The following is a 46,696-nucleotide window of genomic DNA, read 5'->3' on the forward strand; positions in this document are numbered from 1 at the left end:
CGGTGCGCGGCTGACGCTTATCGCCCGCGATCCTGCAAAGCTGGAGGAGGCCCGCCGGGACCTTCTCCTGCCGGGAGACGTGCAGGCGGATATCCGTGTCGTCGCGACCGACGTCGGTTGCGATGCCGCACTTTCCGCCGCGATTGCAGCGGCGGAGACCGATTTCGGACCCTGCGACATCCTGGTCGCGGCAGCGGGTGTCGTTGAACCTGAGGTCTTCGAAAAGCTCTCGGGCAGCACCTTCGCCGAACAGGTGACGACCAATCTCCTCGGTGTGGCCAATGCCGTCCGGGCCGTCTATCCGGGCATGAAGGCGTGCGGCCGCGGCCGCATCATGATCGTGTCCTCCGGCGCGGGTCTCATCGGCATCTACGGCTACACGGCCTATTGCGCCTCCAAATCGGCGCTGACGGGTTTTGCCGAGGCGCTTGCCATGGAAGCCTCCGGATCGGGCGTCGGTATCGCGATCTGCTTTCCCCCCGATACGTTCACGCCGCAGCTCGAACGGGAACTGGAAAAACGTCCGCCTGAGGCGCAGGCCCTCATAGGCAAGGCTTCGCCCTGGCCCGCAAAGGACGTCGCGAGGCGCATCGTGCGAGCGATCGACCGGGGAACGCCGAGGCTTTACTTCGGCTTTTCGATCACCGGTCTCGGCCTCTTCGGCTCGCTCGTCAAGCCGCTTGTGACGTGGTGGTATCGGCGAAAACCGGCATAAGGCCCGCCATTGCTCAGAGCACCGTGGCGCGCCCTTCGTCTATTTTCAGGATGGTGAGCTTGCCGGTGTAATAGGCGCCGGTGTCGATGCCGATCCGCCCCGGCCCGAGATCGAGATCAGGTTTTGGTGTGTGACCATGGATGACGAGAAGCGGAAGCCGAGGCCCTTCTGTGAGGAACGGTTCACGGATCCAGAGCATATCCTCGTCATGCTGTTCGTGGAGCGGGATGCCGGGCCTTATTCCGGCGTGAACGAAAAGCAGTTCGCCGATTCCCAGGCAGACCGGCAGGTCGGCTAGAAATTGCCTATGCGATGCCGGAACTGCTTCCACCAAGTGGTCGCTCAGTTTCGCGCTGCGGCCTCGTGCGCGGGCAGTCAGGTGATGAAGATCGATCCCATAGGAGATCAGGGTCTGTTCTCCCCCCAGCCTCAGCCATTCCGAATAGAGCTCCGGCTCCTTGAGGAATTTGGCGAAGATGTCGTCGTGATTGCCACATAGCGGGAGCCTTTTCAGGCCGAGTTCGCTGGGCCTGATGAGATGTTCAAGGACATGGCGCGAGCTTGGCCCCCGATCGACATAATCGCCAAGCAGGATGACGAGCCCGGTGCGTTTCGTTGCCTTCATATCCGCTGCGATCCGCGTTTCGGCCGCCTTCAGCTCGTCGACGCAGCCGTGAACGTCGCCGATGACATAGATCGGATAGCTGGGCGAAGTCGAACCGAGGTCGATCCGGCGGCGTTTGGGGGAGCTGGGGCTCTCAGCGCCGCGCCTCGAAAACCAGTCAATGAATTTGCGCATGCGCGCTGCCGCCGAGCCTCTAAAAGAAATGAATCCGACAATGGGAATAGCTGCCTAAAGGAGTCTTAACATTAATGTTGGTGACAGCGTCAATCATGCCGTGAAGCGAGGATGCGCCCGAGCCTTGGAGCAATCGCAAACGGCCCCGGAGTTCACCATTCCACGCGGTCACAGGCGCAGGGCATCGAACTGGCCCGCGACTTCGTAAATGCCGGTTTCAACCCATTGGTAGATGACATGAGACATTCTTCGCGCCGGAGCGAAACGTTGCCAATATGCAACGGCACTTGCATATTGAAGGAAGCGACATTTGCCCGCCTATTGGCTGGCTGAGCGGACAACCTGCTGATTTTGCACAAAAAGATGACTATTAAAATCATCTTTCTTGCGTTAGCTTTGATTCATTCCAAATCATTGACATTGAATTACTTTTTGAGGGGAACTAAGCGCAGTTCCAATCAATTTTTTCGTGCCGCCTTGGGGTTTGAGGTTTGGATATCAGTCTTGTCGAGCAGTTGCAGCAGACTGAGGAGGGTAGGTTGCGGCGGTTCTTTCTACGGCGCCTGCGCAACAGGGAGGATGCAGCGGATGCGACACAGGAGACGTTTCTGCGGCTGCTAACGGCAGCGCCAAAGGAGGACCTGCGCAATCCGCATGCCTACCTCTTCCAGGTGGCGAAGTCCGTCGCCCACGGTGTCACCGCGCGGTTGATGCGCGACAGTGCGCTATTCAGCGAAGACTTAGACCAGACACAAGTTGCCGATGATGCGCCAAGCCCCGAGCGGGTGGTCGCTGCGCGCCAGCAGCTGGCCTTATTGATCGAGACGATCCTGGCGCTGCCGCCGAAGTGCCGCGTCGTTTTCGTGCTGAGCCGACTGGAGGGGCTCTCCAATGGCGAGATCGCCGAAAAGCTCGGCGTCTCCCGAAACATGGTCGAAAAACATATCATCCGCGCGCTGATGGCGTGCCGTCAGGCCCGTCAGGCAGCTCTGCCGGCTTGCCAGAAGGGCGTGCATGGCTGATATGTCGGACGAGGAACGGGAGAAGACTATTGCCGAAGAGGCGGCTGGCTGGGTCGCCCGGTTGAGTTCGCGCGACGCGACGGACGAAGATCGCCGGCGTTTCGCGCACTGGAAGGCGAAAGATCTGGCTCATGCAGCCGCCTTCAAAGAAATGAGCATCCTCTGGCGCGATCTCGCTCAGGTGCCGAAATCCGTCGCTCCCCATCGCGGCAGGCGCGTTGCGGGCGCGGGCGTCGCCGGGCTCCTTCTTTTGGGCTGTCTTGGCTACATGGCCGATGAAACCGGTGTCATCGACCGGTATCGTTCCGACTTCCATACTCCGGTGGGTATGATCGGGCGGTTCGCTCTTGACGACGGATCGATTGTCACCCTCAATACCGATAGCGCCATCCAGGTGAAATATGACCAGACGCGGCGGCAAATCATTCTCCTGCGAGGCGAGGCCTTTTTCGATGTGGCGCCGAATCCGGCGCGGCCCTTCGTCGTTAGTGGTGAGCGAACCGAGGCGATCGCGCTTGGCACTCACTATGCAGTCAAGGTCGGCAGGCATGACGAAGTAATGGTCGAAGAGGGGCATGTGGCGGTCACTTTCGGATCGCAGCGCGCAGTGCTGGAGGCGGGCGGCATGGCCGAGCTCGACGACCATGGCCGCCTGAGGACGCGCACCGGCGATGTCGCCGGCCTGACGAGCTGGCGCAGCGGAAAGCTCGTCTTCTCCGGGCAGCCGCTCGGCGAGGTGCTGGCCGAACTCGACCGTTATCACCGTGGCCGCATCGTCGTGCTCGATGACCGGGCGTCGGGACTTAGGGTCAGCGGCGTGTTCGGCGCGGGCAATATCGACCAGGTCCTTCGGGCACTGGAGCAGAGCCTGCCGATCCGTATCACGCGGCTTGCGGGCTGGGTCACGCTCGTGCGTTCGCGCTGACTGGAGCGCCTGTCAGAAAAAATCTGAGTAGAAAAATCATTTTTTTGAGAATCGACCTCAGGAGGCGAGGCCTTCCTTTGCTCGTAGGCATCAGGACCGCGGTGAGAGCGGATGTTGCTTTGAGTGCAGGGGGTGGAAATGAGTTTAGTCAAAATTGGTCCGGCTGGGTCGATATTGTGGCGGCCTGTCACGGTTGCGCTTGCCGGTGTATCGTTGCTTGGCGGCATACTGCCAGCAGTCGCGCAACAGGCTGTGCCGCCAAGCATGCCGTCGCAGGCGATGGCCGTCTCCATTCCCGCCGGGTCACTAGAGACAGCACTTCTCGCCCTCGGGCGTCAGACCGACCTGCGCCTTGTCTATCGCAGCGAGATCACGGCGGGAAAGGTGACGGGCGGCGCCACCGGATCGCTGGCTCCTGCCGCAGCACTGGCGAAACTGCTTTCCGGCACCGGCGTCTCGTACCGGTTCAGCAGCGGCAACACCGTTACACTGGCCGCGGGCGCGCGTGCGGCGGCGCCCGGCGGCGGCGATACGACGCTCGCACCGATCGTGCTTCACAATGGGGGTGATAATCCCGCCGACAAGCCCTATGAAACAGCCGGTTCGACCAGCTATATCTCGTCCGAGCAGATCGCGCGTTTTCGCGGTTCCACCTCCGGCGATATCTTCAAGAACACACCAGGCGTCATTTCCGCCAACAACCACAATGGTGGCGCAGTCAACGTCAATATCCGCGGCCTGCAGGGGCAGAACCGCGTCCGTGTTGCGATCGACGGCACGCAGCAGACGACCACGACCTGGCGCGGTTACGCCGGTGTCGACGACCGCACCTACATCGATCCGGACCTGATCGGCGGCGTTGCCATTTCCAAGGGGCCTTCGGGCGGGGCAGCCGGTGCCGGGGTCAACGGCGGCGTTGTCGGCATTCGCACGCTGAGCGCCACCGACATTGTCGAGGACGGCAAACGGTACGGCGGCCGCATCCGGATCGGCGCGCAGGACAACACGACCTCCGATTTCACCATCAACTCCATGATGCAGCAGACGGAGCCCGCTGATTTCTTCGATTTCAAGAACGGTTCGGGCAGCGTGGCGCTCGCCACCGTGCAGGACAATTTCGATTTCATCATCGCCGCCGCACGCCGCTACCGCGGCAACTATTTCGCCGGTTCCGACGGTCCCACGACCTACCATTTCAATGGTCGCGACTATCCGCTCTCCTATACGAAGCCGGGCGAGGAGGTGTTCAATACGTCGGCCGAATCGACGTCCTTCCTGGCCAAGGGCACGCTGCGTCTCGACGACGACCAGAGCCTCGAACTCGGCTATGTGCGCTATGAGAGCACGTTCGGCGAGGCGCTGCCATCGCTGCTCTTCACTCAGGATCAGACCTTCCGACAGGCAGCCCTTTCCGATGTGGTCACCGACACCTTCACCGCCCGCTACCGCTACAATCCGAACGACATGGTCGACCTCAAGGTCAATGCCTGGATGAGCATCGTCGACCAGACCAACATCTCGACCGGCCTCGCATTCTACCTGCCGCCGTGGATCACGCCGGAGACCCGCCCACCGGGCGACGATCCGCGCTATGCCATGACGCATACCTATGGTGGCGACATTTCCAACGCGAGCACGTTCGATACCGCCCATGGCAAGTTCAACGTCAATTATGGTGTCTCCTACCTGGTAGAAGATATCGATTCGCGGCCTTACCGCAGCCGCGGCTACGCGACCGACATCGGCGTGCTGATGAACCCGAGCGTCGGCAGTCGCGCGATCGCCAGCGCCTTTACGCAAGGTGAGTGGCAGGTAACGGATTGGCTGAAGTTCAATGCCGGTCTGCGTTACGACCATTACCGGCTGGAAGACGACGGCGTCACCTCGCGAACGGGCGTGCGCGAGCGAGACGGCGGTCGCCTCAATCCCGCCATCAGCGTGGTCATCGAGCCCATCGACGGGTTTGAGCTCTACGCGCTTTATGCGGAAGGCATGCGCCCGCCGACCATGCGTGAGACGATGGGCAATGACGGTAATGTCATCGAGAACCCCTATCTGAAGCCGGAGATCGCCAAGAACTGGGAGATCGGGATCAACTATAGCCGGGACGGGATTTTCACGGCTGACGATTCGGCACGGATCAAGCTTGCCTATTTCGATAATAACTACTTCGACTACATCTCACGCGTGTCGTCGAATGCGGGTCCCGGCCAGCCGGTCTTTACCTTCGACAACCTCAAGAAAGCGCGCTTCTCCGGCATCGAGGCATCCGTGTCCTATGACGTCGGATTCCTGTTCGTCGAGGGAATGCTCACTTACTATACCGACTATGCGTTCTGCCGCACGTCCTCCACTTGCGCCGACACGACGGTCGACATGGACTATGCGGCGAACCACATGCCGCCCGAGATCATGAAGCGGCTGACGATCGGCACGCGGCTCTTCGATGACAAGTTGACAGCCGGCATCCGCGTCACCCAGGCCGGGGATCGTCTCTCGCCGGTCACTCCGGGCGCGCGCATGTATACGGGCATGTGGGTGCCCTATACGGTCGTCGATGCCTTCGCGACCTATAAGATCACCGACAACCTCACCTTCGATCTCCAGGCCGAGAATCTGACGGACCGTTATTACATCGACGCTCTCGACGGCTGGAACCCCGCGCCGGGTCGGACGATCCGGGCCATGCTGACCGCCAAGTTTTGACAATCCAGACACAAGGAAAACCATGCAGATCGAACTTGAAACCCCTGCAACCCCGAGTCGGGCCCAGCGCCTCAAGGCCCTTACTGCCGCCACGCATGAGCGCCTCGACAAGCGCATCATAGCGGCGAACCCATTTGAAGACCGTGAGCGCTATGCGCTGTTCCTGGACGTCCAGCATCATTTCCACGCAGATGTCGATCCGCACTACAACGACCCGCGGCTCAACCGACTGCTACCGGATCTTGCCAGCCGTGCGCGGCTTTCGCTTCTCCGCCAGGATATCGCCGATATCCGTGGCACGATGCCGGCGGTTTCGCGCGTCACGGCTCCGCTTCAGACGGTATCAGCTGCGCTTGGCTGGCTCTACGTTGCCGAGGGCTCCAACCTCGGCGCGGCTTTCCTTCTGAAGGAGGCGGCAAGGCTCGACCTGTCGGTGGAATTCGGCGCCCGTCACCTCGCGCCGCATCCGAGCGGGCGTGGTCTGCATTGGCGCACCTTTGTTTCGGCCCTCAACGCGCTCGATCTTTCCGATGCCGATGAAATGGAAATGGCCGAGGCCGCTAAAGCGGCTTTCCGCCGCGTGCATGTGCTGGTGGAGCAGATTTTGAGTGATCCAATCCGGTCGCTGAGGCACTGAATGGCCGGTGGCGAATTCGCATTGATTCGACAAAATTTTCTCGGAGGCGCGTCTTCCAGGGTTTGTTGGCTTTTTGCAGCACAGTCATGGAGTGATGCGGCATGGGCAAGTGAAATCGGGCCCCGGCTTGGTTTTTACCGGATTAGCACGAAAACTGACGTCACTGCCCTGGAAACGTCGACTAGCGACGGGGCATCGGCCGAAAAGGCTGAAGCTGCACTCACTCCCGATCCGTCATATCGCTTACGTCGCGTGCGGTTCGCCGGGCATGTTGCAGGCGGGTAGTTTCAGTTTGTGCCATCGTAAACTCCCTCAAATTTCGGCAAATCCGAAGTAACAATACGCTGTTGAATCGCAAACCGCTTTTTGATGCACCTCTATGACGTCGAATATCTGGGGAAAATACAATCCTCGTGCAGAACGGAGAGACTCCTCGACCATCCGCAGGCTCAGAGGGAAGGGTAAATAGATCCGCACTGCGTGCGATGATCGCAGCAGGAAAGCGATGGCGACGATACGGCGGATCAGGGTTCGTCATGGCCCGTCATCTCATATCGATGCGGGTATTTCGCTAAGTCGAGGTCTACGCGGCAGCCGGCATCAAGCGCATAGGTACTCACGCATTTGCCGGTCGCCAACCCGTGGCGTGAGTCTCCGATGGCGTGCAATACCCTTGTTCCGCACGCCATGGATCGAAATGGAACCGCTCAGAATGTTGCTGCCATGGCGAGTGATAGAAGCGTTCGCCGTTCTCGCTGGCTACTTTGCCCTTGACGATGCACTGGGACCTGGCTGCAAGACCGCTGCCGTATACTATCACCGAGAGTAGAATAGTGAGCAATCCGAAAAGGATGAGTCTCAAACTGCGCTGAAACTCTGATGATGTATGTTGCGAAAAGTTCGGTCGCATAGCTTCTCCGAGGCCACCCTCCACGAGCGTTCCTATGATCCAATGTCCATCAAAGGAATACGCCTGGCATCCACCGCGGGGAAAAGTTGAGCTGCGGTAGAGTGACCGTGGGCAGCGGCGATCTTCAATCCATTCCCAAACGCGAGGCTGGCGAATGCCCCGGGGCCCGGCTAGACAGGAAGGGGACAACAACACCTCTGACGTCCCCTCAAGGCACGCACCTTCAGGATGAACTCGCAGGCCTTTGGCGGTCCCTTGCCTGTAAAACGTTGAAACCTAATGGCCGTTCGACGCTCCTCAACCGAAGCTACGTCTGATAGTCTTCCATTCATGCCAGTTTCGTCCGACTTTGTCCGTGAACTCTTTGCTGCGGCTAACCAGATCCATCTGGTGTCTCGGTTGGAAGCCCAGCGTCTCATTGAACGGGCAGCAACAACCATTGACGATCAGCGCGAACGGTTGGCTATCTCCACCAATGTCGTGCCGTTGACGCACGACCTTACGGCTGATCTCCCGAACCTCCTCGCCAACCTTGACAGGATTCCGCCGGAGCTGCTTGCTGTCGTGCTCATTCGGTGCGCTGATGAGATTGCCCGGCTGGAGAGATTGGCCCAGTGAATCTACTCGTCGCGGTAGAAATTTATCCACAGCTCGCTTAATTTGCGCTCTGAACTGGACGAAGCCCACGGCTGTGACAGTTCCACTGCCGCAGGCCGCCCCCCGAGCGGTTACCCCCACTGCGGCGAGGGCTCGGCAGGCTCTTTCAATGCCGCTTGTCGAGCCCTTCGTGCCGCCCCATTCTGCACCTTTTCCTATCATTGGTAAGTTTGGCCCGGCGTCTTGGATGATCGCTCGATCGCCCCCACGTCTATATCCATGTCGGCCGTGAGCTCCCTGGTGATCGCTTCGAGCGTCACGGAAAGCCCTGCCTCCACCTCGATTGATTTGAGACCCTTTGCGGTCTCTCGCGCGTAAATCACCAGCCTCGCCAAAGCGACGAGTTCTGCTTTCCTGTCAACGCCTTCGAAATCCAGACATTCCATGCATCACACCTCGACTGAGGCGCCAGCATAAAACGATTTGGGGGCGATGGGCGTGACATCAGCGTGACACAACGCATGGCTGATGACATCAGCCATCACTCCAAAGAGATGTTTGGTTCAAGACGAACGACGGAGGTGGAGAACGTCCATCACTCCGACGCAGAGCTTCAATCAAGGCTATAGCGTCTGCCTTCTTCTGATCGACATAGTTATTGTTCAGAATTCGCAACAATTCTTCGGTGCGGGTGTTGCTGATTTGCGGGCAATTTCTCACGATCGTGTTCCAGCTGCGGACCTTGAAGAACAAGGAACGGGCGATTTCTTTGAGCCACCGCGCCTCCCGATCCGAGACAAGACCGTCCGCGCAACATCGGGCGAGGGTCGCGTCCACGTTGACCATGGGAATGGTGATGGCAACATATCCAAGCTCTTCCGGTCCATGCAGCAGCGCGACATCCGCATCATCGACCAGAGTTTCAGCGGCGTAGGCTTTGAAGATTTCTCCAATGCCGGTCATTCCGAAGGTGTGGCACTCAGCGGCCCGCAAGGCGCCCATGCTTGCTGCCCCAAAGATCGCCACACCTTTCGAGAGGCCATAAAGGATTTCCTTGTGCCAGACGGGGGCAACATATTCGAAAGCGCCATCGATCAATCCGATGGCTCGTGCACCCTCATCGACAGCCAGCCGGACATCGCCCTGCGTCGCGGGTGGTCTTATGATCATATCCTCCGCAACGAAACGCCTTGCGTCCGGAAGGCTTGGGCCGACGAAGATGACTTTCATGATGTAAACGACGCTGCCATCGCCCTGTTGCCAAATCTTTGTCGTCGCTCTCCCTGCGGATTTTCCAGTCCAGGCACCAGAACCTTGACGACCGCGAAGGGCAATGCCGGTGCGCTCAACTGTACGGCGACCGCTTGGGTTACACCCGCCCCCTTCAAACTCGTCAGGATTCCTGGAAGCGTCTGTGGGCCGGGCGAGGGCAGACGGCCTATAGGATCGGCATCGAATAGCCTGTGCAACCGCTCCGGCAGCGATCGTCGATATGTCTCATGAAACACATCATCGCGCGCGCCGCTGATATAGGTGACACGAGATTGCGCGGCTTCCGTCAAGGCCCGAATGGCTGCCCGCTCGGGAGATGGATGGGCACCGCAGCCGAAAGTCACGTCAATATAACGCGGCGCCGGGGACGCGAGCGCGGTTTTGGCCGCAAGAAAGGCACCGATGCACGGTATGCCAACATCGCTTGTCATGTCGAACATGCGCAGCATGACACCTGCATCTTCGATCCTTGTGGCAAGGGAGCTTACATTCTCATCGTCAAATGCGTCAGGTGCCAGACATCTTAAGTGCTGCTTCGGTTCAGGAAGAACCTGCCACAAGACATGGGCATCGCGTTCGATACGCTCAAGAAGACCGTGAAGAATCGCATCGTCACGGGTATTGCCCGATGCAAGGCCATCCGAAGACTGCCAGTAGCGGCAGTTCGACAGCGTCCGGTCGATTGAGACGGCTTCCACCGGGACGAAGACCCGGCCATGGCTCAGTAGGTCCTCTCCCGGAGCAAATGTCATGTTGTCGGTCTGATGGGGAAGGGGCCGGCCTTTGGCGATCAGCGGAACGAGGAGATCTACCCGCTCGCCGGCATCTGATAGAGCTGACGCGCATGTATCGTTGCGGGCCAGGAACGGGTCGCACGCGACAGCCCGTTCGATCGCCTCCATGACCGCCGATGTTCTCGCGTCGGCATCGGTAAGCCCTTTGCCTTGGGCAACGACGATCGACTTGGCGTTCGGCGTGTAGGCACACCAGACCGGAATGCCGATATGATCAAGTCCGGTCTGCCGGCCTATGCGGGTGATCCCCAGCGTCTTAAGAAAAGGACGCACCCGCTCATAGGTCTCGTCGGTAGGGTAGGCGCGCTCCATTGCTGACGCACCTGCCACCTAGCCGTCGAAGACGCCGGAGAAAGCCTGTTCGGAGGAGGAGACCGCAACGGCCAGATTGACGTCCTTGACGATCGTCGCTCCGACATTTCGAAGATCGTTTGCCGAGGCCAGCGGTCCGGAAGCCGGCGGCTGCATAGGCTGAACGGTTCCCGCGTCGATGTCCGCGACATAGAGCTGATCGTCTTCGGGCAGGCCGATTATCACCACTCTTGCCATCTCTTACCCCCTTAGGTTTGGTATTAAAGTTAAAATCCAGCTTTAAGTAAGCCCTCGCGATAAAGGTCCTTTTGCCATTGCTCCTTCACCGGAAGCACGGAAAGCCATGTGTGGAGATCGAACTGCGGATTGAGCGCCTGAGCCTTGCGCCGATGGATACGCGCTTTTGCGGCATCACCCGCCATCGCGTAACTTGCCGCAAGCAATCGGCGGGCCGACGAAGAGTCGCCCATTCGATCAATATAGCTGATCGCCTGACGAAATTCGCCCAGGAAATAGCTGGCGCCGGCCGCAATCCAGAAGTAGTCGTCAGGGCAGATGGGATTGAGACGGATAGCCTTGCCGATCTTGGCCAAACCGTCGGCGGGCTTCGATGCATGAACCAGGGCATCGGCGTACCCGCAGATTGCGTCGGCGAGATGCGGGCTCAGTCCTTCCGCCCGATCGAATGCCTCCAGACTGCCGTCGACATCGCCAAGGTAGAGCTTTGATAGCCCAAGTTCTCGATGCGCCGATGCCAATTCCGGCTGAAGTACGATTGCCTTTTGGGCGACCTCTTCTGCTTTAACCAGCAGTTCTCTCTCCCCTTGAGCCGTCAACACCCATTCCCAGGAATAGGTACGCGACAGGCCCGCCAATGCTGGCGCGAAATCCGCGCGCGCTTTCAGCGTTCCCCTGAAGGCATTTCTGGCCCGGCGCAGGTCGGGGAGTGTGAACCTGTTGAGATGCTGTGCGCCTGCAAGATAGGAGCGGTAGACGTCGGGGTGAGCGCGGAAGTCGGCGAGCACCGGTTCGGTGCGTTGAAGATGATTGCTGATTGCATTGACGATCATCTGCGCAATTTGCTTGCGATGTGAAGCAAGTGAGCCGGGTTTGAGGCGAAAACGCTCTGCCCACAATACACTGTCGGATGGCAGGAAGATCATCTGAACAAAGAGACCCTCGCCACTGATGCTCGTATCGATCACATAGGAGATGGAATGTCTCTCCAACTGCGTGATCTTGTCCGCATCCTGCCGAATGCGGGCAGCCGTATAAGGGGCAACGACCGCGACCGTCCTTAAGGCGCACAGGCTTATCGTGATGTCTTCCATCAGTGCCCGGGCGGGATAAGCGGAGTTTTCCTGAGCCTCCTGGGGAGGAAGCAAAACCAGCCGGGGAAGTTCTATCAGTGTCGAAGGGGCGACGGCAACCTCTGCGGACAACTGGAATTCGGTCTGGCGTGTAGCGCGTGTCAAGGATCCGGTTCGCTCATCGTGACGATGCGCCCGAAGCAGCACCTCGCGAATAGCGGTATCATCCGGATAGCGCTCAAGTAGTTGTTTGGCACTATCCTTGACGCTGGCCCAATGCGACCGGAATGCCGCCGCGGCTTGCGCATCGAAGAACGCCACCCTGAAGTGCTCCCACTGGGCCGACTGTTGCTTCCCAACCCATGACTTTAGTCCGACGGGTAAGTTCGCCTCGTCTAGAAATTGATGCCTCATCAATTTCGATATCACGGTTAATCGCCGCAGCGGTTCAAGATCAGCGGAAAAGACGGAAAAGTCCGGGTCAATGGCTTCTGCCGACAGGCGTACAGTCGATGCCGTGAAATCCAGAGGAATGGGCCAGCCCTCCGCGGCGCATTTGCGGACACGCTCGATCATCTTGCGGAGGTTGATCTTCGCGGCACCCTGGTCGCCTGCCCAAAGCAGTCTCGCGAGATGATCACGAGGCAGTTCGAACTCACGGCTGGCCAGCATATAGACAACGGCAAACAACGCCTTTTGCGGTAGCGGGACTGTCCCTCGTTCGTCGTCGACAAGCCAAAGGCCGCCAAAAGTTACAAGCCGGAGCACCGGAATGATCCGTCAACGCGTCGCGTCTGGATCTGCGTGATCGTGATCCAACGGTGAGGGACGACCCAACGATTTGACCAGCTGAACAATGTTCTGGCGCAGCTTCGCATTTGCCACCCTTTGAAAGGCGATATTGAGCTCCATCCCCTCGCGGCTCATCAGGAACGCGGTCACCGCGTCTTCCTCTTGCATCACGGGTTTCCCGTCGACCAACGGCGAACCATTCGGGGCGTCCGCGAAGAAATAGCTGACGGGCACATCCAATAGGGTTGCAATGTTCTGGAGGCGACTGGCGCCGACCCGATTGCTTCCCTTTTCGTATTTCTGCACCTGCTGAAAAGTGATCCCCAGTCCATCGGCCAGTCTCTCTTGAGAGATCTTCAGCATCGTGCGCCTGAGCCGGATCCGTGATCCAACATGAATGTCAATGGGATTTGGTTTTTTCTGATCCATCACTGCAGCCCTCCGTCGCGATCACAAGAGTGATACAAACGTCACCTTCATTCAACTATTACTGGAGGTTCCATGGCTTGTGCCTGGCGCCTGAGCAACTGGAATAGCCGGTCTCGTGAGCTTCCGGGGACGTCGAGCGTGCTTGAGGGCAATATCTCCTGGCGATAAAGGCAGACATATCAATGCTTTGAATAAAGCCGCCCTGATTTTCTCGCGGCCGGAAATCCCCCTCGGTCATTTCGGTCATACCCTCCCAGAGTGTTTAAATCCTCCGTTGGAGACCGGTTTGATGACGAAGATGGATTGGTTGATGTTGGCGGTCGTAGCGATCCCCGTGATGCCCGCAATTTTAAAGGAAATTCGGCTTTGGTGGGAGGCAAGGCGGAGGAGCCGGCGGGGTGGCTCGCAGAGGCGCTTCGATCAACCATGACGCGGATGTATTTTGGTGCATGTCTTGCGGTGGACGCTTCCACTTCTGGCTGAATCGTGCTTTATCCTCCCGCGGGCAACATGGGGGACTACATGAAAATCTATATTATGCCGCTGGCGGTTGTGCTGGCGGTTTCTGGCTGCGCAAAAAGGCCTGACGCAATCGTGCCGGCCGACATTCCGATGGCGGCATATACCAATTTGTCATGCGAACAGCTTGGTCAGGAGATGATCAAGGAGCAAACGGCTCTGACAAGTGTATCCAAACAACAGCACGACGCCGCGACAGGCGATGCCTTTGGCGTTTTCCTCCTCGGCGTCCCGATGTCCTCGACGTTCGGCGGTGACAAGGAAGGGCAAGTGGCGGTTGCCAAGGGGAAAGTCCAGGCAATTCAGTCCGCGATGATGAGCAAGGGATGCAGTTCATCGCCGGTGCCGGTGAAGCCGGGTGCGGCGGCGAAGAAGGCAGCAACTTAATGCGCCGCCGCAGATAAGTCACGATTAACCTGGCTGTCTTTCAAGGCTGTCGGGGTTTCGTTCTCACCTCCAGCACGATCGGCGAACGCGACGCAATCTCTTTCACCTTGATACTTTGGGTGGGCTGCTCAGGGAAGATAGTGAATATGCGGCCGTGCGTGATGCGGTGAGGTCTCGACACGCGCATCTACCGCGAAAACGTCCCTTAAGACCGTCTCGGTCATGACTTTGTCGGGTGTGCCCGACGCAACGATCCTGCCGCGCTGCATGACGATCAATTCGTCGCAGAACATCGCTGCGTGATTGAGGTCGTGCAGAGCGATGATGCTGGTAATTGGTAGATCGGCGACAAGCCGCATGAGGCTGATCTGGTGTTGGATGTCGAGATGATTGGTCGGTTCATCGAGGATCAGCTCTTTTGGCGACTGTGCAAGAGCTCTGGCAATATGAGCGCGCTGCTTCTCGCCGCCGGACAGGCTCTGCCAGGGGGCATTTCGTTTATCGATCATACCGGCGCATTCAAGCGCTTGCTCGACAGCCTGGTCGTCAGCGAGTGTCCAGCCGGAAAACATCGAGCGGTGCGGAAAGCGTCCGAGTTTGACTACGTCAACGACCCTGAGGTTCGCGTTGGTCGTCGCATGCTGTTCGACGAAGGCGACGCGTTGCGCGATCGTGCGACGACCGATGCTGCCTATATCCTTCCCGTCGAGCGTGATCTCGCCGGAGTGCGGCCGCTTCAGGCCGGCGAGAAGCCGCAGGAGCGAGGTTTTACCGGACCCGTTCGGGCCAAGCAGGCCGAGCATCCTTCCCGGCCGTGCTTCGAAGGAAACGCGATCGAGAATAATCTTCTTGCCTATCTTCCAGACGAGGTCTTGGGTCCTGATGCTCATGATGCGCGCTGGAACCGGTACAGAATGACGGAAAAGAAGGGAACGCCTACGAGTGCGGTGACGACGCCGACCGGCAGGATCTGCTGAGGGACGAGTGCGCGCGAGGTTATGTCGGCGAGCACCATGAAGATAGCCCCCACGACGGCGCAGGCCGGAAGCAGCCGGCTATGGAGAGGCCCGACGACGAAGCGTGCCGCATGTGGCACCACCAATCCCACAAAACCGATCGAGCCGACCATGCTGACGATCGTCGCCGTCATCATCGCGGTCAGGGCGAAGAGCACAATGCGCGCCCGCCCGACATCGACGCCAAGTGAAGCGGCAGCCTCGTCGCCGAAGGCGAAGGCATCCAGAACCCGGGCATAGGCAAGGCAAGCGACAAGCCCGAGGCCGACGATGACCGAGACCAGCATGAATTCCGGCCACCGCACGCCACCGAAGCTGCCAAGCAACCAGAACATCACGTCGCGAGCCTGCTGAGCATTGCCAGACGTCGTCACGACATAGGACGTAGCGGCGTTGAACAACTGCGATGCGGCAACGCCGGCAAGGATTGTCCGGTCGGCGCCCCCGCGGGTTCCATTCGACAGGAGGGCCACAAAGAAGAAGGCGGCAAACGCCCCAGCAAAGGCCCCCGCCGACAACGAGACGGCCGCCGAGCCAACGCCAAGGATGACGATAGCGACGGCCCCGGTCGATGCGCCGGCGGAAATGCCCAGCACATAGGGTTCTGCGAGCGGATTGCGCAGCAGCGACTGCATGATCGCGCCAGAAAGCGCCAAGCCCGCGCCACAGAAGGCGGCAACGAGTGCGCGGCTGAGGCGATAATCCCAGATCACGGTCTCATGGATGCGGTTCAGTTCCACCGCCGTCCATCCCAGCCTGTTGGTGACGGCGGCGAACGTCGTGGCTAGTGGGATCGGCAGGTCGCCAATCCCGACACTGACACCTACGACAAATCCGATCGCCGCAAGGGAGGCCAGCAGGAGGGCACCAAAGACGGCAGCCTGCGGGGGAGGGCGGTGAGAGGCAGTCACTTGAGCAGACCGAGGGCCTTCAGCTGTTCGGCCACCTGCTCCGCACCGTATATCGTGCGGATCGTGGGGTTCATAGCCTGACCGTCCATGACGACGATCGCATTGTTCCGGACGGCCGGCATCTGGCTGACCGCGGGATCGCTGTTCAGGAACTTGATCTTGGCTTCTGGCTTGTCGAGTTCCCAGCGGTTGCGGTCGAGACTGGCGATGACGATGACGTCGGGATTGGCTGCAATGATGCTTTCCCAGCCAAGCGTCGGCCATTCGGCTTCCGCCATGATCGCATTCTTGCCGCCGAGAAGATCGGCGATGAAGCCCGATGCGGCATTCTTGCCGCCGAGATACGCGTCGGCTGTCGGTGACGGGCTGGAGAACCAGAAGACGTAGGAGAGTTTCTTCCCGTCCTTCGAGACGCCAGCGCGCAAGGTCGCCTCGCGCTTCTTGAAGTCGGCGATCAGATCCTGGCCGCGATCGGCGACATCGAAGATCTGCGACAGCTCGTCGATCTCCTTATAGAGCAGGTCCATGCTCCATAGCTGATCACGGCTGCCATATTGATCTTTTGCCTTTTCGGTGCTGAGGCAGGTACTGGGCGAGATGTAGCTGGGCACACCGACCTTGTCGAAGTCCTCGCGCTTTGCGACCTTGCTGGTCGGGCCGAGCAGGCTAGGGAGGGCTGCGGCGACGAAATCCGGGTTCTCGGCCAGAATCGCTTCGAAAGTCGGGAATTCGACAGTCAGGAGCTTGACCTTCGCATTGGCTGCGGCCAGTTGCGGAAGAACCTTGCTCGGCCAGAATGCCGTGCCAGCCATTTTGTCTTCCAGGCCGAGCAGCAGCATAATCTCGGCGCTGTTCTGGCCAAGTCCAATCGCCCGCTGCGGCGCCTTGTTGATCGTAACCTGGGCACCGCAATTGTCGAGCACCAGGGGATATTTCGTCGGCGTTGCTGAAGCTTCGGTTAAGGCAAAACCGAGCACGGCTGCGAGGCCAGCGGCAAGAAGAGGTCTGAACGCAGACACTTTCATGTTCCTATCAGTGGAGTTTTTAGTTGTGGTGCTGCGCCTATAACGTGAACGACCTGCTTGAACAAGACTGTTGAAGTCAAGTATTTGTTCCGCGACCTCCACTCCGTCGCACTTGCCGATGGTGTTCAGGATTGCTCTTAAAGGGGATACTGAGGGTATGAATGGTATGCTGGTATGTGGCGGCCATCAAGACTCTGACGATCACACCGCATGCAGCCCTTCGCCGTCGTCAACGGTTCCAACCGGTACGCTTCTCTAATGCTTCCAAGTGGTAGCTATTCGATGATTGCGCCAGTTGCAAAGTCTCTTCGGCGTCGAATCATGTCCGCGGCAGAATTTTATTGGCGCTGATGACAGTCCGTTGATGTCGCTGACATTTCCATACGTCCATCTAGGAAAATTCCGCAGATATTGTCGAGTTTGTCGCGGTAGATCTGCGTGAGATAGCCGCAACGAAACACGCCATCGCGAGCAAGGTTGTTGCCGCGAAAAACGGGATCTGTGGCGATATCCGGTGAAGGCCCGCGCCGGCGATTGGCCCGATTGCCTGTCCGAGGCCCTGTGCCAGGACGTTGACGCCAGCAACCTTGCCTTGGGCGCCGCGTCCGGTCTGCAAGCTAAGCGAAGCGAGATTGCCGGTCAACATCAGGCCCAGACCAATGCCGAGCAGGATCAACGTGGCGAAAATCCCTGAATACGTTGTCACAAACGTGCAGATCAACATGGCAATGGCCGCCGTGATCGCTCCGACCCCCAGCAATCGAGTGGCCTTCCAACGGAAGACGCGAACCGCGCATGCCTGCACCACGATCATGGCAAGCGCCGTCGCCATCAGCGCTGCGCCTCCGCGGGCGATCGACTCCTCAACCGTGAAGCCTAGCGAATCCTGCAAGCGGAGCGCCGTCACCTGTTGCAGGATGCTGTAGGCAGAAATCGACGCCAGCGTGATCGCCAGGAACGGCCATATCTGGCCAAGCGGCAGGCGGGCATCTGAAATCGTCATTGACGCCGTGCGGACAGGTTCCTTGGCCAGGAGCATGCTCAACAGTGCAATGGCGGCCAGCATCGCGATGACGGCGAAAGCCAGGGCCGGATTGCCTGCTGCAACTCGCCAGGCGAGCGCTGCCCCGGCGATAGCGCCAACGCCAATAGCTGCTCCGAGGGTGCCCATGCCACCTGCACGTTGCGCTGGAGTGGTAATGTCGGCCATGTAGGCTTGCGCTGCGGGCAAGATGCCGCTGGTGACCAAGGTTTGAGTTGCGCGGACGAGGGCTATCAATATAAGCGCCACGAAAACGCTCAAAACACCTGACAGTCGAAAATAGACGATTACTCCAAATCCCATGGAGCCCAACGTCGCGCCAGCAAGAGCCGTCAACAGAACTGGACGGCGCCCGACACGTTCACTGAGGTAGCCCCATGCAGGTGCTGATACCATTATCAGCAAAGCAGACAGGCTGAGTATGCCACCGATATGGAGGTCCGCGAAGCCCAGACGCCGGCCCAGCGGAGGAAGGACGACAAGAAGGAAGGATTGCCCGGTGGTAAAGACCGCCAAGCTTAGAAAGAGTGCCGCTTGTGTCCTGAATGTCTGAGATTCAACGTTCAAAGTTTCCCCCAGCGAGCGTTATTCCATGGTCTATTATTCAGAACCGTCGCCTTCCGAGAACTGTCGCAGCGCCTGCGGATTGACGACGGTGATGGATCGGTAGGTGTAGTCGACCCAACCAGCGGCAACGAAACGCTGCATTGCGATGTTGACCTGCTGCCGTGAAGCATTCGCCATGACGCCAAGATCGCTCTGAGACAGGCCGATAGGCATGTCGCCGAGCCAGCCAGCCCGTTGAAGCACCGATGCGATCCTGCGCCCCACATCGCGCTTTTGCAAATCGTGGACGATGCGGAGCAGAACATCAACGGTGAATACAGTGTTCATTCCAATCGCACGCGATACGCCAGGATCGCGTGCCGCCATCTGCTCAAGGGCGTCGAGTGGCACATGCATCATCCAAGCGCCACCAAGGGCCTTCAACTCGACCCTGCGTGGCTGGCCGGTCAAGAAGGGGCCTTCACCTGTCCACGCACCCGGCATCCCGAGATGGATCAGCCGGGGGGTCGCGTCAGGTGGCGCTGAATTGATGGTAAGGGAGCCGGCGACTAGCCCATACATGCCACCGACCGGATCGCCGTATCGGTATATGATCTGGTTGGCAGTGAACTTTTGCAAATGCGCGTTACGCAGCAGCTCCGTCCTAAAGGTCTCGCTCATGCTCGCGAGCCAGGCGCCTTGGGCCATGACTTCTTCCGCCTTCTTTCGCGTCAGATCCAGCATGATTTCCTCCACATTGCCAAGATCCGGACAGAATAGATGTCACCGATCAGCTACAAAGCACTCGAGAATACGCGCTTGCATCACGGTCGCAAAATAAAGCAGCCGGGGAATGCCGGTGATGATATACTTGTCCGAATTTTCTAAGAATGTCCGAATCCGGACAATTTGATGTCGGCGAATATGCAATCTGGGCCCGTCGATGATGAATTGTCATGGTGTGGCGCAAGCATTGATTTGTAGAGAAGAAATCGAAGCCCGCTTAGATCGCGACACACCATTACAGTCAGGAAATAGCGCGGACCTCCTTTGAGCTTCGCGAGATCTTCCTACCAATTCTCGCCGACCAAAATATGCCAAAGAACTTTTGGGGCGGAAGATGAATTCTGGAATGTCGGGACATTCACCCTTCGTGAATCGCAAGTACAGCGGCGGTGAACTCGCGTTTATTTCCCTTTTTTTTCTATTCGTCAGCTTCCCTTGCGGCAATGCCGCGGCGCAGGCAACTGCGGACGACCGTTCGCAGAAACTGGCCAATCCACCTGCAAATCTGACCCGCGTTCCGCTCCAAAACAACGTCGATTTCGGCGCAGGCGTCAACGGCCACGGTTTTGCTTATACGTTGAATATCCAGCCGGTCATGCCGCTCGAGCTGACTGAAGACTGGAACCTGATTACGCGCACCATAATTCCCATCGGCTACCGCGATTATCTGCCCGGCGCAGATGTCTCGGGTCTGGGTGACGTCAATGCGAGCTTCTTCTTTTCGCCCAAGGGTCCAGGACCCGGCGGACTGATCAGGGGTGCTGGCCCCGTTGCTTTACTGCCGACAGCCACGGACGACTTCCTCGGAGCAGGAATATTTGGCCTTGGATCGACAGCCGTCGGTCTTGTTCAGCAGGGGCCTTGGATGGTCGGAGCACTGGCCAACCATATCTGGTCGATCGCAGGACCGAATGATCGGCCCGACGTCAGCGTCAATCTCCTGCCGCCCTTCGCATCTCATAATTTCGGCGGTGGAAGGTCGGTCTCCCTCAGCGTCGACGCCAACCATGACGGGAACAACGAACAACGGATTGTTCCGGTCAATTTCGGCGGCTCCCAGATTTTCACCTTGGGTTTTCAGGCCATGAGCTCCCAGATCGGAGGACGGTACTACGCCGGCGTACCGTCGGACAGCCCGGAATGGGGGCGGACCACGCTCGCATTCCTGTTCCCGAAATAAATGCGGGGCCGGATCGAGATTGATATTTGTTGGCAGAGGGACCAGTCAATGAAAGTCCATAGAATATTCACGGCGATGGTACTGATCAGTGCGTCCGCGGGTTCGGCCGCAAGTGCTGCGGACCTTCAGCAGCCGTTTATCATCCCCGAGGCTAAGCCGGCTGTAAGTGACGGCTGGACCTTTGCGGTGAGCCCCTATTTCTGGGGCGCCGGCATCTCTGGCGATGTCGGGCAGTTCGGTCTGCCGGCCGTTCATCTTGAATCCGATTTCGGCGACATTCTGAAGGATCTCGACTTCGGGTTCATGGCGGTTGGCGAAGCGCGTTACGATCGGTTCAGCATCTTCGGCGATGTCATCTACACCAAGGTATCGTCGGGGGCATCCACGCCGCTCGGCATCGTCGCAGAACGGGTCGACGCCACGTCGGAGACGTTCACTGGACTTGTCGGTGCGGGTTATGCCGTCTTCCAGGATGGCCCCAGCAACATCGACGTCGTCGCCGGCGCGCGCGTCTGGCACGCGAGCACGGAGATCTCGTTTTCCGGCGGTCTTCTGGGCGGCGTTTCAGCCAAAGACAGCGCCACCTGGGTCGACGCGATGGCGGGTGTGCGCGGCCGGTACTTCCTGACGGACAATCTCTATCTCAGCGCCTGGGCATTGGTGGGGGCCGGGCAGGCAGACCTCGACTGGGATCTCGCTGCCGGCATCGGCTACCAGTTCAATGACAGGATCTCGGCCGTCGCCGGCTATCGCGCACTAGGCGTCGATTACAGCAACGACGGTTTTGTTTTCGACGTGGTGCAGCAAGGCCCGATTCTCGGCCTGGTCGTGCGCTTCTGACCGTTCGTCGATCAATCCGCTTCTTTACAGAACTAGCTTTGGAGGACTTCCATGTTTCTTGCAAGATTGAGCTTTTCGACAATTGCGGCGGCGGCACTGCTTCATGCGTTGCCGGCTGCAGCCGATCCAATCCTCGTCAACAGCGACAACTTCGTGCGCGCTGAGAGCGACCTCTACTTCTCCGGCATCGCTGCGAACGGAGGCTTCGCCAAGTTCGACCATACGCGCGAAATGGCGCCGCTTGACAAGCAGACGGTCATCCGCCTGAACCGCGACACACTTTATTCTTCCGCCGTGTTCGATCTGGATGCAGGACCAGTGACGATCAACGTGCCGGATACCGGAAGCCGGTTCGTGTCGCTTCTTATAATCGACCAGGACCACTATGCCCATGGCGTATATTACGGCGCTGGTTCGTACACCTTGACGCGCAAGGACATAGGGACCCGCTATGTCGTGGCTGCCTTCCGCTTTTTTGCTGATCCCAACAACTCGGAAGACATGAAGAAGGTTCATGCGCTTCAGGATGCGGTTACGGTCAAGCAGACGGCAGAGGGTCGTTTCGAGATTCCCGAGTGGGACGGCAAAAGCCGGGACAAGACCCGCCGCGCGCTCCTGGATCTCGGCGCGCTGCTCCCGGACACAGCGAAGATGTTCGGATCACGCGACGAGGTGGATCCGGTCCGGCATCTGATCGGAGCAGCGCTCGGATGGGGAGGAAACCCGGACAAGGAAGCGCTCTACCTCAACGTGACGCCGGAAAAGAACGATGGCAGGAGCATCTATCGGCTGACTGTCAAGGATGTTCCCGTAAAAGATTTCTGGTCGGTCACGGTCTACAACAAGGACGGCTTCTTCACGCCGAACGAGTTGAATGCCTACTCGCTGAACGACGTGACCGCGCAGAAGAGCACGGATGGCTCGATCACGATCCAGTTCGGAGGCTGCGACGGCAAGATCGCCAACTGTCTGCCGACGCCTGAAGGCTGGAACTACATGGTCCGCCTGTATCGGCCCGAGACGCAAATTCTCGACGGAAGCTGGAAATTCCCCGTTTTGGAGGAAGTGAAATGAAACGTCGCACTTTTTTGCAAGGCACCACCGCATTGATGGTGCTGCCGTCACTTCCGGCTTTCGCGCAGGATGACATCAGGGCGGCCGCCCGTGAAGCGTATATCTACACATATCCGATGGTGAAGAACTACCTCACCATGTATCAATACGCGCTGGAACCGGGCGGTAGCCAATACAAGGGGCCACTCAACACTCTGGTCAGCATCGCCAGGGTCTACACGCCTGAAGATACGGCAATCATCACGCCGAATTCCGACACGCCCTATTCCTTCATCGTCTTCGATCTGAGGGCTGAGCCCGTCGTGGTGACGATGCCGCCGATCGAGAAGGACCGCTACTATTCGCTGCAACTCATCGACCTCTACACCAATAATGTCGACTATCCGGGAACGCGGGTCGACGGCAATGGAGGCGGTGATTTTCTGATCACCGGCCCCGGCTGGAAGGGCGATATACCGAAGAGCATCAAGCGCGTGATCGAAATGCCGACCACGCTTGCCATGGGCATCGTCAGGACGCAGCTTTTCTCGCCAGTTGATCTCGACAAGGTGAAGGAGATCCAGGCAGGCTACAAGGCCGCGCTCCTGTCGGCCTATGCGGGAATGCCGGCTCCGGCCGCTCCTCCGTCCGTCGACTGGATGCCTGTCTCGGACGAGCTGATGGTCACGAACTACTGGCCGCTTGCTGCCTTCCTGCTGCAGTTCGCTCCCCCTTATCCGGGTGATGATGCACAGCGGAAACATCTTGACAAGCTCGCCGTACGGGGCGGGGCGGCATGGCCTCCGCAGGATCTGTTACCGGATACCGTTACGCTGATGAAAGAAGTCGCCGTTACGACAGAACGGGAAATCCGCGACGTCGCCGCTGGGCTGACCGATTCATCCAAGATATTCGGTACACCCGAGTTCATGAAAGGCCAATACATGACACGCGCCGCTGCGGCGCAAGGCGGCATCTACGGTAACTCCGTGCAGGAGGCGCTTTATGTAATCTATGCCTTCGACGCACAGAAAGCGCCACTCGACGGTAAGACAGGAAGATACACTCTGACCTTCACCCCCGAGACGCTTCCACCGGTTGATGCCTTTTGGTCGCTGACCATGTATGACAGGCCCAAGCAGTTCCTTGTCGACAACCCCATCAACCGTTACCTGATCAACTCGCCGATGCTTGCCGGACTCAAGAAGAGCGACAAGGGCGAGATCGTCCTCCACCTGCAGCACGAAAGCCCAGGACCGGAGCTGGAATCGAACTGGCTCCCCGCCCCGGCCGAAATCTTCTATGCGGTCATGAGGCTCTATCTGCCCAGGGCGGAGGCGCTGGACGGCCGTTGGAAGCCGCCGGCGGTCGAAACGCTTTAGTCGCAAGGCCAAGACGCTCCCTTGACCAGCGGCCGGTTCCAGGCCTCCTTGAAGGCGTTGGGGTGGCCTTCGCTTCCACCCCAACCTGCCGTCCAAGGTTAGCATCAGTAGCGCTTTTAATTCGTGGTCCGCGGCGAGCTCGACGGTTCGAAGCACGCCGCGCGAACCTTCTTGCTCAAAACCTGGGTCACCGGATCGTGGGTGGCTCCTCGACGGAGTGGCCATGCACAAGGCGCTTTTCCTCGGTATCTTGCTTACTCTTTCAAGCTGCGGCCATCCCCTCGGTGTCATGCAACCCGTCAAGCTGGCCGCAAATTCCCAGAAAACATCCCAGGTGGAGATGCTGGTCGCGACTAACCGTCAGCCTTCTGGTGACCCGGAGACACTGTTTAACGGCGAGCGCAGCCCGAAGCCGTATCTGACGGAGGTCGCCGTTTCCATCCCGCAGGAGAGAAAGCAGGGCGCTGTGCAGTGGCCTCGGCAACTGCCGCCGAACCCGGCCAGCGAATTCGCGGTTATGAAGGTCAAGCAGGTCGAGACCCTCTCCGAGGCAACTACATGGTTTAGGCAGAACATGGCAGGCGGTCATGCTCTGGTCTTCGTTCACGGATATAACAATCGATATCAGGATTCTGTTTTCCGCCTGGCCCAAATTGTCCATGACAGCCGCATGCAGGCCACCCCGATCCTTTTCACCTGGCCATCGCGGGCTCAACTGATGGCGTATGAATATGACAAGGAGAGTGCCAACTACTCCCGCACGGCCTTGGAGCAATCACTGCAAGTTCTGGCATCGAACCCAGATGTCAAGGACATTACCATCCTTGCCCACTCGATGGGAACGTGGCTCACGATGGAAGCACTGCGTCAGATGGGCATCCGCAACGGTCGCGTGAATCCGAAAATTGCCAATGTCATCCTTGCTTCGCCCGATATCGACATACAGGTTTTTGCGAAGCAGTTCGTCGAGATGGGGCCACACACCGCGAAATTCACGATTTTCGTATCACAAGACGACAAAGCGCTCGCGGTTTCCAGCTTCCTTACCGGCAAGGTGCAGCGTCTTGGCGCGGTCAATCCGGCAGAAGAAGTCTACCGCTCGAAATTTGAGAAGGCAGGCATTACCGTCGTTGATTTGACGAAGCTCGATACCAGCGATCGCCTCAATCACGGGAAATTTGCGGAAAGTCCGCAAATCGTCCAGCTCATTGGCGAGCGGCTGATGAAGGGACAGACGCTGACGGATTCCAACGTGACCTTGGGAGATGGGGTGGCAGCGGTCATCGGAGGCACGGCACGCACGATCGGCGCCGTTGCGGCAACAACAATCTCCGCACCATTAAATGCCGTGGAGAAGCGGCAACAAGCTTCACCGCTGCCGGATATCGCTCAAACGCTCACTGAAGCGCCCGATTCCAAACCTCTCATCGATTGACTCCCCGCCATCAACGATATCTGCGTCGGGTTGATGAGCGGCACGGCTCACCGTCCATCGCCGGTCTGCGTGGAAAGTGGTTATTGCATTGGCCGAGAGGCTAAGTCTCCGACCTGACGGGCCGCTGGTCATTCTGTTCAGGCGGGCGATAAGGCGATCATCGAAAGCGAGACAGACCTCGTTACGACGCAATTGACACGATATCGGCTCCCGCGAGTTCCTAATCCGTCAACAGAAACCGGATCCAGTCCGTTTTCTATGATTCGGCTCCGACGCATGCGATTTATGTATAAAACAATACGAAATGCGACTGTTTTGTACATATAAAGTATAATTTATGCTAAAAATTATTTCTAGATTCAATTTACACGCATTGATGTCGATATATTATGAGATCCGCCAATCTATTTAATGCGTTGGCCGCAAGTTTAACTTTCATTGGAGGGGTGTAGGTGTATATGAAGTGCATTGTCACGGCTCTTGTACTGACGATAGGGGCAGCAGGAGAGGGGTATGCTGCAGATCCCGCAGTAGTGAACCCTCCCTCTGAACCGCCTGTTCGGCCTGTATTTTCCTGGACCGGATTCTATCTCGGGGCGAATGCCAGTGGAGGCTTTGCCGGTGACGACAAGGTGGGTCTTCATTCAGGGGACGTGCATATCGGTGATTTCGGTTCGGTGGATGTCTCAGGCTTCGCAGGTGGGGGGCAGATCGGCTACAATTTCCAGTTCGACAACAACTGGGTCGTTGGGATCGAGGTTGATTTCCAAGGGGCGGACATCAGCGACTCCGTGACGGAGAGCGGCCTGCATACGTCTTCCAAAATCGATTGGTACGGCACCCTTCGACCCCGTGTCGGCTACGCCGTTGACCGAACGCTCTTCTACGGCACGGGCGGTCTCGCCTACGGACACATCGACTACAAGACCTCCTTCGGAGGGGTGACGCTGATCGATGACGACAAGACCAGTGTCGGTTGGGCTCTCGGTGCCGGCGTCGAGCACGCATTCACCGACCATCTGACTGCGAAGTTCGAATACCAATACGTGAAATTCGACAAGTTCGATGCTGAAGGAGACGCTTTCTGGACAAGGGCAACTCCCGACTTCCACAGCATTCGAGTGGGTCTGAACTACAAATTCTGAAAACCGCATCACTGTAAAAAGAGGGTAGTAGCATGGCTTTGATTAATATTGATCTGCTTGACCAGGGCACGACGGTCATCGATTCCAGCAACTGGGACAGTGCCGACACGCTCCAGCTTTCGCTCGTTTCCAGCGGCACGCTGGTTGTCGACGGCGTCGATGTCAACCTGACCAGCATTGTCGGGGGTGGCCTTCTGTCGAACACGACGATCCAGGCCATCAATGGAGCGAACGTCGTCGTAGACTCGGGTCTTGCGGGCGTCCAGGCAGGTTCGAGCTTCACCTATTCCATCGGTGCGAATTCCAGCATTGAAGTGCAGGCAAGCACGCTCAATCTCGGCCTTTTGAACGGCGTTACGGTAGATTTCGCGAGTTCCGGCGGAACCGGCTTGTTCACTTATGATTCGGGGTTGATCAACCTGAACCTTTCGACCCCGCCGAATGTCATCAATGTCGGCGCCGGCGACCGGATCGAGGTCGTTGGTTCCAACTATGTCGGTCAGATCGGAAATGTCGTGACGTTCTACTCAGATCCGCTGCACCTCCTCCCGGTGGGCTCCTACTCGATCCCGGATGGCGTTACATACAACTACGATGGCGGCGCCGACACTTTGACGTTTACCAGTTGCTTCCTGCGCGGCACCTATATCCGGACCCCGGAAGGAGAAGTGCCTGTCGAAGAACTGCGGGTTGGCGATCTTGTCGTGACCTATAACGGCGAGGGCGTGTCGGAAATCAAGTGGGTTGGTCGCCGCATGCTCGACCCGAAGGCACTGGACAAGCCGCGCGATACGATGCCGATCCGCATCAAGGCAGGTGCGATCGCCGAGAATGTTCCCGAACGGGATCTGCTTGTCTCCCCGGACCACTGCATGTTCTTCGAGGATTCGCTCATTCCGGCGAAATTCCTGGTCAACGGTACGACCATCACTCAGGATACGATGCTGACCCCGTTCGAGTATTTCCATATCGAACTTGAACGTCATAACATCATTCTTGCTGAAGGCGCGCTTACCGAGACCTATCTCGATCTCGGAGGTCGCGTCGCCTTCCTTGAGCCGGGTGTTCTGCGCTTTGGCGCACTGACTGCTACGCGCTCCTGGAACGACTGGTGCTATCCGCCGGTCTATGCCGGGGGTGTCCTCGAAAAGGTACGCCACTCCCTTACCCAGCGTGCTGCAGAACTGGGGTACATCGTTGAAGAGGCTAAGGCCTCCTAATTGCGGCGCGGGGAGAGGTGGGCGGCGCAAGTCGCCCGCCTCGAATCGAGAGCAGCGGGGGCGAGCCGCAAGGATACCATCTTGCTCGTCCACGGCCTTGCTTTGTGGCAAGGCGTCCTCTGTCTTAGAGATAGCAACGGCTTTGGAGTAGTGTATGCACGTCGATGCAACCGTGTCGCCCTATACGCTCGATGCAGGGGACATCGATGAAAAATTGCTGGTTGAGAAATTTTCAGGCAAGACGATATTCTTCGACGGTGTGTTCAAGGGCGACTACAGCTTGGCAATCGTCAACCGCCATTTGGCTCAGGCACTAATCGCGCTCGGTATGAACGTCGTCTGTTATACGGCGGAGGAGGATTGGCAGACGGATGCTCGTCTCGATGCTGTCCCAGACATCAAGCGCCGGATGCGCGAAACCTATCCTGCGACGGAGCGTTTCGACATTCACCTGCGAAACACCTGGCCACCCGCGACCCATGATATGGTCGGGAACATGAATGCCTATGTGGGATTCGCATGGGAAGAGCTTGAATTTCCCCAATACCTGGTGGACCGGTTCAATCGCGATTTGGACCTTGTGATGGTGACGGCGAATTTCGTCCGCGATGCGCTCGTGCAATCTGGCGTGACGATCCCGATCGAAGTGATCGGGAATGGCTGTGACCACGTGAACGTTGCCGCCGATTCTACGTTGAGGTCGCCACAGGAGCATCAGCGTACGCGCATCCTTCATGTTTCCTCCTGCTTCGCACGCAAGGGCGTCGATGTCCTCGTCGAGGCGTTTCTCCGCAGCTTCCGATCGGATGAGCCGGTGGAATTGGTCATCAAGACCTTTCCCAATCCCGACAATATACTGGAGGCCGTGCTTGCTGAGAGGCGCGAGCGGCTCGCCGGCGCTCCTCCGATCACCGTCATCAATCGTTACTATGACGATGAGCAGCTTCTGGCACTTTATCAGTCAGCTGCCATGGTCGTCGCGCCCAGCCGAGGTGAGGGTTTTGGTTTGCCTCTCGCCGAAGCGATGCGGCTCGGCGTTCCCGTTGTGACAACGAACTATAGCGGGCAGCTCGATTTTTGCCGTGCCGACACCGCGTGGCTGGTTGATTGCCACATGTCGGCATCGCGTGCGCATGTCGCCGGTTCCTTTAGCCTTTGGGCGGAACCTTCCTTGGAACATCTGGGCGCGCAGATGCGCGCCGTGCTCAGCCGGCCTGAAGAGGCCCAGGCCCGCAGCCGGCAGGCGCAGAAGCTGCTTGCCGCTCATTTCACATGGTCCGCCGTGGCTCGCCGCGTATTGGCTGCCCTTGCCAAGCCTGCCCCCGTCACCGCCGAGCCCGAGCGGACCTGGAGCATCGACCTGATCTCGTCGTGGCAGCAGCAATGTGGCATCGCCACCTATTCAGAGCATCTCTATGCCACGCCGGCATTCGCGGGCAGGCTCGACCACGTCTTCGCGCGTCGGATCATGAATGATTCTTTGCCGGAAGCTCCGGCACACAAGGATGGCGCGGTACCCCGCAGGCTTTCCCGACTTTGGGGATACGATCTGGTCTCCCTCAAGCGTCTCGTCGCCAAGCTGGATGAAGGGCGCGCAGATGTCCTTTGGATGCAACATCATCCAGGCCATTTCTCCACGCCCGACATGGAATTGCTGGTGCAGGCGCTGCCGTCGACCGGCCACAAGCTGCGTGCTGTCACGATGCACAGCGTGAAGGAAGCTCTGCGCGGCGGCTCCTTGCAGTGGACGAAGGCATTCGACGTCGTGTTCGTGCATTCGTCGGAGGATGCAGGCGCCCTTTCAGCCGCCGGGCACCCCAATGCGGTGGTGATCCCGCACGGCATCCTTCCGGAGCCGGAGAATGCTCTGGCGCCGGATCCGTCGCTGTTTACGATCGGCTCCTTCGGTTTCCTGATGCCGCACAAGAATATCGACCGGCTCGTACTCGCCTTTGCCGAAGCGCGCACCTACGATCTGAGGCTGCGGCTGAAGCTGCTCAACTGCATGGTGCCGAACGATGAATCCCGCGCGGCACGCGCGACCGTTGAAAATCTGATCGAATATCTGGACCTGTCGGATCATGTAACGGCACGTTTCGATTTCATCTCCGAGCAAGAACTGCGAAGTGAACTCGTCACCTGTGACATGCTGGCTTTCCTCTACGGGCATTCGACGGAAACGGCAACCGGCGCGGCACGCATCGCCATGAGCGTGGATCGGCCGATGCTCTGCTCGCGTTCTACGGTCTTGCGGGACATGTGGCCCATCAGTCATGTCGTGAAAAGCACCGAAGTGGAGTGTGTCGCAGAAGCTCTCGTGAGCCTCTCCCAGAATTCGCAATTGCGGCATATGCGCGATGCCGACCGGCGAAGGGCCGCGCAGTGGTATTCCTATCCGCGCGTGGCGGAACGGCATGTAATAGCGATCGAACAGATATTAGGGGGTAATGTTGACCATCGCCGAGTTGCATAGACAACCCTTGGAGGCACTGCCAAGGGACGTATTCTCGTTGCCGGCGGAATCCTTCGTGGATGCTTGGGCGAAGGCATTGGATCTGACCGAAAGCGAGCTTTCCCAGGACGACAGGTCTTCCCTTGCTAACGCGATCCGCGAGGGAACCAACCGATTGCGTGTCGTCGATGCGTTGAAGGCGCGGCGCCCCGTGCCGGTGGCATTGGGCAACCGCTCGGCTTTGCAAGCCCTCCAGCGCGAGCCGGACCAGTTCGCCATCCTGGAGAATTTCACCCGCTTCGCGCCGGACGATGACGCGGCGTTCCTCCGTTACAGCTTTTCGCGCATATGCGGGCGTGAGCCAGACTCGGCGGAACGTCTTGGACTTGAATTCGATCTCAGGCGTGGTGTGGCCACCCGTGCGAAGGTTGTAAAGAAGATCGTCGCCATCGCGAGAAGGAATGGGCAGGCGGCCTTCTGGGATACCTTGCTGCCGAGAGACGAAGACGATCTCCCCGAGAGCATCGACCCCTCCGATGCCCGCGTCATGCCGGCCGGGCTCCTTGTCGATATGGAAGGCCTAGCGACGGCGGTTTTTGTGCGCGAGGTCGAGAGGGTTGGCTGGATGATCGGCGCCGACTTTCTGTGCCAGCCGCTCCGGGTCACGGACAAGGGGTGGAATGTGCAACCCGGTTGGCTGCTGGTCGGCCCTAAACGTAGCTTCGCGGAAGGCATCTGGCTGCTGGATCTCGATCTCGTTCAGCCGGCGAACGCCAGACTAGACGTGGAGATCGTTGCCAATTCCGGCCTGGATTTCCTGCAACAGCTAACGATAGCGGGGCCGTTCTCAGGTGCACTGTGCGTCAATATTAGGCCGGAACACCGGTTCATCGAGTTGCGTATCAGAATTCACGAGCGGGCGCCTGAAGATGCCTGGTTGCGTCCTCGTAACATTTCCCTGCGGCAGTCGTCGTGATGCGGGAGTTTCGTCTGACCTCTCCACTCCGTTGGGCCGGTCGTCGTGCCGATGAAACAACGGAGCTTCTGCCGTTAGTCGATGCGCTTGCTGCGGCTGATGCAGCCCGCGATCGGCAGGATTGGGCGAATGCGGCGTTGTACTATCGCCAGGCGGTGAAACATGACCCATTGCGTATCGAGCTGCTCGTTCAGCTTGGTCATGCCTGGAAGGAATTGGGGGATTTTGACGCGGCCCTCGAAGCCTACCGACAGTTCCTCGACAAGCAGCCGCACGATGCGGATATTCATCTGCAGCTTGGCCATTTGTACAACCGGATGGGCGAGCCCGAAACTGCATTCAAATGGTATTGCCGGGCGCAGGCTTTGGCGCCTGCTGATCCGGAAGTTGGCCATCATTTCGCGGCGGCCGGTTTGCGTCTGTCCCGCCTCCAAGTCGAGCGCAAGCGCGAAGAGGCCCTGGAACTCGTGCGAGCCCGGTGTTGGCAGCCGGCGCGTGAGTTGCTGCGGGAACTGGTGACGGTTGACGGGGAAATTGATCTGATCGCCATCTATGCGAATGTGACGAAAGAAACCGGAGCCTTCGAACAGGCCTTAGGCCTCTACGACGACTACCGCAGCTACGCCCAGGCGAACGATCCGAAATCCCTTATCGACGTGGAAATACAGATCGGTCACCTCCACAAGGCAATGGGCGACTTCCGTTCCGCCTTGCAGCACTATATCCGCGCCCGGGATACGGAGTTCGAGCTTTACGATCACGTCGCGCCGGATTCCGTCAGTGGCCATGAAATCCGCTCCTGCATGGCCGAAATCTACACTTGCTTCTGGCATGCCGCCTGAGATGCTCGACGGCATTTCCGCAGGGCATATCTTCAGCCGTTGTCGTGATCGCGGACGGCTGTCACCAGCAGCCAGCCTACCAAATAGGCGAAAGACATAACGAGGAAGGTGATGAAGATGTTCTTCAAAGCCAGGGGCAGTTCCGCCTCGTCGGGCAGGTGTGACGGCACGACAACTTCGAGATAAAGCTGTTGCCGCCGCGCATCGGATCGGGCGATGTCAAGGGCATCGAGGGCCGAGACGAGCGCCTTGTCGGCGAATTCCCGCATCAGCACGAGGCTCTCGTAATCGGCAATTCTCGGAGCGATCGAGTTATCGGAACCGACCATCTTTTGACGTTCCGTTTCGATCTGCCGCTCGAGCGCGGCAATCTGGCTGGCCATGAAGGGTATCGCGTTGCTGTCGGGGGCCGTCTCCCGCATTTCCGCCAGGCGGGCCCGCATGTTTGCCTGTTCGGCGGACAGTTGGCCGACGAGCTCTACCATCGAAGTGGAACTGGCGTTCGGATCGATCATCAGTTCCTTATTGCGGAAGGCTGTAATGCTCTTCTGTGCCGCGATCATCCGCAGTTCAGCCTGATGCACCTCGTTGCCGGCGAATTCGACGGCATCGTTATGCGCGCGTTCGTTCATGCGTTGCAGGAGGCTTTCGCTGAGCGCAAGCAGCGTCTGGTTGAGGTTGTATGCGTCTGCTGCATGAAAAGCGGTGGTGCGCAGCAGGGTGATGCCGGTCGTATCGTTGTGTATGACGGAGATACGGTTGGAATAGTAGCGGTAGAGTTCCTCCTCGCTGTTACTCTCCCAGAAACGCGGATAGCGCATCAACCAGTCGGCGTCGGGACTCCCAAAAATCGCGCGCACCGGAAGCCGTTCGCCAAGCTCTTTGAGGGCCTGCCTGGAACGCATGAATTCCTGCACCGAAAACGTATCGTCCTGCGAACGGGTAATCCCGCTGTTCTGCAGCAGCGAGCCGAAGGCGTTCGATGATGGCGGCGCTGCCATTCGGACCACGAAGGAAGATTCCGAGACGAAGATCGGAGCCGCGATGAAGGCATGGTAGAAGCTGACGAACATGACCGGCAGCCCCACGACGGTAAGGAAGACAGCCAGCCGCCCCGGGCGTTTTGGGCCCTTTCCCACTCCAGACGGTCCTGGAGCTAGGCGCGAGATTCTGCGGCTGAGCGTCTGCCAGTCCTGCGATTTAATTCTGTCAACTACCTGTGCCATGGCGGCACCTTTCCTGTCGGTTATCCACAAACGAACCGGCATTTGCCGGCCAGGCCTTTCTGCCGGGTGCGGTAATTGTCCAAAGCTGACGTAAAGAAGATTGAGCGAAGGGGCGCCGCCGGTATCGTGGAACGGTGCCGTCACCGAAGCGGAGCTGAAGAGGGGAACTCCCTGCATGAACACGAACTATGGCGCTGCGCGTAGCTCCACGCAATTCATCGTGGGGCTGAAAATTCAGGCGCGTGTTCTCGGCGCGCTCATCATGCGCGAAGTGCTGGCGCGCTATGGTCGGGAAAACCTCGGTTTCCTGTGGCTGATCGTCGAGCCCATGATTCTGACATGCGGCGTCATGGCGATGTGGTCCTTGCTGAAGCACGAATCGCATGGGCTTGTCATCGTCGCATTCGCGCTCAGTGGATACATGCCCCTGACCCTTTGGAGGCATGTGACATCTCATTCTGTCTCCTGCCTGCGCCAGAACCTGCCATTGATGTACTATCGGCAGATCCGCCTGCATGACGCACTCATCGCCCGCGCTCTCATGGAGATCGGCGGGATCACCGCCGCCTTGATCATCACCTATGTCATCGTCCGGCTGCTGGGATTTATCGAACCTTACCGTGATTTGGGTCTGATCCTTGCGGGATGGATGTTCATGGCCTGGTTTGCTTTTGCTGTAGGGCTGATCTTCGCCGCAGCGTCGGAAAGGTTCGAGTTCGCCGACAAGCTTGTTCAGCCCTTTCAGTATCTTATGCTTCCCATCTCGGGTATGTTTTTCATGGTCGCCTGGCTGCCTGCCGACGCACAGAAGCTGGCGCTCTACGTGCCGCTCGTCCATTGTTTCGAGCTTTTCCGGGCCGGAATATTCGGCGATACGCTCAAGACCTACTACGACATCGGTTATCTCTTCAAAGCGTGCTTGTTCACCACCGCCGCGGGCCTCTACTTCGTCAAGGAGGCGCGCCATCACATCAAATTCGAATGATACACCATCGAGCGCATCTCCATTGAAGCTAGGTTTGCGCATAGTGTTTGACCTGATTCTGGAATTCGGTGGAGCGCAATAGCGTGTTGCGCAATTCCCTGCGGTCGGCCAAGGCGTAGTGGTTCAGGAACGTCATCGCCGACTCCGGTTCTCGCCCAAGTATCCATCGAAAGGCCGCAACGACGTCCTGGGAATCGATCGGATCGCGGAAATAGCGGTCGGCAGGTCCTCTGATTTTAGCAAACAGGAAGGGCAGCGCGCCGTGCAGGATGTCAAGGCCGAAACGGCGAAGGTCCGGACGGGACGAAGAAGCCGTCCTGGTGAAAGCATTCATAAGTCCGGAATAGCTAGTAAGCGTCACGACAGGATCACTGGAGCGCGCCAGCCCCGCGAAGCCTCCATTGGCATGGAAAAGCCTCGCCGTCTCCTGCCAAACCTGTGGTGAATAATGCATCGGAGCGGGGCCGTAGGCCGCAGCGTCATCGGAAAAAGGGGTGATGAACGGCATCAGTATCCGGCTGTTTTCGATACGCGGGCGGCAGAAATCGATCAGCATGCGGCAGATCGGATAGCGGATTTGCCAGCGGCAGAAATCCATCGCGTAGGTGTCGCTGTCGACAATAACCCCTCGATATTCGGATGCAGGAGGGACGTCGAGAAAAATCACCTCCGTCTTAGGCAGTTCGCGGGACATGAAACGGCAGAATTCCATCAGAGAATCGGTCACGAGCGTCCAGAATTCACGGCTGCCGAAAGGTATAATTTCAAAGAGAGTGAAGGCTTGGCGCTGAGCCTCTGCACCTGCTTCGAGCAGTTCGTATGGGACCGTCAGGAGACTGTTCTTGAAACGCAAGAGAGAAGCACGCGAGGCGCGTGTGAAATCGATCACAAGCGTATGGGGATTGGCGTTCCTCAGTCTTTCGCGAAAGCCGCGCTTGGCCTCGAACAGCATTTTCTTTCTGACCGGCTCAGGCCACTTTTCTATCCCCTCAAGCTCGATCTTGCTATCATCCATGAAGCTGGCAGCATTTATCCCGTAGCAGAAGAAAGCCAGGTTGCTTTCGGGAAAAGCATATTTCACGAACTCTTCACTGGGACATGAGCCGTAATAGGCGATGGTGCTCATGCGTTCGACTCATTCGTATTGACCATTGCTTTCAAATCAACGCTCCTTCGGCCCGTAGCGTTCTCAATTTAGGATTGGTTGTCGAGGCCACTTTCTTTTGCCCCGCCTGCCGCGCGGTCGCTCCAGCTCGATATTGAGAGACTGAAGCCGTTCGCTTACTTGCGTCATGCGGTCCTTATGGACGGCGAGAATGTTCGCCACCGCGCCGTTGGGAAAGTCAGTATCGAGCGCTGAGGCTGTTGTGACGGGCTTCAGGTTGCGGTTGGAACAATTCCAGATATTGTAACCCAATTCCCGCAACCCTTGGTGGATTGCTCCTGGCGCCACCCTTGACAGGACCGTGAGCATGTCGCGGTTGATCTCCATCAACAGAGTCGGTCTGTGCTTGGCTAGGGTGAGGGTCGCTCCCTTCAAGAAGAGCCCTTCGGCACCTTCGATATCCACTTTCAATGCGTCCGGACGCAAATCGCCTACGACGCGATCGAGTGTCTCCACCTCAGCCACCCGTTCGGCGCCATCGTTGAGGGCTTTGGCGATCAGTCTTGTCGCGCCGGCGTTGACGGTTTCCTCGGCGTTACTGAGTTGCATCTTGCCTGGCGCCTCGGCGAGGGCCAGCCGGCGAACATTGATCCGATCATTGAAACCATTCTCCATAACGGAACGTTCGAAAAGGCTGTGGAGCGTTGGGAGGGGCTCGAATGCCAGGATCTTGCCGCGGAAGGAAGGACGGGCGGCCATAGAGAGCGAATAGTAGCCGACATTCCCGCCGACATCGATGAAGTGACCGTCATCCGGCGTGATCGACTTGATAAGATCGATGTCGAACCTCTCGTACTCTCCGCTCATGATGCCGAAGGAGATGTGATACTGTCGCAGGTCGAGATACATCTTGAAATCGTTTTTTGTCTCAAAAAGAACAATTACGGATTTGGGAACAAAATTGTTGAAGAGAAGCTCCCCGTAGCGTTGGTGAAATTCCGCCGAAGAGAGAAAGCGCTTGCGATGTTCTTCAAGTGGTATGTCCGCAAGCTGCAGGAGATTGCGGCCAATAGCTTCCTTTTCATCCTTGTTCAGTGAACGGCCCAGGATGAACTTGTAGCAATTTTCAATATCGTAATAGCTTGTCACCTTGCTGATCCCTCACCGGCAGATTCTTCCCTTGGCATGCGGCACGGAAGAGCTCCGTGCTGATGTCAAGACATTACATTGTTCGGCATCGCAAAGGCCCTTTGGGGCATGCGCTGAGCTGCATAACGACGTGTGGCGACATCGTTTTCGATCAGGGCTTCCAGATCGCTGAAATGTGTTTCCCACCGATGGATCGCGCTGGGGGGTGAGAGGCGGCGCGGCGAGGCAACGACTGCATCAATCGCCGCGCGCCAACTGCGGCCGTCGAGCGGGTCCAGAAGGATCGCTCCGTTGCCGGCAGCTTCGCGATGCGATGGAATATTGGAAGCGATGACCGGTATGTGTAGGGCAAGCGCTTCCGTTACCGGCATGCCGTATCCTTCTACGAAGGATGGAGAAAGCAGCGCGGCAGCGCCACCGAGCAGTCTTGCCAGCGCGGCGTCCCCAAGTCCCGGGACCTCGATGACGAGTCCCGGCAAGGCACGGCACCGTTCAAGCATTGCCAGGATCTGGCTGTTTTCCCAGCCTCTTTTGCCGACAATGACGAGACGAGGAGCCCGGGAACCGTCGCGCTCCGCCAGATATTGCCACAGATGGAGTAACAGCATGTGGTTCTTGCGCGGTTCGATTGTCCCCACGACCACGAAATAGGGAGTCAACGGGCGGGGCAGGTCCTGCGGCGCATTCACAAAGCTTTCTTCCACCCCTGGCGGAAGTACGGCTATCGACGGCAGCCGCAGGTTTTCCTCTTGGGCGAAAGTGTATAGGTCGCGGGCAGTGAGCTGCGAATTGCAGAGAACGAGCGCTGCGTGGTTGAGCACCGTTTCCATTCGATGGCGATGGCGCCGAGGCTCATGGGGCCGAACGTATTCCGGGTGCGACAAGGGAATGAGATCGTGCACGTAGAAAATACCCTTCCGACCTGGCTCCTGGAGCCAGGAGAAAGCGGAAGTCCAGTCGAGTCGGCTATGAGAAACGTGTATCAGCGACGTGTTGCCTGGAACGGCCGGCCGGTCGAAGAGGCTGCCGGCAATTAGGCGCGCGTTCCTTCGCAGCCGTTCCAGGGAGGCCCTGCTCGCCGGCGTTTCCTCTTTTGCTGCATGCCAAGCGGATTTACCATCGATAGCCGCGAAAATATGTTCCAGAAGGGCAGCCTGTGAGGGCGACAGTTCCGTTGTCGCCCAGCGGCGATTGACAGTTGAGATTAGCCTGTCAGCCCGGTTGGTTCCAACAGGTATCGCTCCGCGATAGCCGGTCTCAATGAACCACAAGGACTGTGGAAGCCGAGTATCTGCCCCCCGCTTTCGTCTCTCGTTCAACCAATTTGCATAATGGAGCGCATAGCGATCGATGCCGGTGGGCGTCGAATAATGTTCCCGCTCGATCAGCCGGGAAATATCCATCACGATCGCATTCATCGCGGTCTTCCGTTTTCCGCATCGGGCAGCCGAAGCTGCGCTTGTAGGTAAACCGACGCATCACACCTCCTCTTGTAAAGGAAGAACGGACCAGGCAGAGGGTGTCGCAACGAGGGGGGGCATCCTGACAGAGCCGCATGGCGGTCGGTGGGCTGAGAGCCAAACGCGGCCGGAGCCGTGTATTCGTATCGGTCGGTAGATGTGCCGCCGCCGTCCCGCGCACCTTCGAACATTCCGAATTCCCTAAATCAGCAACAATAAGAGAAACATGTTGTAGTGTAATTTATCGCTGTCATATTTTATAGTTTCTATACATATTGCGACTTAGAAGTATACATTGCGACATTTCGTGTAATTATTGGACGGAAAATGCAAAATATATTTGACTTTCGTTTCGAGCGTGCAAGAACTTCAGAATTATGCCCCATTCGACATTGAAGATTTGCATTCAATGGAAATGTCGCCATGGGCGGATCGAGGCAGGGGCGAGGTTGCGGTGAAACCGACGGATTTTTGATGAGCCGTATTGAGAACAACAAGGAATTCACCGATTTTGTCACGCTGGTAAGCCTGCGCTCTTTGGACAAGGCGCCATGCGAGCAGATCGCTGCATGGAGGCTGACCTTACGATGGCTTCGCGACCACCTCCTCCTCCTTCTTATGGTCATCATTCCGGGAGTGGCCGCAGGCGCCTATTATGCCTTCATCGGTGCCGATCAATATGTCTCCGAAACGCAATTCGTGATACGAAGCCCCAATCGGAACGCAACGGGGCTGTTGAGCGGCTTGTTGCAGAGCACGGGTTTTGTTCGGGCCCAGGACGACAGTTATATCGTCAGCGAGTTCATGTTGTCTCGGGCTGCCCTGGATCAATTGATAGAACACAACGGGCTGAAGGATATTCTATCGCGTCCCGAGGCGGATTTCCTGACACGTTTTCCACTGCCTTGGGGTGAAGAGAACAGTGAGAATCTCTTCCGGCACTACCTGCGCTTCGTCAAGGTTCAGACCGACAGCGGCAGTGGCGTAAGCACCTTGGAGGTGCGTGCCTTTCGGGCGGAAGATGCCCGCAATCTGGGTGAGGCCCTCCTTCAGCACGCCGAGGCGCTTATCAATCGGCTCAACGATCGGGCAAGGCTGGATGCCATCCGCTATGCGCAGGCCGAGATGGAAGACAGCGAAGTTCAGTTGGCCCTTGTGCAAAGCCGCCTGACTGATTTTCGGAATCGGGAAGCGCTTGTCGATCCGACCAAGCAATCGGCCACAGCTCTTGACCTGATTGCACGACTTTCGGACGAAGTGGCCGCCAATAAGGCGCGCCTGATGGCCCTTGACGAACAGGCACCGCAGAGCCCTCAGAGAGAAGCGTTGCGCGCGCGCGTGGATGCCGTGGAGAGGCAGATCAGTAACGAACGCTCCCAAATTGTTGGGAGCGACAATTCCATGGCGCCAAGGATCGCTCAATATGAACAGCTTTTGCTGGAGCGAGAGATGGCAGCCAAAATGCTGACATCCGCAACGGCTTCGCTGGAAAACGCAAAAATCGATGCGCAGCGTCAGCAACTCTATCTCGAGCGCATCGCCGATCCAAGCCTGCCTGACCATCCATTGTACCCAAAGCGCATAGTGTCATTCTTGATGTTTCTTGCTTTGTGCGGGGCCGCCTATTGGATCGTGCGTCTTTGGATTGCTCAGGTTCTGGAGCATGCGGCTTCGCAATGAACGATATCCCCACAAGTCTTGCCAAGTTCGCGCCGGCCTTCGGGCCGGTCGGGAAAACTGACCTGCCAGAATCCCAAGGGGGTATCAGCGTCCTAAATCTCGTCAAGGAGTACCCAGTTCACGGGCGGATGCGTCGCGTGCTGGATGGCATAACCTTCAAGATTGGGCGCGGCGAGAAGATCGCGGTCCTGGGCCACAATGGTGCCGGCAAGTCGACGCTGGTCCGCCTTTTGGCCGGCATAGAAGAACCCACGTCTGGCAGGATTGTGCGAACCATGTCCATGTCTTGGCCGATCGCGTTGAGCGGCGGTTTCAGCGGATCGATGACGGGTTTTGACTGCATGCGCTTTCTGTGCCGCATATACGACAAGCCATTCGAAGAAATTCGCGAGTCGGTGGAAACTTTCAGCGAGCTTGGCAAATACTTGCGCATGCCTATCAGAACCTATTCGTCAGGAATGCGTGCACGACTTGCCTTCGGCATGTCGCTTGCCATTGATTTCGACTGTTATCTTATCGATGAGGTGATTGCCGTCGGTGACAGGCGGTTTCAGACTCGATCGTTCGAGGAGCTTTTCGTCAAGCGCAAGGATCGCTCGATGATCATTGTCGGTCATAACCTCAATGTTATTGGTGATCTCTGCACGTCGGCTCTGGTGTTGCGAAACGGCCGGGGCCGCGTGTTCGAAAATATCGAACAGGCCTTTGCCATCTATTCCACTTTATAAGTATCTTCTGAATTTTGTGGGTAGGAAATCAGATCGGCCCAAAAAAGGTCAATCTTATTGCGTGTGCTCAAAGCAAAATACCAGGTAATATTCTATTTATCTAAATAAATACTTTGATTTTCATGAGGTTATCAATATCTAATTTATCTCGATAGAGGAGATGGTCAGATATATTGATGTCGGCCACTCCTCTTGCGCATGGGGGCTCTTTTTTCGCGGCCTCGCGCTGGGACAGAACTTACCAGTTCGGGTTTCTCCTATATTTACACAGCGAATACAACTATAAGATGTTTTTTGGTCGCTTCGCATGGGATGGAGAAAGTGCAACTGATTTTACCCTTTGTTGATCGTAATTTGAAATCGCCGGGGAAAAGCCGAGAGGCACCAATCTGTATAGTCGCGGCATTATTTGTACTGTCAAAGCCGAAAGCCCATGCTAATTCAGCAATAAATTATGGAGTTTAGCTGCTTGGTATATTGCATGTGAGGTTGTCAGGGGGGGCTGCGCATATGACTTAGCCATGACAGCATATGCGGTATCTGACTTAGTCGAAAAACTGTTGGCGGCGATGAAAAGGCTGCAACGTCAGATTTTATTCAGGATGGCACAATGGTCCAATTGGGGAGAATTGTCGAGCAGTGCGTCAGCGGCTTTGAGGCATATTCGCGCGATGCAATTGTTCGTAACCTTGAGGTTTTTGAGCCGAATTGGAGATGGACGGCGCCTCAGGAGGAGGGCGGGGACTATTCTTTCAAGATCGACCGGCAGCCCGTCGAGTCGGTATCGATAGTCAGTGCAGAGCATTCCTCCCGTCTTGAAGCCGTCGTCAAGCGTGATGCGCCTCGTGTCAGTATCGTGTTTCTGCTGGCGGGTGGTCTTGAAATGCAAAACAGGCGAACGCGCAAGATATTGCGTGTCGCGCCGAACCAGGTCGCCAGCATCAACGAGTTGGCCGGGAGTCGGGTCAGCATTCAATCACGAAGTTCGTGGCTCCTGCTGCGGATATCGACGACGGGGCTGCGGGAGCATTTCGAGGAATTGACAGGGGCGCCTTACGTACAGGAGTTCGCGCTGCCGCCCACAAACTTCCGCCAGGGCGACGCTCAAGGCTTCTATCAGACCCTCCGCCAGGCGGAAAAGGACTTGAAGCTTGCCCGCCCCGCCGAAAGGATGATGCTGGCCAAAGCCTATAAGCAGCTTATCCTAGCCAAATTATTCGCCAAACTCCCTCATAATCTGGCGTACGCCTTCGGCCGAGCGGCACTCAAGGAAGCACCGCGGCAGCTTTTGAAGGCGGAAGCTTTCATGAGGGACAATCTCCGCAATGCCGTCATGCTGGAAGATTTGGCCAATGCAGCAGGGTGCAGCCCTCGGGCGTTGCAGAGGATGTTCCGGATTTATCGCGGAGATACGCCGATGGGCATATTGTGTAACTACCGGCTTGCCGCTGCTCATGGTGCAATCAGAGGCGGTCAGGCGGAAAGCATAACCGATTTGGCAATGAGTCTGCAGTTCTCCAATCCTGGAAGATTTTCCGTCCTTTACAAAAGCGCTTACGGCCTCAGCCCCTCATCCAACCTCCGCTTCGCTCGGGGATATCAAGACGAGATCGGAACCTGACGTACGTTCAGGACCGCATTCCCACCCCGCGACCTCTCGTGACCTATCAGGATAGGCGATGCAGTTACTATTTGTTGTCTTGTGTGTTGCCGCCTCCCTTTTGACAGGTTGCGCGTTACCAGCGGCTGGCCCGAAAACCGCCGCCGTTTTGGAAGAGGCTAAAAGCGGCACAGGCGGGACACCGCCAGCCTTCGCCATGGTCGATGTCACATCGCAGGTGCAGGTGAGGAACATGGCGCGACCGAAATCGAGCCTGGTTGCCCATTTCGGTGAGGGCGCGCGCGATCCGGGTCTTCGAATTTCGGTCGGGGATGTGGTCTCGGTCAGTCTCTGGGAGGCCCCGCCCGGCACCCTTTTTGGCACTACGGCCACGACGGCGGGACAACAGCAAGCGTCGGGCGGTTCTGTGACCATTCCGCCGCAGGTCGTCAACGGCGACAGGACGATAGCCGTGCCTTATGTGGGGCGCGTCGTCGCCGCCGGCCGGACACCTGCCGAGGTCGAACGACTTGTGGTATCGTCACTAGCCGGCAAGGCCGTGATGCCACAGGCTCTAGTGACGGTACAGCAGAGCACGGCCAACACGGTAACGGTCACGGGCGAGGTTGCAGGTGGCGCCCGCGTGGCATTGTCGCCGGCCGGAGATCGCATACTCGACGCGGTTGCCGCCGCCGGAGGATTGCGGGCGAGCGTGAACGAAAGCGTCGTATACCTGACGCGGAAGGGCACGACGCTCAGCATCCCCTTCGAGGCGATTGTCCGCAATCCGCATGAGAATGTTCGGCTACGCCCGGGTGACGTGGTGACGGTCGTGCAGGAGCCACGGACCTATACGGTTCTGGGAGCAACCGGCCAAAATGCCGAAGTGCAGTTCAGCTCCTTGCGCGTCACCATGGCGAACGCGTTGGCGCGCGCAGGCGGGCTGCTCGACAATCGTGCCGATGCGGCTGGTGTATTCCTTCTTCGCTACGAACCGCGTGCCATCGCAAGCCGCGTTGTACCTTCCGGAAACCCGATCCTGCACCGGGCCGATCCGGTTCCGATCGTCTATCGCTTCAATCTGAAGAGCGCGGCGACGCTGCTTGCTATGCAGGATTTCGACATTCACCCGCGCGATATCATCTATGTTTCCAATGCGTCCGGTATCGAACTGCAGAAGTTTCTTTCGCTGTTCCAGGGGATCAGCGGACCTGCACTCTCCGCCACGTCTGTCGGCATAGCTGCGGCGAATTGATGCCAATGGAGGCCAGGTTGTTGGGTTTATCGATCGAGAGTGCCGAGGCGCGTGCCGGAGCGAAAGGAAGGGACCGCGTTGACGATGGGCTTGTTGCATGCCTGGGGCAGGCGATTGCGATGGAGGCCTGACATGAACTCTTCCACCCTGCTTCATCTCCATGAGCTCATGGCTTTCGATCGAGACCAGGCCGAGGCGGCGATCCTGCAGCGTGTGGCGAGCGCCTATCTCGGGGACCATACGGCCCTGGTCCGTGTGCTCGGCCGCTACAAGCTTTATATCGACACGCGCGACAGGGGGTTTGGCTCACATATTCTGCTGGATGGTTTCTGGGAAATCTGGCTGACGCTGTTTTGCGCCCGCAATGTGAAACGAGGGATGACCGCCGTCGATGTCGGCGCGAATTTCGGTTACTACTCGGTTCTTTTGGCCGAGCTTGCGGGGGAGGACGGCTGGCTTATTTCGGTAGAGCCCAACCCTCATGCGGCGGACATGTTGAGCCGCAGCATCGAAATCAACGGGTTTTCCGGGCGGACACGGATCGAGCGGGCCGCTCTCGGCCGTTTTGCGGAAGGCTGGGCTCCGCTTTACGTCCCGCATAACGAGCCGAAGAATGCGCTGATCGTTTCCGAAGGTTTCACTACCGGCGCCGAGCAGGGAAAGATCGTCAGGGTTCCCCTCACGACACTCGACAGGGTTGGCTCTGCGTCATCCCGGATCGATTTCATCAAGATCGATGCGGAGGGTGCCGAGGAAGGCATATTTGAGGGAATGCAGGAAACCATCACCCGTCATCAACCGATCGTCGTCGTGGAATTCAACGCCGCGCGTTATGCGGATCCGGGCGGGTTCATCGACCGGCTTGCGGCCGTATATGGCACGCTCCGGCGCCTTGATTTCAGCGGCAAGGCCGTTTCGGTTCAGCGAGGCGATCTCCTGTCCATTTATGCCAAGGATGATTGCCTTCTGGTCCTTTCCCCTGATGAGCCGGCCTGAGATGGTATCTGGGCAGCCAGAACGCGTAGGAGAAAGCACGATGTCCCGGACGATCCTATATGATGGGCTCAACCTTTCGCTCAAGAAGGGCACCGGCGTCGCCACTTACGCCAGGAGCCTGCTGACGACCGCCCGCGCGCTCGGCTACCATACGGGGGTCGTCTACGGTATTCAGAGCAACATCCCGCGTGACCCGATGTTGCGGGAGATCGTTCTTTTCGACGACAATGCGCAGCAGGAGCCGGCCGGGCCGCTTTCCACGACGCGGCGCTGGCTGAGACGACGCGTCGCTGCTCCGTTCGGTATCAGGCCTGTTCCCATACCCTTGAACGGAACGGTCATCCTGAAGTCGCTCAAGGCGCAGATCGGCGACGCCGAATTCCTCTATGCCGCCCGCGATCTCTTCAGTCTTTCCCGCCGTCACTTCAAGCGCTACGGCGGCAGACTCACCATGAGCTTCGAGAAGCAGCCGGATCTCCTGCACTGCACCTATCCCATGCCTCTCGCGGCCAGGAAGGCGCTGAATATCTATACGATCCATGACCTCGTTCCGCTCAGGTTGCCCTACCTGACGGAAGACGATAAACGTTATCACTACAAGATGTTGCGCGCGCTGGTGCGAAAGGCCGACCATATTGTCACGGTGTCCGAGACATCTCGTGCCGACATCATCAAGGTGCTTGGCGTGGAGGAAAAACGCGTCAGTAACATCTACCAGGCTGTTCATGTGCCGCAGGCGCTGCGCGACAAACCGGACGACATGGTAGCGGATGAACTGGCGGGGATCTTCCGTCTGGACTGGAAGAAATATTTCCTCTTCTTCGGGGCTTTCGAGCCGAAGAAGAACATCTCGCGCCTAGTCGACGCCTATCTGTCGGCGAAGGTGGACCTGCCGCTTATCATCGTCGGCGCGCCGGGCTGGAAGGGGGCCGAAACCCAACAGCTCATCGAGGAGGAGCGGTTCCGCTTCTTTTTGCGTGACAGGGACAGGATCATTCCGCAACGCCGGATCCAGCGGTTCGATTTTGTATCCTATCCCATGCTTGTGAGCCTCATAAGAGGGGCGCGGGCCGTTGTCTTTCCTTCGCTTTATGAAGGATTCGGCCTGCCCGTTTTGGAGTCGATGCAACTCGGAACCCCGGTTCTCAGCTCGACGGAAGGATCGATTCCCGAGATAGCCGGCAAAGGCGCCTTGCTTGTGGATCCATATAATACGGACGAGATGCGCAAGGCGCTTTCCAGCCTCGCGAGTGACGGCGATCTCTGCCTCGAGCTATCCCGCGCCGGACCGGCGCAGGCAGACCGCTTCTCCGCCGATCAATATGAAAAGAGAGTAGGAACGTTTTATGATTCCCTGTTTCGGGGATCGCTCTAGAACCATGGCGCAAGGAGTCTCATCATGACCGTCCTTTGTGGTTTCGGCATGCCGGGTGTGATGTCGTCCTGGGGGTTTGCCGCACTGCATGCTGTGGCGCGTGAGGTCTTCGGAGACTATGCGATCATATCCGCAGACACGATCGAGGACCTCAGGCATTTTGTCCAGAAGCGAGAGAAAAAGCATGCCCTCCTTCTCTCCCAGTTTCCGGAAGCGAGGTTGTCGGAACTGATTATGCGAATGAACGTGCCGTTCCTGCTTTTTCTTGAGAATCCTGTCGACGCCGTATCCTACCTTGCCCGTTCCTCCGATCAGCAGGATCTCGCGCTGGTCAGGGCGGTTTCGGCGAGTCTGGCCTGTCTGGAGCCCTTTGCCACGGCGCCCGCCGCACTCGTCATGCGTCGTAACGACGCTAGGGGAACGGGTGGTATCGACTGGCTGTTGCAGCGAATAGATCAGCACTACGGTATCGGCCTCACCCTCAATCAAATGACATCGGCCCTGCAGCATATCGGATTGGCGGTGTCGGGTGAGGCAAGGCCTCTGGCCCCGCCGAGGCTTGAAGAGGCTGCTGCGGCAATCATTGCGGGATACATGCCACCACTGGGAAATGGCGCTGATCTCGATCCGTCTTTGCGTGAGGCTGCCGAGAAGGTCCTGCTTCCGCTGGAGCTCGGGCGCCCGGAAATGCAGGCGCGAACCGTCTCGTGGCCCGCCTGGACATTTTTTTCGGGTGATCGGCCTGGAGACTATTTAATTGGTGAGACGATCGATCTTACCGGTGGCGCCCGCTGCCTTGTCTATGGCCCCTATTTCCATCTTCCCGCCGGGCACTGGGATGTCAGGCTGCTCTTCGACGTCGAAGAGGACTGCTATGGCCAGATATTTTCGATCGAGGTTCACTCGTCGGACCTGCTTGCCAAGCGTCGAGTCTGCCCACAGGGTGTCGGCTCGTTCGAAGCGATCATCCCTGTGGAGATAGTGGAGCCCAGGACGGCAATCGAAGTCCGGGTATTGATGGACGGTGGCGCGATTGAGGGCCGTCTCTCACGCTGGTCGGCTGATTGGCGCCGGGCCGCATGATCTCTCTCTTTCTGTTAGAAAGCACTTCATGAAGTTCGGCACAAGTGGTCTTCGTGGACTTGTGACGGCCCTGGAGG

General features: G+C 58.1%; 41 protein-coding genes (1 of these 41 running past the window's edge). 25 read left to right on the forward strand and 16 right to left on the reverse strand.

The genetic code is table 11. The annotated features are described in order from the left end of the window. A protein-coding gene (locus tag JL39_RS13055) for an SDR family oxidoreductase (RefSeq protein ID WP_037150799.1) crosses the window boundary here: on the forward strand, nucleotides 1-715 show its 3' portion. Its footprint begins 68 nt before the window's first position; the window shows 715 of its 783 coding nt (coding positions 69-783); its start codon lies off the left edge, out of view; the stop codon is at nucleotides 713-715. Between the two features lie 13 nt (nucleotides 716-728). Here JL39_RS13055 and JL39_RS13060 read toward each other — a convergent pair whose 3' ends face one another. Next, entirely contained in the window at nucleotides 729-1,514 is a 786-nt protein-coding gene (locus JL39_RS13060; protein WP_037150801.1) for a metallophosphoesterase family protein, read from the reverse strand. 491 nt (nucleotides 1,515-2,005) lie between these two features. On the opposite strand from JL39_RS13060, the gene JL39_RS13065 reads away from it, so the two are divergent. From JL39_RS13065 to JL39_RS13085, 5 genes are all read left to right on the forward strand, one after another. Then, nucleotides 2,006-2,536 (forward strand): sigma-70 family RNA polymerase sigma factor, encoded by a 531-nt coding sequence (locus JL39_RS13065; protein ID WP_052182839.1) that lies wholly within the window; start codon nucleotides 2,006-2,008, stop codon nucleotides 2,534-2,536. Then, the gene (locus JL39_RS13070) at nucleotides 2,529-3,461 is read left to right on the forward strand and encodes a FecR family protein (RefSeq protein WP_037150804.1); all 933 of its coding nucleotides are present in this window, start codon (nucleotides 2,529-2,531) and stop codon (nucleotides 3,459-3,461) included. The genes JL39_RS13065 and JL39_RS13070 overlap by 8 nt, the downstream gene beginning before the upstream one ends. Nucleotides 3,462-3,599: 138 nt before the next feature. Beyond that, nucleotides 3,600-6,167, forward strand: a complete 2,568-nt coding sequence (locus tag JL39_RS13075; protein WP_081952821.1) for a TonB-dependent receptor — start codon at nucleotides 3,600-3,602, stop codon at nucleotides 6,165-6,167. A gap of 22 nt (nucleotides 6,168-6,189) precedes the next feature. Further along, nucleotides 6,190-6,804, forward strand: coding sequence for a biliverdin-producing heme oxygenase (locus tag JL39_RS13080; protein ID WP_037150806.1), 615 nt, complete (start codon nucleotides 6,190-6,192; stop codon nucleotides 6,802-6,804). 1,240 nt (nucleotides 6,805-8,044) lie between these two features. Next, nucleotides 8,045-8,332 carry a hypothetical protein gene (locus JL39_RS13085; RefSeq protein WP_037150808.1) on the forward strand — a complete coding sequence of 96 codons (288 nt, stop codon included), beginning with the start codon at nucleotides 8,045-8,047 and terminating at the stop codon, nucleotides 8,330-8,332. Nucleotides 8,333-8,529: 197 nt separating this feature from the next. On the opposite strand, the gene JL39_RS13090 is transcribed toward JL39_RS13085, so the two are convergent. The 6 genes from JL39_RS13090 to JL39_RS13115 all read right to left on the reverse strand — a co-directional run bounded on the left by JL39_RS13090 (nucleotide 8,530) and on the right by JL39_RS13115 (nucleotide 13,220). Next, nucleotides 8,530-8,757, reverse strand: coding sequence for a hypothetical protein (locus JL39_RS13090; RefSeq protein ID WP_037150820.1), 228 nt, complete (start codon nucleotides 8,755-8,757; stop codon nucleotides 8,530-8,532). A gap of 88 nt (nucleotides 8,758-8,845) precedes the next feature. Beyond that, nucleotides 8,846-9,541 carry a TfuA-like protein gene (locus JL39_RS13095; RefSeq protein WP_037150823.1) on the reverse strand — a complete coding sequence of 232 codons (696 nt, stop codon included), beginning with the start codon at nucleotides 9,539-9,541 and terminating at the stop codon, nucleotides 8,846-8,848. Beyond that, nucleotides 9,538-10,689, reverse strand: coding sequence for a YcaO-like family protein (locus JL39_RS13100; protein ID WP_081952822.1), 1,152 nt, complete (start codon nucleotides 10,687-10,689; stop codon nucleotides 9,538-9,540). The genes JL39_RS13095 and JL39_RS13100 overlap by 4 nt, the downstream gene beginning before the upstream one ends. 18 nt (nucleotides 10,690-10,707) lie before the next feature. Next, nucleotides 10,708-10,926 (reverse strand): hypothetical protein, encoded by a 219-nt coding sequence (locus tag JL39_RS13105; RefSeq protein ID WP_037150825.1) that lies wholly within the window; start codon nucleotides 10,924-10,926, stop codon nucleotides 10,708-10,710. 29 nt (nucleotides 10,927-10,955) lie between these two features. Further along, a complete protein-coding gene (locus JL39_RS13110; RefSeq protein WP_052182841.1) occupies nucleotides 10,956-12,689 on the reverse strand; it encodes a hypothetical protein in 1,734 nt (577 codons plus the stop codon). 90 nt (nucleotides 12,690-12,779) lie between these two features. Further along, nucleotides 12,780-13,220 carry a helix-turn-helix transcriptional regulator gene (locus JL39_RS13115; RefSeq protein WP_052182842.1) on the reverse strand — a complete coding sequence of 147 codons (441 nt, stop codon included), beginning with the start codon at nucleotides 13,218-13,220 and terminating at the stop codon, nucleotides 12,780-12,782. Between the two features lie 522 nt (nucleotides 13,221-13,742). Between JL39_RS13115 and JL39_RS13120 the strand changes: the two genes are divergently transcribed. Further along, nucleotides 13,743-14,126, forward strand: a complete 384-nt coding sequence (locus JL39_RS13120; protein WP_037150829.1) for a hypothetical protein — start codon at nucleotides 13,743-13,745, stop codon at nucleotides 14,124-14,126. Nucleotides 14,127-14,254: 128 nt separating this feature from the next. Here JL39_RS13120 and JL39_RS13125 read toward each other — a convergent pair whose 3' ends face one another. The 5 genes from JL39_RS13125 to JL39_RS13145 all read right to left on the reverse strand — a co-directional run bounded on the left by JL39_RS13125 (nucleotide 14,255) and on the right by JL39_RS13145 (nucleotide 19,410). Continuing rightward, nucleotides 14,255-15,016 carry an ABC transporter ATP-binding protein gene (locus JL39_RS13125; RefSeq protein ID WP_037150831.1) on the reverse strand — a complete coding sequence of 254 codons (762 nt, stop codon included), beginning with the start codon at nucleotides 15,014-15,016 and terminating at the stop codon, nucleotides 14,255-14,257. Beyond that, entirely contained in the window at nucleotides 15,013-16,002 is a 990-nt protein-coding gene (locus JL39_RS13130; protein WP_227705096.1) for an iron chelate uptake ABC transporter family permease subunit, read from the reverse strand. Before JL39_RS13130 ends, JL39_RS13125 begins: the two co-directional genes overlap by 4 nt. 47 nt (nucleotides 16,003-16,049) lie before the next feature. After that, on the reverse strand, nucleotides 16,050-17,072 hold the full coding sequence (locus JL39_RS13135) for an ABC transporter substrate-binding protein (RefSeq protein ID WP_037150996.1): 1,023 nt from the start codon (nucleotides 17,070-17,072) through the stop codon (nucleotides 16,050-16,052). A gap of 397 nt (nucleotides 17,073-17,469) precedes the next feature. After that, nucleotides 17,470-18,687 (reverse strand): MFS transporter, encoded by a 1,218-nt coding sequence (locus tag JL39_RS13140; protein ID WP_052182843.1) that lies wholly within the window; start codon nucleotides 18,685-18,687, stop codon nucleotides 17,470-17,472. Nucleotides 18,688-18,720: 33 nt separating this feature from the next. After that, complete coding sequence (locus JL39_RS13145) at nucleotides 18,721-19,410, reverse strand: Crp/Fnr family transcriptional regulator (protein WP_037150835.1); 690 nt, start codon at nucleotides 19,408-19,410, stop codon at nucleotides 18,721-18,723. A 376-nt stretch (nucleotides 19,411-19,786) separates the two neighbouring features. Between JL39_RS13145 and JL39_RS13150 the strand changes: the two genes are divergently transcribed. From JL39_RS13150 to JL39_RS13195, 10 genes are all read left to right on the forward strand, one after another. Then, nucleotides 19,787-20,632 carry a transporter gene (locus tag JL39_RS13150; protein WP_210165752.1) on the forward strand — a complete coding sequence of 282 codons (846 nt, stop codon included), beginning with the start codon at nucleotides 19,787-19,789 and terminating at the stop codon, nucleotides 20,630-20,632. Between the two features lie 48 nt (nucleotides 20,633-20,680). Further along, nucleotides 20,681-21,472, forward strand: a complete 792-nt coding sequence (locus tag JL39_RS13155; protein WP_037151001.1) for a hypothetical protein — start codon at nucleotides 20,681-20,683, stop codon at nucleotides 21,470-21,472. 51 nt (nucleotides 21,473-21,523) lie between these two features. Further along, on the forward strand, nucleotides 21,524-22,546 hold the full coding sequence (locus JL39_RS13160) for a DUF1214 domain-containing protein (RefSeq protein ID WP_081952824.1): 1,023 nt from the start codon (nucleotides 21,524-21,526) through the stop codon (nucleotides 22,544-22,546). Then, a complete protein-coding gene (locus JL39_RS13165) occupies nucleotides 22,543-23,907 on the forward strand; it encodes a DUF1254 domain-containing protein (protein ID WP_037150836.1) in 1,365 nt (454 codons plus the stop codon). Before JL39_RS13160 ends, JL39_RS13165 begins: the two co-directional genes overlap by 4 nt. A gap of 223 nt (nucleotides 23,908-24,130) precedes the next feature. Continuing rightward, nucleotides 24,131-25,342 carry an alpha/beta hydrolase gene (locus JL39_RS13170; RefSeq protein ID WP_037150838.1) on the forward strand — a complete coding sequence of 404 codons (1,212 nt, stop codon included), beginning with the start codon at nucleotides 24,131-24,133 and terminating at the stop codon, nucleotides 25,340-25,342. A 458-nt stretch (nucleotides 25,343-25,800) separates the two neighbouring features. Continuing rightward, nucleotides 25,801-26,487, forward strand: coding sequence for an outer membrane protein (locus JL39_RS13175; RefSeq protein WP_037150839.1), 687 nt, complete (start codon nucleotides 25,801-25,803; stop codon nucleotides 26,485-26,487). Nucleotides 26,488-26,519: 32 nt separating this feature from the next. Continuing rightward, the gene (locus JL39_RS13180; RefSeq protein WP_037150841.1) at nucleotides 26,520-27,707 is read left to right on the forward strand and encodes a Hint domain-containing protein; all 1,188 of its coding nucleotides are present in this window, start codon (nucleotides 26,520-26,522) and stop codon (nucleotides 27,705-27,707) included. Nucleotides 27,708-27,861: 154 nt separating this feature from the next. After that, nucleotides 27,862-30,180 carry a glycosyltransferase gene (locus tag JL39_RS13185; protein ID WP_037150843.1) on the forward strand — a complete coding sequence of 773 codons (2,319 nt, stop codon included), beginning with the start codon at nucleotides 27,862-27,864 and terminating at the stop codon, nucleotides 30,178-30,180. Beyond that, complete coding sequence (locus JL39_RS13190; protein ID WP_244446881.1) at nucleotides 30,155-31,135, forward strand: hypothetical protein; 981 nt, start codon at nucleotides 30,155-30,157, stop codon at nucleotides 31,133-31,135. Before JL39_RS13185 ends, JL39_RS13190 begins: the two co-directional genes overlap by 26 nt. Next, on the forward strand, nucleotides 31,135-31,977 hold the full coding sequence (locus tag JL39_RS13195; protein ID WP_152601120.1) for a tetratricopeptide repeat protein: 843 nt from the start codon (nucleotides 31,135-31,137) through the stop codon (nucleotides 31,975-31,977). The genes JL39_RS13190 and JL39_RS13195 overlap by 1 nt, the downstream gene beginning before the upstream one ends. Before the next feature lie 32 nt (nucleotides 31,978-32,009). Here the strand turns inward: JL39_RS13195 and JL39_RS13200 are convergent, their stop codons facing one another. After that, nucleotides 32,010-33,116 (reverse strand): capsule biosynthesis protein, encoded by a 1,107-nt coding sequence (locus JL39_RS13200; RefSeq protein WP_244446882.1) that lies wholly within the window; start codon nucleotides 33,114-33,116, stop codon nucleotides 32,010-32,012. A 262-nt stretch (nucleotides 33,117-33,378) separates the two neighbouring features. Here JL39_RS13200 and JL39_RS13205 point away from each other — a divergent pair, with 262 nt between their 5' ends. Next, nucleotides 33,379-34,188 carry an ABC transporter permease gene (locus JL39_RS13205; protein ID WP_052182845.1) on the forward strand — a complete coding sequence of 270 codons (810 nt, stop codon included), beginning with the start codon at nucleotides 33,379-33,381 and terminating at the stop codon, nucleotides 34,186-34,188. A gap of 28 nt (nucleotides 34,189-34,216) precedes the next feature. On the opposite strand, the gene JL39_RS13210 is transcribed toward JL39_RS13205, so the two are convergent. The 3 genes from JL39_RS13210 to JL39_RS32500 all read right to left on the reverse strand — a co-directional run bounded on the left by JL39_RS13210 (nucleotide 34,217) and on the right by JL39_RS32500 (nucleotide 37,263). After that, entirely contained in the window at nucleotides 34,217-35,314 is a 1,098-nt protein-coding gene (locus JL39_RS13210) for a DUF6270 domain-containing protein (RefSeq protein WP_037150847.1), read from the reverse strand. Between the two features lie 63 nt (nucleotides 35,315-35,377). Beyond that, complete coding sequence (locus tag JL39_RS13215) at nucleotides 35,378-36,442, reverse strand: FkbM family methyltransferase (protein ID WP_037150855.1); 1,065 nt, start codon at nucleotides 36,440-36,442, stop codon at nucleotides 35,378-35,380. 65 nt (nucleotides 36,443-36,507) lie between these two features. Beyond that, nucleotides 36,508-37,263: a glycosyltransferase family 1 protein gene (locus tag JL39_RS32500; protein WP_244446883.1), complete on the reverse strand. Its 756-nt coding sequence runs from the start codon at nucleotides 37,261-37,263 to the stop codon at nucleotides 36,508-36,510. A gap of 1,113 nt (nucleotides 37,264-38,376) precedes the next feature. Here JL39_RS32500 and JL39_RS13225 point away from each other — a divergent pair. The 7 genes from JL39_RS13225 to JL39_RS13255 all read left to right on the forward strand — a co-directional run bounded on the left by JL39_RS13225 (nucleotide 38,377) and on the right by JL39_RS13255 (nucleotide 46,619). Next, entirely contained in the window at nucleotides 38,377-39,582 is a 1,206-nt protein-coding gene (locus JL39_RS13225; RefSeq protein WP_037151012.1) for a capsule biosynthesis protein, read from the forward strand. Further along, complete coding sequence (locus JL39_RS13230) at nucleotides 39,579-40,310, forward strand: ATP-binding cassette domain-containing protein (RefSeq protein ID WP_081952825.1); 732 nt, start codon at nucleotides 39,579-39,581, stop codon at nucleotides 40,308-40,310. Before JL39_RS13225 ends, JL39_RS13230 begins: the two co-directional genes overlap by 4 nt. Nucleotides 40,311-40,920: 610 nt before the next feature. After that, entirely contained in the window at nucleotides 40,921-41,931 is a 1,011-nt protein-coding gene (locus JL39_RS13235; protein WP_037150859.1) for a helix-turn-helix transcriptional regulator, read from the forward strand. Between the two features lie 232 nt (nucleotides 41,932-42,163). Then, entirely contained in the window at nucleotides 42,164-43,165 is a 1,002-nt protein-coding gene (locus JL39_RS13240; protein ID WP_244446884.1) for a polysaccharide biosynthesis/export family protein, read from the forward strand. Nucleotides 43,166-43,297: 132 nt separating this feature from the next. Next, nucleotides 43,298-44,161, forward strand: a complete 864-nt coding sequence (locus JL39_RS13245; protein WP_037150863.1) for an FkbM family methyltransferase — start codon at nucleotides 43,298-43,300, stop codon at nucleotides 44,159-44,161. Between the two features lie 40 nt (nucleotides 44,162-44,201). After that, nucleotides 44,202-45,536, forward strand: coding sequence for a glycosyltransferase family 1 protein (locus JL39_RS13250; RefSeq protein WP_037150867.1), 1,335 nt, complete (start codon nucleotides 44,202-44,204; stop codon nucleotides 45,534-45,536). 24 nt (nucleotides 45,537-45,560) lie between these two features. Then, nucleotides 45,561-46,619 (forward strand): hypothetical protein, encoded by a 1,059-nt coding sequence (locus JL39_RS13255; protein ID WP_037150869.1) that lies wholly within the window; start codon nucleotides 45,561-45,563, stop codon nucleotides 46,617-46,619. The last annotated feature ends 77 nt before the right edge of the window (nucleotides 46,620-46,696 follow it).

Source organism: Rhizobium sp. YS-1r, assembly GCF_000757525.1.
Taxonomy (GTDB): Bacteria; Pseudomonadota; Alphaproteobacteria; order Rhizobiales; family Rhizobiaceae; genus Neorhizobium; species Neorhizobium petrolearium.

What these genes read in the sequence shown, in the direction of transcription:
- JL39_RS13235 (WP_037150859.1), top strand. Translation starts at nt 40,921, where the DNA reads ATGGTCCAATTGGGGAGAATTGTCGAGCAGTGCGTCAGCGGCTTTGAG.
- JL39_RS13210 (WP_037150847.1), bottom strand. Translation starts at nt 35,314, where the DNA reads ATGAGCACCATCGCCTATTACGGCTCATGTCCCAGTGAAGAGTTCGTG.
- JL39_RS13170 (WP_037150838.1), top strand. Translation starts at nt 24,131, where the DNA reads ATGCACAAGGCGCTTTTCCTCGGTATCTTGCTTACTCTTTCAAGCTGC.
- JL39_RS13070 (WP_037150804.1), top strand. Translation starts at nt 2,529, where the DNA reads ATGGCTGATATGTCGGACGAGGAACGGGAGAAGACTATTGCCGAAGAG.
- JL39_RS13145 (WP_037150835.1), bottom strand. Translation starts at nt 19,410, where the DNA reads ATGCTGGATCTGACGCGAAAGAAGGCGGAAGAAGTCATGGCCCAAGGC.
- JL39_RS13190 (WP_244446881.1), top strand. Translation starts at nt 30,155, where the DNA reads ATGTTGACCATCGCCGAGTTGCATAGACAACCCTTGGAGGCACTGCCA.
- JL39_RS13095 (WP_037150823.1), bottom strand. Translation starts at nt 9,541, where the DNA reads ATGAAAGTCATCTTCGTCGGCCCAAGCCTTCCGGACGCAAGGCGTTTC.
- JL39_RS13100 (WP_081952822.1), bottom strand. Translation starts at nt 10,689, where the DNA reads ATGGAGCGCGCCTACCCTACCGACGAGACCTATGAGCGGGTGCGTCCT.
- JL39_RS13125 (WP_037150831.1), bottom strand. Translation starts at nt 15,016, where the DNA reads ATGAGCATCAGGACCCAAGACCTCGTCTGGAAGATAGGCAAGAAGATT.
- JL39_RS13105 (WP_037150825.1), bottom strand. Translation starts at nt 10,926, where the DNA reads ATGGCAAGAGTGGTGATAATCGGCCTGCCCGAAGACGATCAGCTCTAT.
- JL39_RS13075 (WP_081952821.1), top strand. Translation starts at nt 3,600, where the DNA reads ATGAGTTTAGTCAAAATTGGTCCGGCTGGGTCGATATTGTGGCGGCCT.
- JL39_RS13120 (WP_037150829.1), top strand. Translation starts at nt 13,743, where the DNA reads ATGAAAATCTATATTATGCCGCTGGCGGTTGTGCTGGCGGTTTCTGGC.
- JL39_RS13250 (WP_037150867.1), top strand. Translation starts at nt 44,202, where the DNA reads ATGTCCCGGACGATCCTATATGATGGGCTCAACCTTTCGCTCAAGAAG.
- JL39_RS13230 (WP_081952825.1), top strand. Translation starts at nt 39,579, where the DNA reads ATGAACGATATCCCCACAAGTCTTGCCAAGTTCGCGCCGGCCTTCGGG.
- JL39_RS13180 (WP_037150841.1), top strand. Translation starts at nt 26,520, where the DNA reads ATGGCTTTGATTAATATTGATCTGCTTGACCAGGGCACGACGGTCATC.
- JL39_RS13155 (WP_037151001.1), top strand. Translation starts at nt 20,681, where the DNA reads ATGAAAGTCCATAGAATATTCACGGCGATGGTACTGATCAGTGCGTCC.
- JL39_RS13245 (WP_037150863.1), top strand. Translation starts at nt 43,298, where the DNA reads ATGAACTCTTCCACCCTGCTTCATCTCCATGAGCTCATGGCTTTCGAT.
- JL39_RS13240 (WP_244446884.1), top strand. Translation starts at nt 42,164, where the DNA reads ATGGCGCGACCGAAATCGAGCCTGGTTGCCCATTTCGGTGAGGGCGCG.
- JL39_RS13160 (WP_081952824.1), top strand. Translation starts at nt 21,524, where the DNA reads ATGTTTCTTGCAAGATTGAGCTTTTCGACAATTGCGGCGGCGGCACTG.
- JL39_RS13175 (WP_037150839.1), top strand. Translation starts at nt 25,801, where the DNA reads ATGAAGTGCATTGTCACGGCTCTTGTACTGACGATAGGGGCAGCAGGA.
- JL39_RS13255 (WP_037150869.1), top strand. Translation starts at nt 45,561, where the DNA reads ATGACCGTCCTTTGTGGTTTCGGCATGCCGGGTGTGATGTCGTCCTGG.
- JL39_RS13225 (WP_037151012.1), top strand. Translation starts at nt 38,377, where the DNA reads ATGAGCCGTATTGAGAACAACAAGGAATTCACCGATTTTGTCACGCTG.
- JL39_RS13085 (WP_037150808.1), top strand. Translation starts at nt 8,045, where the DNA reads ATGCCAGTTTCGTCCGACTTTGTCCGTGAACTCTTTGCTGCGGCTAAC.
- JL39_RS13195 (WP_152601120.1), top strand. Translation starts at nt 31,135, where the DNA reads ATGCGGGAGTTTCGTCTGACCTCTCCACTCCGTTGGGCCGGTCGTCGT.
- JL39_RS13060 (WP_037150801.1), bottom strand. Translation starts at nt 1,514, where the DNA reads ATGCGCAAATTCATTGACTGGTTTTCGAGGCGCGGCGCTGAGAGCCCC.
- JL39_RS13090 (WP_037150820.1), bottom strand. Translation starts at nt 8,757, where the DNA reads ATGGAATGTCTGGATTTCGAAGGCGTTGACAGGAAAGCAGAACTCGTC.
- JL39_RS13185 (WP_037150843.1), top strand. Translation starts at nt 27,862, where the DNA reads ATGCACGTCGATGCAACCGTGTCGCCCTATACGCTCGATGCAGGGGAC.
- JL39_RS13115 (WP_052182842.1), bottom strand. Translation starts at nt 13,220, where the DNA reads ATGGATCAGAAAAAACCAAATCCCATTGACATTCATGTTGGATCACGG.
- JL39_RS13080 (WP_037150806.1), top strand. Translation starts at nt 6,190, where the DNA reads ATGCAGATCGAACTTGAAACCCCTGCAACCCCGAGTCGGGCCCAGCGC.
- JL39_RS13165 (WP_037150836.1), top strand. Translation starts at nt 22,543, where the DNA reads ATGAAACGTCGCACTTTTTTGCAAGGCACCACCGCATTGATGGTGCTG.
- JL39_RS13205 (WP_052182845.1), top strand. Translation starts at nt 33,379, where the DNA reads ATGAACACGAACTATGGCGCTGCGCGTAGCTCCACGCAATTCATCGTG.
- JL39_RS13150 (WP_210165752.1), top strand. Translation starts at nt 19,787, where the DNA reads ATGAATTCTGGAATGTCGGGACATTCACCCTTCGTGAATCGCAAGTAC.